The organism is Mycobacterium sp. NGS62 (assembly GCF_059812285.1).
Window position 1 is genome coordinate 167,070 of sequence record NZ_JCALCK010000006.1, and the last position, 49,587, is coordinate 216,656.

A 49,587-nucleotide genomic window follows, 5' to 3' on the forward strand; every position below is an offset into this window, starting at 1 on the left:
GCGCTTGTTCGGCGTTGAGTGTCTGGCGCCCGGCCGGGAAGTCGGCGCCCGAATAGGAGTCGTAGACGGCGTGTTTCAGGCATACCTGGACGCCGCCGAGGGTTTGGGCCAGGTCATAGAACCCGGCCAGATTGACCTCGGCGAAGTAATCGATCGGTACGCCGGTCAGGTTGCGCACCGCCCGCAAAGTCGCTGTCCGGCCGGCCTCGCGCCCCTTAGTCTCGAGTTCCCGCTGATCGCTGACGCCTTTGTTCATCAGCTTCTGCTCGGCGTAGTCCTTAGTGAGTCCGTACGCCTCTTTGATCTTGATGTGGTTGTACCCCGGGACCCCGCTGAACGGCACATAGTCGTCGCGGGGGATGGAGAACGCGGTGACATTGTCGTCGGCGCCGACGTGCACCAGGATCAGCGTGTTGGTGTTGTACCCGCCGGCATCGGAGTCGCCGGCGTGCAGCCGGTTCAGGATCGCGTTGGGCAGTTCGTTGCCGTCTTGGTCTTTGCGCGAGTCCAGGCCGATGAGCAAGATGTTCATCTCGCCGCCGCTGGAATGCGGGTCGTCGGAGCTCAACGCCTCGGACACCGTGATTCCGCCCAGCACGCCATGGGCCATCCACCAGCCGGCGCCGGTCGCCAGCACGGCCAACACCGACACCGCGGCCACCACGCCGTGGGTCAATCGGCGGCGGATCTGCCAGGGTGCCGGTTTTGAGCGGCGGTGCCTACCGCCGGATTGGTTGGCCACCAGAATCTCGACTCTGTCCTGAGCGCCGCCCCTGCCCCCCGACGGCAATTTGCGGCGACGACGTTTAGTGCTTGACGTCCAGTATGCCGCAGCTTGCTGTGCAGACCCTCGTCCAAGTGTGTGACCAGCGGTTGACGATGCATTTCGCCGATCCTGACAGCCGTCTCGGGTCCGCAGCGTTAGTGTCTGCGAAAGGCACTACAAAGACGCTGGAGAGGGCTGATGACCGCCTATAAAACTGTGGTGGTCGGTACCGACGGCTCGGCTTCGTCGCTGGATGCGGTCGAGCGCGCAGGTGCGATTGCCGCCGAATCGAACGCGAAGCTGATCATCGTGACCGGCTATGTTCCTCACAAGGAGGATCCGCGCGCGGCCGACGCGCTCGGTGACGAAGCCTACAAAGTGCAGGGCAATGCGCCGGTCTACGCGATGTTGCGCGAGGGCCGCGACCGGGCCAAGGCGGCCGGCGCGCAGGACATCGAGGAGCGGCCGATTCAGGACGCTCCGGTCGATGCGTTGGTTGACCTCGCCGAAGAGGTTCGAGCCGATCTGCTCGTGGTCGGGAACGTGGGACTGAATGCACGCTCGGCGATCATCGGACGGGTATTTTCGATCCCCGGAAGTGTCGCCAGCAAGGCCCATGTCGACGTGTTGATCGTGCATACCAGCGGCTGACCCGGCGTTTAAAGTCCGACCCGCCCGTCTATAGATGTCTAGCTACTCCGACCCGAAAGGCCGACGATGAAGTCGATTGTTCCTGTCACGATTGTGGCCGCTGCGCTGCTGTTCAGTGGATGTTCGGCCTCAGAGGTGATCAATACCGGCGGCGACACCAAGTGCAAGGACTTCACCACGCAGGACGAGAAGAAGCAAAACGAAGAGATCAGCAAAATGCTCAAAGACAAGAGCGGTGCTGACCCGAGCAATATGGAGATCTCGGTTACGCGTTTGTCGGCGACGACCTACTGCCAAACAGTCGGCAAGCCAGATAGCAAGATTTCTGAGGCGCCGCACGGCTGATTGCGGTCAAATACCGACCGCTCGCTTAGCGCGCCGCCGCGACGCCGCGACCCCGTCGTAGAATCGCCATGGTTCATCGAGCCGGCCCTGGCCGCGTTAGCTCAGTTGGTAGAGCGTCGCTCTTGTAAAGCGGATGTCGAGAGTTCGAGTCTCTCACGCGGCTCCATTCCCTATCGGCCCTGAGGGATAGCGTCGTCTTAACGGCGAGCGTGGAGCTGGGTTCACACTCGCGGGGCCGACGTCCGCCCAACCCGCCTACTCGTCGATAACGCGCGGGGAACGCACGGGACGCGGCGTGGAGCGGCGCGAGGACCGCCGCGGTATCAGCGGGATGCGCTCGGCGATATTGCTCAGCGGGTTGACCACCATCGTCAAGGCGATGACGGCCTCCTGCAGGGTCTCAATGGCCGGCTCCAGCGCCTCCATCCCCGGCGTCAGCCGGCTCAGAGTGTCGGCGACGTCGGCGAGCTGTTCCAGCGGCCCGTGCCGGGCGGTCAACTTGTCGATCAGACCACCTTGGGCCAGCAACCGGTCAGCCAGCCCATCCTCGGCCAGGACGCGTTCGATCAGCCCGTCGTCGGCGACCAGTTGATCCACCAGCCCGCCGGGCTTCAGCGCCCGCTCGAGACCACCGCCCTCTTCTGTCAGCCGGTCCAGCAGCCCGCCGGGGGCGGTCAGCATGTCGACAATCCCGCCGGGACGCAGCAGCCGGTCCACCGGACCGTCGGATGCCAAGGCGCGTCCCAGCGGAGCGTCGTCGTCGAGAAGCCCGGCAATGCGGTTTGCTCGCACCAGCGCGTCATCGATGCCCAGCATGTGAACGACGGCGTTAGACCGGGTCTGCACGCCGGCCTCGCCGATCGTCTGCTTCGCCAGGCCAACCGCCGAGGCCGCAACGCCCAGGCCCGCGTCGGCCGCGGTCAGCCCGACCCGCAGGGGTGCGGTGGCGAGCGTCGCCAGGCTTTTTCCGAGATTCATCCCCCGAGTCTATGCGCGCCGACCTGCGCTGACCCCGGACCACGCAGATCAAACTGGCAACGCATTCACAGGAACTTCACAGTTGCCATGGAGCTTCCGTTCAAAGAAGTGCGAGGAGATTAGCGATATGGCATCGGCACCCACAGACGGAATCACCCCCGAGGCTCGAGTCCTCGTCGTCGACGACGAAACCAACATCCTCGAACTCCTCGCAGTGAGCCTCAAATTCCAGGGCTTCGAGGTCCACACCGCCGCCAGCGGGCCCGCAGCCCTTGACCTGGCCCGCGAAGTCAAACCGGACGCGGTGATCCTCGACGTGATGATGCCCGGCATGGATGGCTTCGGGGTGCTGCGTCGTCTGCGCGCCGACGGGATCGATGCGCCCGCGCTGTTTCTGACCGCCCGCGACTCGTTGCAGGACAAGATCGCCGGCCTCACCCTCGGCGGCGACGACTACGTGACTAAACCGTTCAGCCTGGAAGAAGTCGTCGCGCGGTTGCGCGTTATTCTGCGCCGCACCGGCAAAGGCATCACCGAGGATCGCAACGCCCGACTGACGTTCGCCGACATCGAACTCGATGAGGACACTCATGAGGTGTGGAAGGCAGGCGAGCCGGTGTCGCTGTCACCCACCGAGTTCACGCTGTTGCGCTACTTCGTGATCAACGCCGGCACGGTATTGAGCAAACCGAAAATCCTCGATCACGTTTGGCGCTATGACTTCGGCGGCGATGTCAATGTCGTCGAGTCTTATGTGTCGTATCTGCGACGCAAGATCGACACCGGGGATAAGCGTCTGCTGCACACATTGCGCGGAGTGGGATATGTGTTGCGCGAGCCGCGATAGCGCGTCGTAGGCGAAGAATACGGGAATGGCCAAACTTCATCGAGGAGCACTGCCGCTCCGGGTGAGCCTCGTCGCGGCCACCCTGGTGCTGGTAGCGGGCGGGTTGGCGACCTCGGGTATCGCGGTCACGTCGATCCTGCGGCACAGCCTGATCAATCGGGTCGACCAGAACCTGATCGACGCATCCCGAGGTTGGGCACAGGCTCCGCGCCACACGTCATCACGCGCCAACGAACGGCCGAACGCCGATCGGCCGCCCACAAACTTCTACGTGCGCAGCATTGGCAAGGACGGCCGCACCTGGACGGTAGTCAACGATCGCAACGCGGAACCCGCGCTGCCCAACAACAACGATGTCGGCCCCGAACCCACCACCATCGGCTCCGTCGACAAATCCGGTGTGCAGTGGCGCGCGGTGTCGGTACGGGGACCGCTCGGTCGGCTGATCACCGTCGCCTATGACCTCTCCGACGTCCAGCACACCGTGCGGTCACTGGTCTGGTTGCAGGTTGGCATCGGCGCGGCGGTGCTATTGGTGCTCGGCATCGCCGGATATGCGGTCGTGCACCGAAGTCTGCGGCCACTGACCGAGGTCGAGCAGACCGCGGCCGCGATCGCCGCCGGCCAGCTGGATCGCCGCGTCCCCGAGCGCAGTTCGCGAACCGAGGTGGGCCGATTGTCCCTGGCGCTCAACGGGATGCTCGCACAGATTCAGCGTGCGGTGGCGTCGTCCGAGTCCTCGGCGGCGAAGGCGCGCAGTTCAGAAGATCGGATGCGACGCTTCATCACCGACGCAAGCCACGAACTGCGCACGCCGCTGACCACGATCCGCGGCTTCGCGGAGTTGTATCGCCAGGGCGCGGCGCGCGACCTGGAGATGCTGATGTCGCGGATCGAGAGCGAAGCGAGTCGATTGGGCCTGTTGGTCGAGGATTTGCTGCTGCTTGCCCGGCTGGATGCCCAACGCCCCCTCGAGCGTCGCCGGGTGGACCTGCTGGCGCTGGCCAGCGACGCAGTGCACGATGCGCAGGCCATTGCCCCCAAGCGCAACCTCACCATGGCTGTGCTCGACGGTCCCGGCACCCCCGAGGTGCTCGGCGACGAAGCCCGGCTGCGCCAGGTCCTGAGCAACTTGGTGACCAATGCGTTGCAGCACACCCCGGAAAGCGCCGACATCACGGTGCGGGTCGGCACCGACGGCGACAACGCGGTGCTCGAGGTCGCCGACGAAGGGCCGGGGATGAGTCAGCAGGATGCGCTGCGCATCTTCGAGCGGTTCTATCGGACCGACTCGTCGCGGGCGCGAACCAGCGGCGGCACCGGGCTGGGCCTGTCGATCGTCGACTCGTTGGTCCACGCCCACGGCGGGTCGGTGACGGTGACTACTGCTCCCGAGGAGGGCTGTCGTTTCCGTGTCAGCTTGCCGCGCATCGCCGACGTGCCGGCACAGGTCAGTTGAGCATCACGTCAGTTCGGCGAGTGCGGCCTTGATTTTGGCCTGCGCCTCGTCCAGGGACTGCGGCGACGGGTTGCGATCGACGTTGGCGAAGCCGAAATCGCTGAGCCTGCGGGTCGGGAAGACATGCACGTGGAGGTGCGGAACTTCTAATCCGGCGATGATGACGCCGGACCGCTCGGTGTTGAAGGCTCGGCACACCGCCTTGCCGATCAGCTGCGCCACCGCCATGATGCGGGCGAACACAGCGCCGTCGACGTCTTGCCAGTTGTCGATCTCTGCGCGCGGCACCACCAGCGTGTGCCCCTGCGTCATCGGCTCGATGGTCAAGAACGCGACGATCTCGTCGTCCTCATACACGAACCGTCCCGGAATTTCGCCGTTGATGATTTTGGTGAACACAGTGGCCATGCATCAAAGCTTAACGTCGGCGCAACCACCGATCAGCCCGGCCAACTCCGTCACCGACCATGGCGGCGAGTCGTGGTGGTCGCGGTAAGCGATGAAGGCCGGCGACGGCCGCGGAATCCGACCGATGAAACCACCTGCGGCGACGAAGATTTCACCGGTCACCTGCGCAGCCAGGTCGCTGGCCAGATAGACATACGTCGACGCGACGTAGTCCGGTGATGCCACGTCCAGCGACCCGCGCATGCTGACCTCGTCCAGCAGGCCCCGCCGGTGCAGTTCCCTGATGTGGGCTTCGTAGTCGTGCCCGGTGGATAACCGCGTCTTCGCGCCGGGGCACACCACATTGGCGCGGACCCGGTGTTCGTTGAGCTCGGCGGCGATCGCCAGGGTCAGGCTGTTCACCGCGCCTTTGCCGGCGGGATATCCAGTGCCGCCGTAATCACCGAGGAAAGCCATCGAGCTGGTGTTGACGATGCTGCCGCCACCCGCAGCGGCCATCTTCGGGGCGGCCGCACGGCAGGTGGCGAACACCGTGCCCACGTGTGCATCAAGCAGCTCACGAAATTGCGCTGCGCTGATGTCGAGGATCGATGAACCCGGTGGCTCGGCGATGCCCGCGCAGTTCACCAAGATATCGATAGCGCCGAAATCGCTAATACATCTGTCCACCAACGCTTCTGCAATCGTCTGGTCGGCTGGTGAACCCGGGTGAGCCACCGCGCGGCCGCCCTCGGCGGTGATCGACTCGGCAGTGGCCTGAGCGGTGGCGGCATCTCGGCCGTTGACCACCACAGCCGCGCCGTGCTGGGCCAGCAAGCCGGCTACCGCCCTCCCGATACCCCGGGACCCGCCGACCACGACGGCAGCGCGGCCGGCTAGCAGCCGGCTCACTCCGGGGTGCCGAATGTCATCGCGTCGAGGTTCCAGTAGCCGCGCATGTTGGTGATCAGCCCGGCGTCGTTGACTCGGTAGGTGAACACACCGCGCACCGAACTGGTGATCCCATTGTCGAACTTGCTGTCCAGCACCAGGATATGCGCGATCTCGTTGGGTGAACTGGAAGGGAACGTCTCCTCGCAAGTGATCGTCAGCTGGTTAGCGGCGATGTTGGTGTCGTAGAATCCGGCGACCCCGTCCTTGCCCCGCACGCCGCTGCCGTCTGGGTTGGTGATCGCCTTGCCGATCGGGTCCTCGATGACGACGTCGTCGGCCATCAACGCCAACCAGCCCTCCCGATCATGGGCTTGCACGCAGCGCCACGACGACTGTGACGCAGCCAGCGCCGGCAATTGTTGCACTGTTTCTTCTGACATCTTCACTCCAATCATTAAATGGCACAGGCGGCACGGGCGCCGTCCTCGGTTGCCTTGCGGATCAGTCCCAGCCCGGTGCAGTCGCCGGCGGCATGTACCTCAGTGTCGGGCATGGCAGACACCACGGCGTCGAACACGGCGGTGTCGGACTCGGGTGTTCCTGCCACGACGACGGTGTCGGCAGCCAACTGACGGGTTGTGCCGCCCGCGGGGGTGAAGACCACCGCGTCGTCAGCGATGCGTTCGACGGACGCTCGGACGTGCACGGTGACTCCGAGGTGGTCGAGACGATCCATGTGTTCGGTTTTGCGCTTGCTGCCCACCTCCGGCGCGATGGACTTGCCGGATTCGAGAATCGACACGAAACGTCCTCTTTTCGCCAGGAATTCGGCGAGTTCGAGGGCGACCAAGTCACCTCCGATGATTGCGACGCGCCGTCCCATCGGCATCCATGCGCGGGTCGCGAATCGGACCGCCTTCGGCGACACCAGCCGCGGTGTCCATTTGGCCAGCAACTGGCGCAACGCCGGCCCGGTCTGCACGTGTGGAAGGTGATCGCCCGGGATCGCCGGGACGACGATGCGGCCACCGGTGGCCACCACCACGGCGTCCGGCTTCAGCTCGACGACGTCGGTTATCGACGCAGCCTGGCCCAGCACGACTTTGGTGTCGCTGATCCTGATCTCGTCGCGCAGGTATCGCAGAAACGGCTCGTTCTCCGGATGCAGGATCGCGGCCCAGCGCAGTGCACCACCCAGTTGCGCGGCGCGCTCGAACAACGTGACGCGATGTCCCCGCTCGGATGCGACACGCGCGGCTTCCAAACCGGCCGGACCGCCGCCGATCACCACCACCCGCTTGGCGTGCCCCGCCAATTTGACCGCCAAGTCGCGCTCCTTGCCGGTACGAGGATTGACCGCGCAGTCGACCGAAAACCGCTGTTCCATGGCGTCGATGCAGTTTTCACACGAGATACATGTGCGAATGCGGCGAGCCTGGCCCGTCCGGAGCTTTCGTGGCAGCTCAGCGTCGGCGAGCAGTGGCCGTCCCATTGCAATGAAATCGGCGCGGCCGTCGGACAGGATTTTCTCGGCGCGCACCGGGTCGTGGATGCGGCCGACCGCGATCACCGGTACGTCGACCACCTCTTTGACCGCGGCGGCCGCGCCCACGTTGAGCGCGTCGCCGTCGTCGGCGCCATTGACCATCTGGGTGACGAGCCGGTCGATCACCCCGCCGCTGACATGGAAGGCGTCCACTCCAGCGGTTACCAATTCCGGTGCCACCTGCGCCGTTTCGTGGATCGGCCGGCCGCCGGCCACCCGCTCGTATCCAGAGATCCGCAACGTGATCGGCAATGCGTCGCCGACCTCGGAGCGGATTGCCGCCAGTGTTTCGAGTACGATCCGGATTCGGCCGCGAACCGAGTCACCGCGATAGTCGTCGGTGCGTCGATTACGCTGCGGCGCAAGGAATGAGCCCAGCAGCATGTAGCCATGCGCAGCGTGCAATTCAATCCCGTCGTAGCCGGCTTCGGCGGCGCGACGCACCGCAGCCTTGAACAAGTCGAGTACTTCGGTGAGCTGTCGTGTGCTGATCTCCTCCGAGGGCCGTCCGGTCAGATACGACGGGATCACCGACGGGCCCAGGGATGTCACCCGGTGCATTTCCGGTCCCAAGCCGTCGGGCCCGGCGTGCACGATCTGCGGCTGGATCTTGGCGCCGTGCTCATGCACCGCTTCCACCAGCCTGCGGTGCGCATCGATGGCGGCGTCGGTGCCCAAATGCAAGCCGCCCGGTGTCTCCGGGTGTCGAGGGTCAATCCCGGTGGCGCCCACGGTGATCAAGCCAACTTCACCTTGCGCGCGCGCGGCAAAGTAGTCACAAGTGCGCGGCGACGGCAGCCCGTCAGGTGTGCCGTACATCGTCTCCATCGGAGACATCACCAGCCGGTTGCGCAGGGTCATGGCACCGATGCGCCCCGGCTGCAGCAGATGGTGAAAGGTGTTCACCTGCTGAAGCTGCCCGCGAACGCGCGCAACGGTAAATCAGCACTGGTGACGATGCCCGGTGGGGCGTCGACAACCGCCCGGATTGCGTTGAGTGCCGGCAGCCCGGTGACCGTCATGCCGATCGCCGCGAACGCTTCAGACGACGAAAAGTCGGTTCCCGGCTTGGGCAGAATCAGATGCTTGCTGTAGATACACGGATCACCCTGGATCTTGGTGATGTAGCAGCCCTGAATGTCCCAGTGCGGGTTGGTGTGCGGTGTCATTTGCCATTCCAGATGTAACTCCACCCGGGGTACTCCGTCGAGGAGGCCGACGTACTGGAATGCCGCGCCGCCGACCGACCCGGCCGGCAACTGATACCAGCCGAGATCCACATCCTTGGTGCAGGCGCCCAGCTCGTAGTTGAACCTGACCTCGTCGAGCGTGATATCGAGACAGTCGGCCATCAGCCGCACCCCGTCCTCGAACACCCGGGTGCCCAGCTCCAGCAGCCGCGGAATCTCCGGATCGTCGACCGGCCGGCCGAAACCGCAATTCGCCCACGTCGGAGCCGAATGGTGACACGACACGTCCACCGATTCGATGCACGTGACATTCTCGATGTCGGCTACGTCGGCGCTGTGCACGATCGTAAGGATTTGGGCCAGACCAGGGTTCATCCCGGTGCCGTAGAACGTGGAGTTCCCGCGCAGGCATGCCGCCTGCAGCACCTCGGACTCGCTGCGCCCGTCCGGTAAGCGGTGGTTGGTGTCGCGGTGATAGCCCGTGACCCAGTCGGCCGTGGTGACGATGTTGATCCCGGCCGCCAGCACCTGCTCGTAGAGCGACAAATCCGGCCATACGCCGTGAAAGGTGACGCAATCCGGCCGCGCGGCGATGATGTCGTCGAGCGCCGTGGTGGCGGTCACCCCGATCGGCTCGATACCGGCGATCTCGCCGGCGTCGCGGCCCACTTTGTCCGGCGAATAGCAGTGCAATCCGACAAGTTCCAGATCAGGGCGGCGGGCGATCCGTTTAACCATCTCAGTCCCGACGTTCCCGGACGCCACCTGGAACACCCGCAGCGGGCCGGTCATGTCGCTACCGATCGTCGTCGGTGTAGCGGATGACCCCGCGAATGTTCTTGCCGTCCAGCATGTCCTGGTAGCCGTCGTTGATCTGCTCGAGCTTGTACTGCCGGGTGATCATGTCGTCGAGGTTGAGCTTGCCCACTTTGTACATCGACAGCAGCTGCGGGATGTCGTATTGCGGGTTGCCGCCACCGAAGATGGTGCCCTGCAGGTTCTTTTGCATCAGCGACAACATCGCCAGGTTCAGCGTCACCTGGGTGTCCAGCAGGCTGCCGATCGCGGTCAGCACACAGGTGCCGCCTTTGGCGGTGATGTTCAGGTAGTTGTCGACGTCGGCGCCATGCAGTTCGCCGACGGTGATGATCACCTTCTTGGCCATCAAGCCGGCGGTGACCTCCATAATGCCCAGCAGCGCGGCTTCGATGTCCGGATAGACGTGAGTGGCACCGAATTTCAGCGCCTGGTCGCGCTTCCACTCCACCGGGTCGACCGCGAAGATGTAGCGGGCACCGGCGTTGACCGCACCCTGCAGCGCTGCCATACCGACGCCGCCGATACCGACGATCGCGACGTCGTCGCCGGGGCGGATGTCGGCGGTCCGGGTTGCCGAACCGTAGCCGGTCGTCACACCGCAGCCCACCAGACAGGCCACTTCGAACGGGATCGACGGGTCGATCTTCACCACCGAACTTCTGTGCACCACCATGTACGGCGAGAACGTCCCCAGCAGTGTCATCGGGTAGACGTCTTGGCCGCGGGCCTGGACGCGGAAGCTGCCGTCGGTCACCGATGCGCCGTTCAGCAGCCCGGCACCCAGATCACAGAGGTTGCGCATGCCGGCCTGACAGGTTGGGCACTTGCCGCAGGACGGGATGAAGGACAGCACCACGTGGTCGCCGACCGCGAAGTCTTCGACGCCCTCGCCCACCTCGACCACAATGCCCGCGCCTTCGTGGCCGCCGAGCACCGGGAACCCGGCCATCGGGATGCCGCCGGTCACCAGGTGGTGATCGGAGTGGCACATCCCCGATGCTTCCATCTGGATTTTGACTTCGTCCTTGCGCGGGTCGCCGATCTCGATTTCCTCGACCGACCACGGCTGGTTGAACTCCCAGAGCAGCGCGCCCTTTGTTTTCACCGCGAACCTGCTTTCAGCTTGTTTGTCAGGACTCGAGCGACAGCGTAGTGACGTGGCTCACCACAGCGGTACCGGGGTCTTTCCAAGCGGGTAGTAGCCCGGCAGCTTCTCACCGGCCAGGCTGCGCTCGATCCGCTTCTGCATGCCCGCCGACAGCTTTCCGGCCTTCATCAGGTCCATGTACAGCGTTTGGACATGGCCGAAGTCGAAGAAGTCGCGCTGCCACTCGATGAGTTTGTCGGCGCCCAGCCGAAACCAGCTGCCGCCGATGCCGTAAATCTCCTGTTGACCGCCGTCGCCGTCGACCACTACTTGTTTCCAGAAACCGACGATCTCACCCTGCTGGTCGTCGATGATCACCTTTTGATACGGGTACTGCCAGTTCTCCAGACCCTCCATCTCCAGGCCGAGCGCGATGTCGCGGATCTCGTCGATCCCGACGCACATCACGTCCTCTTTCGGGCCGATATTCCAGCCGTAGGTCGCCTCGGCGGCGTAGAAGTCCGCCAGCGGCTTCCAGTCGCCTGACTTCTCGCAGTCCTTATTGGCCTGAAGCCAGGCCTGCACCCACTGTTCGAGTTCAGCACGGGAAAATCCGGCCACCGTTATTCTCCTGTCTCCTGGATCGATAGGGCTTGGGTCGGGCAGGCCCACACGGCTTGCTCGATTTGTCGGCGGGCCGCTTCGGGCGGCTCGTCGTCAAGGATCTCGACTTGTCCGCGTTTGGGCACCCGGAAGTAGTCGGGAGCCTCCAGTTCGCACATCGCGTGTCCCTGGCACAAGTCGAGGTCGGCCTTCACGTGGTAGCCCATCATCAGTCCCCGGCGCGACGGCGGTAGCGCACTTTGCCAGGTTGGGCCAGCTGCACCACCATTTTGGAATGGTCGTTGCGATAGCTATCCGACGGCTGGGCCATCTCGAACTCATACTCGCGCAACAACACCGAGAAGATCGCCTTAATTTGCATCGTGGCAAACGCCGCTCCCACGCACCGATGTCGTCCTGCGCCGAACGGAATCCAGGTCCAGCGGTTGATCAGATCTTCCTGGCGTGGCTCGTCATAACGTTCGGGCACGAAGGCGTCCGGGTCGGGAAAGTCCTCGGGGATCCGGTTGGAGATTGCCGGTGAGGCGGCAACGAAATCACCTCGGTGAATCGGGTGGCCTTCCACCTCGAATTCGCCCTGAGCCACTCGCATCAGGATGATCAGCGGCGGATGCAGCCGCAACGTCTCCTTCAGCACGTTCTCCAGCCGCGGAATCTGGCGCAGCGCATGAAAACTCACCGATTGGCCATCAGCGTAAAGCTCGTTGAGTTCCTTGATCACCCCGGCGTAGACATGCGGGTGGCGCATCAACTCGATCAGTGTCCACGACGCGGTGCCCGAGCTGGTGTGATGACCGGCGAACATCAGCGAGATGAACATCCCGGTGACCTCGTCGGCGGAAAACCGTGGGTTGCCGTCGTCGTCCTTGATCGACACCAGCACGTCCAGCATGTCCCGATCTGCCTTGTCGGCAGGCGGATTGGCCATTCGGCCGTTCATGATCTCCTGAACCAGCGCCACCAACCCGATGCGAGCCTCGTCGCGGCGCCGGAAGCTGTCGATCGGCAGGTACGGATCGACGTAACACAACGGGTCGGTGCCGCGTTCGAGTTCGTGGTACAGGTGGGCGAATCGGGAGTCGAGTTGCTCGCGGAACTTCGGCCCGATCAGGCACGCCGTCGAGGTGTAAATGGTCAGCTCGGCGAAGAAGTCCAGCAGGTCGATCTCTCCGCTGTCACCCCAGTTCTCGATCATCCGACGCACTTCGCGCTCGATGGTGACGGCGTGGCTTTTCATGTGTTCACCGCGCAGCGCGGAGTTGTGCAGCATCTCTTTTCGCCGCTCGGGGCTGGCGTCGAACACCACGCCTTTGCCGAAGATCGGTGTCATGAACGGATACGCTTCGGCCTGGTCGAGGTCGTCGTCGCTGGAGCGGAAGAAGAATTCGTTGGCCTCCGCGCCGGAGAGCAACACCACCTGCTTGCCGGCCAACTGGAACCAGCCGACGTCGCCGCACTCGTCGCGCACGCGCTGCATCAGGCCGATCGGATCGGTGCGGAACTCCTCGAGGTGGCCGTGCTCCTCCTGGCCGCCCGATACACGTGGAACTTCTTTGAGCTCTGGGCTTGTCACGGTTCCTCCGGGTACTTCAGTTGCTGGCGTTCGGCGGGCGCGCTGGACAGCGGCGCCTCGGGTTGAATCTCCATCGATGTGACGAACCCACCGCGCGGTGTTTCGGCAACGAACGCGATTGCGCGGGCCAGGTCCGCCGGACGCAGGAAGTAGTCGTGGCGGGCTTGCCCCCATTTGGCCCAGTCCTCGAGCATCGGCCCGATCGATTCGGGCGGCAGGCTCCAGCCCATGCCGGTCTTCGTCGGGCCCGGATGCACGATCGAGGCGCGCACCCCGGTGCCCTCCAGTTCCATCTGCAGGTTGGTCACCATGGCCAGCAACGCTGCCTTGGCCGCTCCATAGGCGCCCATGTGCGGACGCTGGCGCAGCGCGACGTCGGACCCGACGAAAATCAGATCGCCGCGCTGGCGTTCCAACATTCCGGGCAGGACCGCGGTAGCCAACCGATTGGCGCCGATGAGGTGGATCTGCACCTGCGATTCGAAGACGTCGGTGCTGATCTCATCCAGCCGGCCGAAGAAGGTGTCACCGGCACCGGTGACCAGCAACTCGATGTCGCCGAGCTGTTCGGTCGCCTGGTGGACGAAGCCCTTGACCGACTCGGGGTCGGTGACATCGAGGTGCAGCGCGACGGCTTCTCCGCCTTGTGCCTGGATCTCGTCGACCAGCTCCTGGCATTTCTCGACACGGCGGGCGCCCAGGGCTACCGGGAAGCCGCGACCGGCGAGCTCGAGGGCCGTGGCGGCGCCGATGCCCGACGACGCTCCGGCGACGATGGCGGGCCGACGCGCCGGATGTGGTTGAAAACGAGGCATTTACGCGGTCTCCACGGTGATCGGCAGACTGGCGAATCCGCGTACGTTGCTGGAGTGGACGCGCACGGCGTTCGCATCGTCCACTTGATAGCCGCGGATCCGGTTCAACAGTTCGGTAAGCGCCACTCGCGCCTCCATTCGGGCCAGATGTGCGCCCAGGCAGAAGTGCGCGCCACTGCCGAAACTGACCAGCTTGGAGCCGATCTCGCGGCCGATGCGGTACTCGTCGGGCTGGTCGAAGACCCGGTCGTCGCGGTTGGCCGAACCCGGCAGCAGCAGCAGCACATCGCCCTCGGTCAGCGTGGTGTCGTACAGCGTGAACTCATGCGCCACACTGCGGGCCAGGATTTGACTCGAGGTGTCATAGCGCAGTGTTTCTTCAACCCACAGCGGGATTTTCGAATGGTCGGAGTAGACGCTCGCCAGCTGGTCAGGATTCTTGAAACCCCAATACGCGGCGTTGGCCAGCAATTTGGTCGTTGTCTCGTTGCCGGCGACCACCATCAAGAACAGGAAAGCCATGATCTCCTGGTCGCTGAGGCGGTCCCCGTCGATCTCGGCTTCCAGTAGCGCCGAGGTCAAGTCCTGCGATGGCTTCTTGCGGCGCTGGGCGACCATGTCGGCGTAGTAGACCATCAGGTCGGCCGATGCTTGGATCGCCGATGCCGGGACATCGGCCAGACCGTCGTCGCGGTGCATCACGCCGTCGGCCAGCTCACGAATGCGGGCACGGTCCGGTTCGGGCACGCCCATCAGTTCGGAGATGACATCCATCGGCAGCTTGCCGGCGAATTCGGAGACGAAGTCGAAGCTTTCGGACTGCAGTGCGGTGTCGAGGTGCATGCGCGCCAGCTCGATCACCCGCGGTTCGAGTTCACGGATCCGGCGTGGCGTGAACCCCTTGGACACCAGCGTGCGCAGCCGTAGATGGCCGGGATCGTCCATCGCCAGAAACGACATCACCTTGTGTGCGTCCGGAGTGCGCGAAACCGGATCCAGCGACACGCCATAGGCATTCGACAGCGCGGTGCTGTTGCGAAAACCCTGCAGCACATCGCCGTGGCGCGACAACGCCCAGAACTTCAGCACGTCGTTGCGATAGAGCGGGGCTTCGTCCCGGAGCCGTCGATAGTACGGGTACGGATCTTCGTGGAAGTCGTAGTCGTAGGGATCGAGCACCAACTCGGGCGTCTCCACAGTCATGAGCGCCGCTCCTCTCCCCCGCAAGCGGGCGGTACCCCCGCATCGCTTTTCTGCTCTGCATCGTCGACGGCGCGAGTCATGAGCGGTCTCCCGGGTTCAGGATCAGACCCACCACGTAGGCCAGCCGATCGGCGATCTGGTGGTAGGTGAAGGCGCCGCTGCCGGCGTTGACCAGCGCGCCGAAGAACGTCATCTCGAGCGCGGAAACCGTGCGGGGATCGGCATCCGGGCCGATCGCCGAGGTGATGCGGCGATGGATCTCCGCGCCGATGCGGTCGCGCACGGTGCGGACCGCAGCGTCGGCGCCCCCGCCGAGCAGCGCCGTCGTGCATGCCGCGGCGACTTCGGGCTCGTCGGCGACGACCAACGCCAGATGCCGCAGCGCCTTGTCCACCCGCACCGGCATCGGATCGTTGACATCGGTGAAGTAGGGCACTTGGCGCACTAGGTCCAAGTAGACCTCTGCGATCAGATGGTTCTTCGACGAGAAGTACGTGTACGCGGTCGCCGGGGCCACTTTGGCCCGCGCGGCCACCGCGCGGACGGTCAAATCGGCGTAGGACTTCTCTCGCAGGACTTCGACCCCGGCGGCCAAGACCTTACGGAACGTCTCTTCCTGCCGACGGTTGCGCGGCGTCTCCCCAGTCTGGCGGTCACGATCGGGCGTGATCGCTACCACGGCATCGCTGGACACTTGTCCAAGTTATCCGATCGACGCGGCATCAGGCAAGCCCGTGCCGTAAAAGAGCTGCATGACGTGCTGTGGAGCCGGGGCACGTTCGCCGCGTCCAGCCGGCCCTTGCACCGCGCGCGGCTGGACCGCTATGGTTCGACTGGTTCATTCCGGACAACTGTCCACCGTAGAAGGCGGTACCAAACGATGGCATTACTGGCCGACGGCGTCAGCGCTCTGCTCATCGACGGCAAGTTGGCGCCTGGCAGCGCCGGCACCTTCCCAACCATCAACCCAGCCACCGAGGAAATGCTGGGAACGGCGGCCGACGCCAATGCCGATGACATGGGCCGAGCCGTCGAGGCGGCGCGGCGCGCCTTCGACGAGACCGATTGGTCACGCAATACCGAGTTGCGCGTGCGATGCGTGCGCCAATTGCGCGACGCGATGCGCGAACACGTCGAGCAACTGCGTGACATCACGATGGCCGAGGTCGGGGCACCGCGCATGCTCACCGCCAGCGCCCAACTCGAAGGACCGGTCGACGACCTCGCATTCAGTGCGGACACCGCCGAGTCCTACGCGTGGCACCAGGATCTCGGCGAGGCGTCTCCAATGGGCATTCCCACCCGCCGCACGATCGCGCGGGAAGCGGTCGGCGTGGTCGGCGCCATCACTCCGTGGAACTTCCCGCACCAGATCAACCTCGCCAAGCTTGGGCCGGCGCTGGCCGCCGGCAACACCGTCGTGTTGAAGCCTGCCCCCGACACCCCATGGTGCGCAGCGGTATTGGGAGAGCTGATCATCGAGCACACCGACTTTCCGCCCGGTGTGGTCAACATCGTCACCTCCAGCGACCACAACGTCGGTGCCCTGTTGGCGAAAGACCCACGGGTGGACATGATTACGTTCACCGGTTCGACCGCCACCGGCCGGAGCGTGATGGCCGACGCTGCCGCCACCATCAAGAAGGTCTTCCTGGAACTGGGCGGCAAATCGGCGTTTGTCGTGCTCGACGACGCCGACATGGCCGGCGCCGCTTCGGTGTCGGCGTTCTCGGCCTGCATGCATGCCGGACAGGGCTGCGCGATCACCACCCGACTGGTGGTGCCGCGAGCCCGTTACGACGAGGCGGTCGCCATCGCGGCGGGCACCATGTCGTCGATCAAGCCCGGCGATCCGACCGATCCAGGGACGGTCTGCGGTCCGTTGATTTCGGCGCGCCAGCGCGATCGGGTGCAAAGCTACCTGGATCTGGCTGTGGCAGAAGGCGGTTCGTTCGCGTGCGGTGGCGGCCGACCGGCAGACAGGGCAGCCGGCTTTTTTATCGAGCCGACGTTGATCACCGGGCTGAGCAACGATGCACGGGTGGCGCGCGAGGAGATTTTCGGGCCGGTGCTCACCGTCATCGCCCACGACGGCGATGACGACGCGGTGCGGATCGCCAATGACTCGCCATACGGCCTGTCGGGCACCGTGGTCAGCGCCGACCCGGACCGCGCCGCTGCGGTGGCATCGCGCCTGCGGGTCGGCACGGTCACGGTCAACGGCGGCGTCTGGTACTCGGCCGACGCCCCGTTCGGCGGTTACAAGCAGTCCGGTAACGGCCGCGAGATGGGCCTGGCGGGCTTCGAGGAGTATCTCGAGACCAAACTCGTCGCGAGTGGCCAGTTATGACACGGTATTTCGCGAAAAGTGTGCGATAAGTGGCCACTCGGCCGAAGGGAAGACTATGAGATTCGAGAACAAAGTGGCCATCGTCACCGGCTCCGGCGGCGGCATTGGTCAGGCGTATGCCGAGGCGCTGGCGCGTGAAGGCGCAGCGGTTGTCGTGGCCGACATCAATGCCGAGGCTGCCGAGGGCGTGGCCAAGCAGATCACCGCCGACGGCGGCACAGCCATCAGCATTCCCGTCGACGTGTCCGACCCCGCTTCGGCCAAGGCGATGGCTGACCGCACGCTGTCCGAGCTCGGCGGTATCGACTACCTGGTAAACAACGCCGCGATATTCGGGGGCATGAAGCTGGATTTCCTGCTCACCATTGATCCCGAGTACTACAAGAAGTTCATGAGCGTCAACCTCGACGGCGCTCTGTGGTGCACCCGCGCGGTGTACAAGAAGATGGCCAAGCGCGGTGGCGGCGCAATCATCAACCAATCGTCTACCGCCGCCTGGCTGTACTCGAACTTCTACGGCCTGGCCAAGGTGGGTATCAATGGCTTGACCCAACAACTTTCGCGGGAACTGGGCGGCCAGAACATCCGGATCAACGCAATTGCGCCGGGGCCCATCGACACCGAGGCCAACCGGACCACGACTCCCAAAGAGATCGTCGACGATATCGTCAAGGGACTCCCGCTGTCCCGGATGGGGACTCCCGATGATCTGGTCGGCATGTGCCTGTTCCTGTTATCCGACCAGGCCTCCTGGATCACCGGCCAGATCTTTAATGTCGACGGCGGACAGATTTTCCGATCATGACCGAACACGTGCGGCTCGGATACATCGGACTGGGCAACATGGGGGCGCCGATGGCCAAGCGGCTGGTCGACTGGCCCGGCGGGCTCACGGTCTTTGACGTGCGGACCGATGCAATGACGCCGCTGGCCGAGGCCGGCGCCACCTTGGCCGACAGCGTGGCCAATATCGCGGCCGCCGATCTCATCAGCGTCACCGTGCTCAACGACGAGCAGGTCCGCGAGGTCGTCGCCGAGCTGGCGGCCAACGCAAAGCCGGGTACCGTCATCGCGATCCACTCGACGATCAGTGACACAACGGCTGTCGAACTGGCCGAAGAGCTGAAGTCGCAGAACATTCACATCGTCGACGCCCCGGTCAGCGGTGGCGCTGGTGCCGCCGAAAAGGGCGAACTGGCCACCATGGTGGGCGCCGAACGCGAGGTGTACGAGCGGATCAAGCCGGCGTTCAAGCAATGGGCAGCAATGGTCATCCACGCCGGGAAGCCGGGTGCGGGCACCCGAATGAAGCTGGCCCGCAACATGTTGACATTCACTTCCTACGCCGCGGCATGTGAAGCGATGAAACTCGCCGAGGCGGCCGGGCTGGATCTGCAGGCGCTCGGCCGGGTGGTGCGCCACACTGATGCGCTCACCAGCGGGGCCGGCGCGATCATGGTCCGGGACGACATGAAACCGATTGAGGCAGAAAACTTCCTGTACCAGCCGTTCCTGCATGCCCGCGACCTCGGCGAGAAAGATCTGAGCCTGGCACTGGGTTTGGGCGAGGCGGTGTCGGTGGATCTGCCGTTGGCCAAGGTGGCCCTTCAGCGGCTGGCCACCGACCTCGGCGTGCCGCACACGTCGGACTGATTGGAGACGTCATGGACGAGTTACGCCGCAAGGGCCTTGAGAAGATGAACGAGGTTTACGGCTGGGAAATGCCCAACGTCGAGGGCGACGCCTACTTCGACCTGACCGTCGATCACCTGTTCGGCAGCATTTGGACCCGGCCCGGATTGTCGATGCGCGACAAGCGCATTATGACGTTGGCGGCGGTGACCGCAATCGGAAACCGCGACCTGGCCGAGATCCAGATCAACGCCGCACTGCTCAATGAAGAGCTCACCGACACCGAACTGAAGGAGATGGCGGTCTTTTTGACCCACTATCTCGGATTCCCGCTGGGGTCGGCGCTCAACGGCGCGGTCGACACCATCGTGGCAAAGCGCAAGAAGGCCGCCGCCAAAGGCGCCTCCGAGGACAAAAAGGCCAACGTCGACGACGCGGTGCGGATGCACCAGGGCAAGGGCTAACCCGGCACCGTCGCGCCGACCCAGCGGCGCAGGTATCGGCGAAGCTCGCCGTCGCGCCGGGGCGGGCGTCCAGGATCGATGACGAACGACTGAATGATCCGCAGCAAGTGCTCGCCCAGTTCAGCCACGTCGTTATCGGTCAAACCCGCTGCGGCCCAATCGACGTCGAACCGCCGCAACATTGCATTGGCGAATTGCAGAGCCACCTCGGACGTGACATCGGCGGTGAAAGCGTTGCCACGGTCGTCGGCAAGCAATAGGCCGATGTGTTTGTCGCTGGGTAGCCACTCCAGGGCGGTGGCGATTCCCTCGGTTACCGCTTCCACCGGGTCGGTGATGCCCGACAAGTGTGCCGCCAACCGGTCCAGAAAGCCGGTTGCGGCCTCGGTGGCCGCGGCGACCAGCAGCGCGTCGGTGCTCGGAAAGTAGCGGTAGACGGTTTGTCGCGTCACACCCAGCGTGCGGGCCACATCGGCGATGCTGATGTCGGCGCCGCGCGCATCGATGGCCTGGCTCGCTGCGGCCAGGATCCGTGCGACGGCCTCCTCGTCGCTAGTCGGGGCTGCGCCGCCCCAGCCGTGCGTGCGCACTAGCCGTGATAGGAGACGTGCAGATCCTTGACGCCGTTGATCCAGCCGGACCGAAGCCGTTGGGGCTCTGTCAGTTTGGTGATGTCCGGTATCTGGTTGGCGATCTCGTCGAAAATCAGCCGAATCTCCATGCGAGCCAGGTTTGCACCGATGCAGTAGTGCGTTCCTTGTCCGCCGAATGCCAGATGCGGGTTGGGGTTGCGCAGAACGTTGAACTCAAACGGCTTGTCGAAGACGTCTTCGTCGTAATTGGCTGAACTGTAGAACAGGCCGACACGCTGACCCGCTTTGATCGCCACGCCGCCAAGCTCGGTGTCCACTTTGGCGGTGCGCTGAAAACAATGCACCGGCGTCGCCCAGCGCACGATCTCGTCGACCGCGGACTCCGGCCGGTCGCGCTTGAAGATCTCCCACTGTTCCGGGTTTTCGGCAAAAGCATTGATGCCGTGCGTCATGGCGTTGCGGGTGGTCTCGTTGCCGGCCACCGCCAGCAGGATCACGAAGAACGCGAACTCGGTTTCGCCCAGCGACTCCCCGTCGACGTCGGCCTCGATCAACTTGGTGACGATGTCGTCGGCCGGGCAGCGCCGACGCTCCTCGGCCATCGTGTAGGCGTAGCCCATCAACTCGGCGTTGGCCATCGCGTAATCGGTTTCGAAGTCCGGGTCGTCGGTGTTCATGATCGCGTTGGTCCAGTGGAACAACTTTTCCCGGTCGTCTTCGGGAACCCCGATCAGATCCGCGATCGCCAGCAACGGTAGTTCCATCGCGATGTCGTCGACGAAGTTGCCGCTGTCTTTCTCGGCCGCGGTCTTGACGATGTCGTGGGCCGCCAAGGCCAGCTTCTCCTCCAGGACCGCGACCGCCCGCGGGGTGAACAACCGGGAGACCAGCTTGCGCAGCCGGGTGTGCTCCGGCGGGTCGTGGTTGATCAGCAGCGCCTTGGTGAGCTCCAACTGGTCGCGCGTCGTGCCGTCGGGTAGCCGCATCACGGCACCGTTCACATTGGTCGACCACACGTCGTTGTCCCGGGAGATGTCCTTGATGTGCTGGTGCTTGCTGATCACCCAATAGCCGCCGTCGTCAAAGATCGTCGCGCCGGGCGGCTGCTCGTTCCACCACACCGGCGCGGTCTTGCGCAGCTGGGCGAACTCGGCGATCGGGATCCCGCGCAGCAGGACGTCCGGATCGGTGAAGTCGAAGCCGGCTCCGAACGGACAGGCACTTTGTGTCGTGGTCACCTGACACCACCCTTCATGCGTGACGTGAACCACATTTGTACTAGACCATACACTCTAGCGTCAAGTGTATGGCCATCGCATTGCCGGTCGGGCCGGTCGATGTCACTCGGCTAAGGTGAGGTTTCGTGCGTGTCCTGGTGATCGGTTCAGGTGCCCGTGAACATGCGCTGCTCTTGGCGCTCCGCGACGACCCCGAGGTTGACGCGCTGGCCATCGCGCCGGGCAACGCCGGCACCGCTGCGCTGGCCGACCAGCACGAGGTCGACATCACCGCTGGCGACGATGTCGTCGCGCTGGCCCGGCAGGTTGCGGCCGACCTGGTGGTTATCGGCCCAGAGGTCCCGCTGGTGCTGGGGGTGGCCGACACTCTGCGCGACGCGGGCATCGCCTGTTTTGGTCCCAGCAAGGACGCGGCCCGGATCGAGGGCTCGAAGGCTTTCGCCAAAGATGTGATGGCCGCCGCCGGCGTGCGCACAGCTTCGAGTGAGATCGTGGACAACCCCGCGCATTTGGATGCGGCACTGGATCGGTTCGGGCCGACGGCCGGCAACCAAGCCTGGGTTGTCAAAGACGACCGGTTGGCTGCCGGTAAAGGCGTAGTGGTCACGGCGGAGCGCAGCATCGCGCGTGCCCACGCGGCCGGTCTGCTCGAGGCCGGGCACCCGGTGCTGCTGGAGTCCTACCTGGACGGCCCCGAGGTCTCACTGTTCTGCGTGGTCGACGGCACTACGGTGGTCCCGTTGCTGGCCGCGCAGGACTTCAAGCGAGTCGGTGACGGCGACACCGGGCCCAACACCGGCGGCATGGGCGCTTACGCGCCGCTCCCGTGGCTGTCGGATGACATTTATCGCGATATGGTCAACCGGATCGTGGAACCCGTTGCGGCCGAACTGGTCCGGTGTGGGAGCCCCTTCACGGGGTTGCTGTACGCCGGTCTGGCGATCACCCCGAACGGGCCTGCAGTGATCGAATTCAATTGCCGCTTCGGTGATCCGGAGACACAATCGGTGCTGGCGCTGCTGGAATCACCGTTGGGGCAACTGCTTTACGCAGCCGCCACCGGTGAGCTGGCCGGCTTCGGGGAACTACGCTGGCGGGATGGTGCGGCGGTGACGGTGGTGTTGGCAGCGGAGAATTATCCGGGCCGGCCGCGAGTCGGCGACGTCATCGTCGGGGCGGACGCCGACGGCGTGTTGCATGCTGGAACGGCCCGCCGCGACGACGGCGCGGTGGTCTCGTCGGGCGGCCGGGTTCTTTCGGTCGTGCGCACCGGCGCTGACCTGGACGCCGCACGCGCAGCCGCCTACGACACCTTGGGTTCAATCCGGTTGCCCGGAGGTCACTTTCGCACCGACATCGGCCTGGCCGCCGCCCAGGGTAAGGTCCGCGCCTAAAACCCTGCCGCTTGGCCGTCGCGGCGCGGATCGCTCACCGCCAAATAGCCGTCGTCGAGTCGCCAGATGGCCTGGCAGCTGCCGAACTGGTTGTAGTCGTCGACGACCACCAACTCGTGGCCACGCCGCTGCAGTTCGGTGAGGGTAGACGACGGAAACCCTTGCTCGCAGCTCACCTGCATGCCCTGCAGCCAGCGGAACCGGGGGCCATCGCACGCCGCCTGGGGGTTCTGGCCGTGGTCGACGATGCGCACCACAAGTTGCAGATGACCCTGCGGCTGCATGGTTCCGCCCATGACCCCGAAGCTCATGACCGGAACGCCGTTTTTGGTCATAAAGGCGGGAATGATCGTGTGGTAGGGACGCTTATTCGGGCCGATCCGATTCGGATGTCCCGGCGTCGCAACGAATCCCACGCCGCGGTTCTGCAACGAGATCCCGGTGCCGGGCACCACCACACCGGACCCGAATCCCATGTAGTTCGACTGGATCATCGACACCATCATCCCTGCGGTGTCGGCTGCGGCGAGATACACGGTGCCGCCCTTCGGCGCGCCGGCGGTGACATGCAGCGCGTGCTTGAGATCGATCTTCTTCGCCCGCTCCTTCAGATACTCCTCGTCGAGGAGGTTCTCCGGGCGCAACCCCATGTGGTCGATGTCGCCGACGTAAGCCGCAGCGTCGGCGAAGGCGAGCTTCATCGCTTCGATCTGCAAATGCACGCTGTCGGCGGAATCTGCTGGCAAGGCGGTCATGTCGAACTGCTCGAGGATGCCGAGCGCGATCAATGCGGCGATCCCCTGACTGTTGGGCGGGATCTCGTGGATGGTGTAGCCGCGGTAGTCGCGGCCGATGGTGCCCACCCAATCGGCCCGGTGGGCGGCCAGGTCGCTGATTCGCATTGCGCCACCGTGAGCGCGCGAATGCGCCTCGAGTTGAGCCGCCAGTTCTCCGCGATAGAACGCCTCGCCATTGCTGGCCGCGATCTTCTCCAGCGTGGCCGCAAGGTCGGGGAAGGTGACGACGTCACCGGGGCCCGGGGCGCGGCCTCCGGGCATGAAGTACTGCGCAAACCCGGGCTGGGATTTGAAGAATGGGAGCTGCATCGCCCAGTGTTCCGCCACCGTCGGCGACACCAGAAAACCTTCGCGGGCGTAGGAGATTGCCGGCTCGAAGAGCCGCTCAAACGGTAGTGTCCCGAACTGGGCGTGCAACTCGGTCCACGCTGACACCGCCCCGGGAACAGTCACCGAGTTCCAGCCGAATGCGGGCACACCGTTGCCGCCGAAGTATTCCGGCGCCCACGCTGCAGGAGAGCGGCCCGACCCGTTCAATCCGTGCAGCCGCCGACCGTCCCAGACGATCGCGAAGGCGTCCGATCCGACGCCGTTGGATACCGGTTCCACCACGGTGAGGCTGATGGCCGCGGCGACGGCCGCGTCTACGGCGCTACCGCCGTCGGCCAGCATCCGAAGTCCGGCCTGCGCGGCCAGCGGCTGTGATGTGCACACCGCGTTGCGCGCCAGAACAGGCTTGCGCGGCCAGGCGTAAGGCAAGTCCCAATCGAAGGGCACGGTCACTGTGGGATCGTAAGCCTCACGGCGGTGCCCGGGTTATCGTCGCCACTACGGTAGTTGATACGATTAGTCTTTCTACGCTGGCTTCGAATTCGCGACCGAAGGTTGACCACATGCCCACGCCCGTCATCGTCAGTGCCGTCCGGACCGCAATCGGAACGTCGTTCAAAGGCTCGCTGGTCAACACTCCCGCCGAAGCGCTCGCCACCACTGTGCTGGCCGAAGCGGTCCGGCGATCCGGTGTCGAGCCAGGTGTCATCGATGACGTGATCTTTGCTGAGTCACATTACGGCGGTGGCGATTTGGCACGTTACGCAGCTGCAGCCTCGGATATGGTTTCGGTGCCCGGCCAGGCCGTCAACCGGCATTGCGCAGGCAGTCTGACGGCAGTCGCAAACGCCGCCGCCCACATCGGTTCGGGCGTCGAGCGGGTAGTGGTGGGCGGCGGAGTGCAGTCGTTGTCGACGGGTCCGCTGATGAACTGGCGCATCCCGGGTCCGACCCTGGAGTTCGAAGAGCGGTGGATGCCGCCGACCCACGTGGAGACGCTCGATGCGCCCACCCGCGACATGTCCATCACGGTGGGCTGGAACACCGCACAAGCGGTCGGCATCACTCGGGAAGAGATGGACGCCTGGGCGCTGCGGTCACACCAGCGTGCGGTCGCGGCGATCGATGGTGGCGCGTTCGACGACGAGATCGTGCCGCTGAAAATCCAAGGGCCTCAAGATGCGCTCGTGGAGTTCAGTGTCGATGAGCATCCGCGCCGCGACACCAGCATGGAGAAGTTGGCGTCACTGAAGGTGCTGCACCCCGAGATCGAGGGTTTCTCCATCACCGCCGGTAACAGCAGCGGCACCAACGACGCAGCAGCCGCTTTGACCCTGGCCGACGACGGCTTTGCCCGCTCGGCCGGGCTGACCGTGCTGGGCACGGTCAAGACGTGGGCATCGGTCGGCGTCGAACCCAGGGACACCGGGCTGGGCGCGGTCCGGGTGATCGGCAAAGTGCTCGACCGCGCCGGGCTGTCGCCCGCCGACGTCACGCTGTGGGAGATCAACGAGGCGTTCGCGTCAGTTCCGATCGCCGCGTGCCGTGAGTACGGTCTGGACGAGGATCGGGTCAACATCTACGGCAGCGGGTGCAGCCTGGGCCATCCCATCGCGGCCACTGGCGCGCGGATGCTGACCACGCTGGTACATGAATTAGGCCGCCGCGGTGGCGGGATCGGGGTGGCCGCGATGTGTGCGGGCGGTGGCCAGGGCGGCGCGGTCGTCATCGAGGTGTAGCCGGCCGCCGCGAGCGACTTTGAGTGTGTACATAGGGCGGCGGTCACCGGCGTGTCGTCGCCGAGGATTCACTCTCAACGCGAGGGACGTCTCGAAAACACCCTTATGCCGTCAGCAGCGGTGCCATCCAGGTCAGCTCGGCGGGTAATTGTGCGCTCCAGAACGATGCGTCGTGCCCGCCCGGCGAGAAGCCGCCAGCCGGCGGATTGGGCAACTGCGCCACGAACTGCTTGGTAGCTGCATAGAACGGATCGCTGTTGCCGCAGTCCACCCGGATCGGAATCGACGCCAGCGCAGGCATTCCGAACACCGAATTGGCCGACCAGTCGTCGGCGCCGTCGAAGGCGCCCGGTGCGGTCGCCCCCGGCGAGAGCCACAGTGCGGGGCTCACCGCGCAGATCGCCGCGGCACGTCCCGGCCCGAGCCGGCCGCCGAGCAGCAGCGCACCATAGCCTCCCATCGACCAGCCCAGGAACGCCACGCGTGAGGTATCCAACCCCTGCTTGTCCAGCATCGGGATGAGTTCGTTCAACACCATGGCGCCCGAGTCTTCGCCGGAAGCCCTCTTGTGCCAATAACTTCCGCCGCCATCGACGGCGACCACCGCAAACGGTGGGAGGCCGGCGTCGACGGCTTGCGCCAGGCCCTGCTCGACCCCGCCGGCCATCACGGTGGCGGCATCACTGCCCTTGCCGTGCAGCGCGATCACCGGTCGCAGGGCCTTGGTCTGGCCCGGCGGACGTGCGATCGCCCAGTTGGTCGTCACCCCTCCGCGGGCCGCTGACACGAACGAACCGGTCGCCATCGTCGGGGCGGCGACCGGCGCGGGCGCCGGTTCCAGCGGCGGCGGAACCAACGGAACGCCGCGACCGGTCATCGGCGCCGGTGCGGCCACCGACGGCTGTGCCGGAAACAGCGTGCCCAACGCATAGGCACCGACGGCGCCGGCGACCACGTTGGCCCCGAGGTGCAGCACCGCACGACGGCTCAGGTCCGGCATGCCGGACATCATAAAGTGCGCCGCTCCTCGACGTCGGCGCGCTGTCAACGGGGCGGTCGTTTGTCCGAAAGGGCAATACTGCCCCTGCCTGCCTGGCAGCATGTCAAACGTGACGGCAGCAGTCACTCCTAAGGGGGAACGCCGGCGGTACGCGCTGATCAGCGCGGCCGCCGAGCTGCTGTGCGAAGGCGGGTTTGAAGCGGTGCGGCACCGGGCTGTGGCGCAGCGGGCCGGCCTGCCGCTGGCATCGACCACCTATTACTTCTCCTGCCTCGACGACCTGATCGCCAGCGCGGTCTCCCATGTCGGGATGCTGGAGGTGGCCCAGTTGCGTTCCCGGGTGGCCAGTCTGTCGCGGCGTCGCCGCGGCCCGGAGACCACCGCCGACGTCCTCGTCGATCTGCTCGTCGGCGACGAAACCGGCCCGCGGCTGATCGAACAGCTGATCTCGCGCTACGAGCGCTACATCGCCTGCGCCCGGCTCCCGGCGCTGCGCGATATCCAGCGCCGAAACCTGCGTCAACGCGTCGACGCGGTCGCGGACGCCATCGAACGGTCGGGACGTTTGGTGCGACTCGAGCTGGTGTCGGCGTTGATTTGCGCCGTCGACGGTGCTGTGGTCTCCGCCCTGGTTGACGACCAGCAGGACCCGCGGGCTGCCGCCAGGGCGACCGTGATGGACGTCATCGATGTGCTGGCGCCGTTCGAACTACGGCCAGTGCAGATCTGATCCTGCACCGGTTTCGGTGGCCGGCCGGTTTCCGGGAGGCGCCGCGGACGTGCCTGCGGCTTACGGGCGCCAGCCCCGCTTGCGCCGCGTGATGGGGCCGCCGCAGCTGCTGTTCTTCATTCTGGGCGACATCCTGGGCGCCGGGGTGTATGCGCTAATCGGCGATGTGGCAGCCGAAGTCGGTGGGGCAGCGTGGGTTCCGTTTCTGCTGGCATTCTTGATCGCCGCCGTGACCGCCTTGAGCTATCTGGAGTTGGTGACCAAATATCCGCAGGCCGCGGGTGCGGCGCTATATGCGCAAAAGGCGTTCGGCAATCAGTTCGTGACGTTTCTGGTGGCCTTTGTGGTGATGTGTGCGGGAATTACGTCCGCATCGATGGCATCGCGGTTTTTCGCCGCCAACTTTGTGGTCGCATTCCATATCGGCTGGGGTTCGGTGGGCGTTGTCGTGGTCGCGTTGCTCTTCATGGCGACGCTGGCCGCGGTGAACCTGCGCGGCGTGGGAGAAAGCGTCAAGCTCAACGTCGTGTTGGCCAGCATCGAAATCACCGGGCTGGTTCTGGTGATCCTCGTCGGGCTGTGGGCGTTCGGTGCGGGCCAGCATGTCGACTTCGCGCGGGTCGTCGCGTTCGACACCGCCGCCGACAAGAACGTGTTTCTGGCCGTCACGACCGCGACCTCGTTGGCGTTTTTCGCGATGACGGGCTTCGAGGACTCGGTCAACATGGCCGAAGAAATCAAGAACCCGGTGCGAACTTTCCCGAAGGTCCTGCTGTCCGCGCTGAGCATCGCGGGCATCGTCTACATCATCGTGGCGATCATCTCCGTGGCGTTGGTGCCGGTCGGGGAGCTGAAAGTTAGCGATACTCCGCTGATCGATGTCGTCGGTATCGGGGCGCCGGGGCTGCCGATCAAAACCATCCTGCCGTTCATCTCGATGATCGCGGTGTCCAACACCGCGCTGATCAGCATGCTCATGGCCAGCCGGTTGATCTACGGGATGTCGCGGCAGCAGGTTTTGCCCCCCGTGCTGGGCGTCGTGAGCCCGACCAAGCGGGCGCCGTGGGTGGCGATCCTGTTCACCACGGCGGTCGCCTTCGCGCTGATCCTCTATGTCACCGCGGTCGCCAACACCGACGCGATCGAGGTTCTCGGCGGCACTACGTCGCTGCTGTTGCTGGCGGTGTTCGCGACGGTCAATGTCGCGGTGCTGGTGTTGCGCCGCGATGTCCGCCGAAATCGGCGCCACTTCAAGACGCCGACTGTATTGCCAGTCATCGGATTTGCGGCCTCGCTATTTCTGGTGACGCCGCTGTCCGGCCGGGAAGGTCAGGAGTACCTGCTGGCCGGCATTCTGGTCATGAGCGGGGTCGTGCTGTCGCTGCTCACCGTTGTCATCAAGCGCCAGTTCGACATTCGCGATGCCGGCATCACCGACGCCGCGCACCTGGCCGACGCGCCGGATTAACAGTCAGCGCACGCAAAGCAGCCAACTCGAGTTGTGCTTCCTCGAGCAGGGCGCTGACGCGCGCGAGCCGCTGTTCCACGTCGTCGGGGTCAGGCGGGCAATCCGGCGCGGCGAGTTCGGGTGGAAGCGATGGAGTGACGATGTAGCCCGTCGTGAAATCGCCGTAGATCGTCACGTCTTCGGGGCACTGATACCAGTACAGCGCGAGGTAGGCACACACGACCGCGTCGATGGCATCCTCGGCCCCATCCAGCTGGACCGGTCGAGTTGCCGCGGTCACCCTGTTGCGCAGCTCGACCCAGGCCACGTGGTGGTTGACCCGCAGTCGCGGCGTCGCGGCGTCCAGCCCTTCGATCAGGGTCATCAGCTGCAGCAAATCGTGCTGGCGACTGTCGAAGGCGCCCCGCTTGTACTTCAGCGTGCGATCCAGGCCGAAAAGCACCACGGTCGCCGGATGCGGGTACACCTCGATGGCTCGCCGGCTCGCCTGGGTGCGCGGGTCCATATCGAGGGCGAGCACCTCGGCCAGTCTGGCGCCGCGGGGGCCTCGGGCGAACTCGGGCCTGCCGGTGTACGCCGGCCGTGCGCCCGCTTCGAACTTCTGGAAATCGCGGTTGAGCGCTTTCTCGCAAGGGCGGTGTCCGGTCGGGTTCTTCACGATCAGCGGCGCGTCGATGGCCACCAGGCATTCGTCGCGGACGTAGGGCGACAGCGCGTTCTCGATGCTGGCGTCGTCCTGCGCTACCCCGACATGCAGAAGCCGGCCGTCGGCGTCGACGACCGCGACACCGCTTTGGTTGATTTCCCCCCAGGCAAGGTCGACACCGACGAAGTACATCCGCTCAGCTTGCCGCATCGCGACCGTAAGCTGTGACGTTGTGAACATCCCGAATGTGCTGGCCGCCCGATATGCCAGCGCCGAGATGGTGTCGATCTGGTCGCCCGAGGCCAAGGTTGTCGCCGAGCGCAGGCTGTGGCTGGCGGTGCTGCGTGCCCAGGCCGAGCTGGGTGTGCCGGTCCCCGAACAGGCGCTAGACGACTACGAACGGGTGCTCGACGACGTCGACTTGGCCTCCATCGCGGCTCGCGAGCTGGTGACCCGCCACGACGTCAAAGCCCGCATCGAGGAGTTCAACGCGCTGGCCGGTCATGAACACGTGCACAAGGGCATGACCAGCCGCGACCTGACCGAGAACGTCGAGCAATTGCAGATCCGCCGGTCGATGGAGCTGGTGTTCTCCCACGGCGTGGCGGTGGCCGCGCGGCTTGCCGAGCGGGCGGTGGCCTACCGCGACCTGGTGATGGCCGGACGCAGCCACAACGTCGCCGCCCAGGCGACCACATTGGGCAAACGGTTCGCCTCGGCCGCACAGGAGACACTGCTGGCGTTGACGAGGCTGCGTGAGCTGATTGACCGTTATCCGCTGCGCGGCATCAAGGGCCCGATGGGCACCGCCCAGGACATGCTCGACCTGCTCGGCGACCGAGCGAAACTGGCCGCACTCGAACAGCGCATCGCCGAATACCTCGGATTCACAACGGTGTTGAGCAGCGTCGGCCAGGTGTATCCGCGGTCGTTGGACCACGAAGTGGTCTCGGCGCTGGTACAGCTCGGCGCGGGCCCGTCTTCGCTGGCGCACACCATCCGGTTGATGGCGGGGCATGACCTGGTCACCGAGGGCTTTGCGCCGGGGCAGGTCGGGTCCTCGGCGATGCCACACAAAATGAACACCCGCAGTTGTGAACGGGTCAACGGCCTGCAAGTGGTGCTGCGCGGCTACGCCTCGATGGCCGCCGAACTCGCCGGCGCACAGTGGAACGAGGGTGACGTGTTCTGCTCGGTGGTGCGCCGAGTGGCGTTGCCGGACAGCTTCTTCGCCGTCGACGGGCAGATCGAGACATTGCTCACCGTGCTCGACGAGTTCGGCGCGTACCCGGCGGTGATCGGCCGGGAATTGGACCGCTATCTGCCGTTTCTGGCCACAACCAAGGTGCTGATCGCGGCGGTGCGCGCCGGGATGGGGCGAGAAGCCGCGCACGAGGTGATCCGCGAGCACGCGGTGGCGGCCGCGCTGGCGATGCGGGAAGGCGCCGACCCCGATCTGCTCGCCCGGTTGGCGGCAGACCCGCGGTTGCCGCTGGACCGCGCCGCTATCGACGCAGCGCTGGCCGACAAACAGGCGTTCACCGGCGCGGCCGGCGACCAGGTCGACGCGGTGGTCGCAGCGGTGGAGGCCTTGGTCGCGCGCTACCCGGAGGCGGCCAAATACGCACCCGGGGCGATCCTATGACCATCACCGACGCCCTCTCGGGAATCGATTTCACCGATCTGGACAACTTCGCGAACGGCTTTCCGCACGAAATGTTCGCTGTCCACCGGCGAGAAGCGCCGGTGTACTGGCATGAGCCCACCGAGCACACCCCCGACGGCGAGGGCTTTTGGTCGGTGGCGACTTACCCGGAAACGCTTGAGGTACTGAAAGATCCGGAGTCGTACTCGTCTGTCACTGGCGGCGACCGGCCGTTCGGCGGCACGCTGCTGCAGGACCTGGCCATCGCGGGCCAAGTTCTCAACATGATGGATGACCCGCGGCATTCGCAGATCCGGCGACTCGTCAGCTCCGGTTTGACGCCCCGGATGATCCGTCGCGTCGAGGACGACCTGCGCGGCCGGGCGCGCCGGCTGCTGGACGCCGTCGTACCGGGAGAACCGTTCGACTTCGTGGTGGACATCGCTGCCGAACTGCCCATGCAGATGATCTGCATCCTGCTGGGAGTGCCTGAGTCCGACCGGCATTGGCTCTTCGAGGCGATCGAGCCGCAGTTCGACTTCGGCGGTGCTCGCAAAGCGTCCCTTTCGCAGCTCTCGGTCGAGGAGGCCGGGTCGCGGATGTACACCTATGGGCAGGAGTTGATCGCCTCGAAGCGCGTCCAGCCCACCGACGACATGTTGTCGGTGGTGGCCAACGCAGAGCTGGACGAGCCGGAAGGGGGCCCGGCTCTATCGGACCTCGAAGTGTATTTGTTCTTCAGTCTGCTGTTCAGCGCGGGCGCAGAGACGACGCGCAACGCGGTCGCCGGTGGGTTGCTGGCGCTGGCCGATCACCCGAACCAATTGCAGGCACTGCGTGCAGATCTGGGCATGCTGCCGACGGCGGTGGAGGAGATAATTCGATGGACGTCACCGTCGCCGTCAAAACGACGCACCGCCACCTGTGACGTCACGCTCGGCGGACAGTCGATCTGGGCCGGTCAGAAAGTTCAGATCTGGGAGGGTTCGGCCAACCGCGACGCCGCCGTATTCGACCACGCCGACGAATTCGATATCACGCGTAAACCCAATCCGCACTTAGGCTTTGGCCAGGGAGTTCATTATTGTCTGGGGACCAACCTGGCCCGGCTGGAACTGCGAGTGTTGTTCGAGGAACTGCTGACGCGCTTCGACGGCGTGCAGCTCGTCGCACCCGTCGAATGGACTCGTAGCAACCGCCACACCGGTATCCGCCACCTGGTGGTGAAACTGCTCGGTGCGGGGTGAGGATTCGACTCAGTGCCGTCACGCTGACGCCGGACGTCTTCTCGGCGGTGATGGCTACTGGGATCGTGTCGATTGCTGCACGAAACCACCACTATCCCTGGGTCAGCGGAACATTGGGCATCCTCGCGTCGCTCGGCCTGCTGGTCCTTGTCGTGCTGGTTATCACCGGCGTCGTCGCCAAACGCCGGATCTTGCCGTGGGATCTGCGCGATCCGGATATCACCCTGCGCTTGTTCACGTTCGTCGCGGCGTGCGCGGTGTTGGACTCCCGGCTGGTGTCCCATCCAATTGTGGTGCGGATACTCGGCGCGATCGCCCTGGTGTCGTGGCTGGTGTTGATCGTGCTCACCGCGCGGAATATGACTGGGCACGGGTGGGCAGCCCTACGCGACCGAGTGCACGGCGCGTGGGAGCTCGCCAGCGTCGGGTCGTCCGGGCTGGCGATTGTTGCCGCTCAGGCGGCTCACCACACCGGCCACCGCTGGTGGTTGATGGTTGCCCTACCGATTTGGCTGGTGGCGATCGCCATCTACTGCTTGATGACCTGGCTGATGCTTTGGCGCGCGATTGCCGAACGACAGGATCGCGACGGGTTCGAGCCCGACACCTGGATCCTGATGGGCGGGTTGGCGATCGCAACGCTGGCCGGCGATTACATCCATCAGCAGGCCCCGCATTGGCTGGCCGGCGGCGTCCGCACTGTCACGGTGGTGACCTGGGTGGCGGCCACCCTGTGGATACCGCCGCTGATCTATTTCGGCTTGCATCGCATTAGTCAGCGTCCAGAGGTCCTGCAATTCACCGGGGTGTGGTGGACGCTGGTATTTCCACTGGGCATGTACTCCGCGGCCACTGACGCGATGGCAGTCGAGCTCGGTCTGCGATCCTTGCATACGATTTCGTTGGTGTTCTTCTGGGACGCGTTGGCGGCGTGGGTAATTGTGGTCGTCGCCGGGCTGCTGCGAATTTGGCGACGGATCCGGTCGTCGACCAACACGAAAATGGGTACGTGATCTGGCATGACCGACAACAACGCAGCCCTGGTGTACATCGGCACCGGATACCGTGCCGGTGACGAGCCGGCTTTCGTCGGCGCGATGTCAAGCATGTACCACCGCACCGGGGACGGCTGGAAGCTGGCGCTCTACCAGCAGACGCAGCTCGCTGACTAAAGGCCCGATTTCCAGCGGATGAGGCCCGCCGACCGCAACTCGACGGCGGCCAGGCCGCGAATGGCCGCGGGATCCTCGCGCCGCCACGCGCCGACCGGATCGGCGCTGACGGCGCTGAGTCGCCGCAGCGGCCGATTCGCCAATGCCCGCAGCGCCAGTAGCTGTTCGCCAGCCGGTGTGGCGGCCAGCGCGGTCACGGTCAATTTGCGACGAAGAAAACGCCACCGCAACACCAGCCAAGGCACCACCACAGCGAAAATCGGTGGCGCCGCCACTGCGAGCGCCAGAACGACCGCCAACAAGCTGGCGGTGGTGTCCAGGTTGTGTCCGGCGTCGGCAATGTCCAGGGCCGGCTTGCTGGCCGCGGTGAGCGGCTTGCTGAGGGCGTCTCCGATTAGCGGAACGCGGTCAGCGTTATGGCCCGCTGACGACAGGTTGCCGGCGACTCCGCGTGCGCCATCGTCGAGCTGCCGTCCTACCTCGGCGATCGTCGAAACCGCACTGTGCACGGCTAAGCCGACGAATACCCATACGGCAGTCCACACAACGGCGGCGGCATCGCTGAACAACTGTCCCAACAGTCGCCCAGGAGTAGTGGCGTAAGGTACGAACCGCGATTTCATAGCCCTGATCCCAGCACAGCAGCAGTGCTCAGTTGCCCGATAATCGCGCGGCGACCCGCTGCGCCCGGCTTCGCCGCGCTTGCGATCGCCGCTTGATCTGATGATGGCGACCCGCTGCGCCCGGCTCCGCCGCGCTTGCGATCGCCGCATGATCTGATGATGGCGACCCGCTGCGCCCGGCTCCGCCGCGCTTGCGATCGCCATTAAGCTGACCCGATGCGTCCCGCCCTGTCCGACTACCGGCATCTGGCCAGCGGCAAAGTCCGCGAGCTCTACCGCATCGACGCCGAGCACCTGTTGTTCGTCGCCACGGACCGGATTTCGGCGTTCGACTACGTGCTCGACAGCACGATTCCCGACAAGGGTCGCATCCTGACCGCGATGAGCGTGTTCTTCTTCGACTTCGTCGAGGCGCCCAATCACCTGGCCGGACCGCCGGACGATCCGCGGATTCCCGACGAGGTTCTCGGCCGCGCGTTGGTGGTGCGCGAGTTGAAGATGCTTCCGGTGGAGTGCGTGGCCCGCGGTTACCTGACCGGCTCGGGCTTACTGGATTACCAGGCCAGCGGCAGCCTCTGCGGTATCCCGCTGCCACCGGGTTTGGTGGAGGCCAGCAAGTTTCCCACGCCGTTGTTCACCCCGGCGACCAAAGCCGAGCTGGGCCAGCATGACGAGAACATTTCGTTCGCGCGGGTGACCGAGATGGTGGGTGCGGTGCAGGCCAACCAACTGCGCGACCGTACGCTGCAGACCTATGTGCAGGCCGCCGACCACGCCCTGACGAAGGGAATCATCATCGCCGACACCAAGTTCGAGTTCGGTATCGACAATCAGGGCGACCTGGTGCTCGCCGACGAGGTTTTCACTCCGGATTCGTCACGTTATTGGCCGGCTGACGACTACCGGCCCGGGGTAGTGCAGACCAGCTTCGACAAGCAGTTCGTCCGCAACTGGCTCACCGGTCCCGAGTCCGGCTGGGACCGCGCGGGTTCGCAGCCACCGCCGCCGCTACCGGACGACATCATCGACGCCACCCGCGCCCGCTACGTCGATTCCTACCAACGGATTTCCGGACTGCGGGTCGACGACTGGATCGGCCCGGGAGCGTGACCGCTACGCCTGCGCCGCCGGTCGCCAAACGTGTCGAGAGTCGACGCGAATTCCACGGGGACGTCTTCGTCGATCCATACGAATGGCTGCGGGACAAGGCCAATCCAGACGTGATTTCCTACCTGGAGGCGGAGAACGACTACGCCGACCAGTCGACGGCCCAGCTGGAACCATTGCGGCAGCGCATTTTCGACGAGATCAAGGCACGTACCAAGGAGACCGATCTGTCGGTGCCTACCCGGCGCGGCCAGTGGTGGTATTACGCCCGCAGCTTCGAAGGTAAGCAATACGGCGTGCACTGCCGTTGCCCGGTCACCGATCCGGACGACTGGACGCCGCCGGAGTTCGACGAGCACACCGAGATTCCGGGCGAGCAAATATTGCTCGACGAGAACATCGAGGCCGACGGCCACGACTTCTTCGCGTTGGGTGCCGCCAGTGTGAGCCCCGACAGCAACGTCCTGGCATATTCCGTCGATATCGTCGGCGACGAGCGCTATACGTTGCGGTTCAAAGATTTACGCACAGGCGATCGGTATTCCGACGAGATCGTCGGAATCGGTGCGGGAGCGACTTGGGCGACTGATAACCGCACCGTGTACTACGTCACCGTGGATGCGGCCTGGCGTCCGGACACGGTGTGGCGGCATCGAATCGGTTCGGGCCTGCCCGCCGCGAAGGTCTATCACGAAGCGGACGAACGGTTCTGGCTGGCGGTGGGCCGCACCCGCAGCGATGCTTACGTGTTGATTGCCGCCGGATCGGCGATCACATCGGAGGTCCGCTACGCCGACGCCGCCGATCCTCAGGCCGAATTCGTGACGGTGTGGCCGCGCCGAGACGGCGTCGAATACTCGGTGGAGCACGCCGTCGTCGGCGGTGAGGATCGGTTTTTGATCCTGCACAACGAGGGCGCGGTGAACTTTACGCTCGTCGAAACGCCGGTCAGTGATCCAGCCACGATGCGTACGCTCGTCGGCCACCGGGATGACGTCCGACTCGACGCCGTGGATGCGTTGGAACGCCATTTGGTGCTCAGCTATCGACGCGAAGCGCTGCCGCGGATCCAACTATGGCCCATCGGCGACGACGGCGTTTATGGCAGTCCCGAAGAGATTTCGTTCGACTCGGAGCTGATGTCATCAGGTCTTGGACCCAACCCGACGTGGAATTCGCCGAAGCTGCGTGTCGGTGCGGGATCGTTTGTCACGCCGGTGCAGATCTACGACCTCGACCTGGCCACCGGAGAGCGCACATTGCTGCGCGAGCAACCCGTGCTCGGCGACTTCCGGCGCGAGGATTACGTCGAACGACGCGACTGGGCACTGGCGGACGACGGCACCCGAATTCCCGTGTCGATCGTGCACCGGGCCGGCATCGAATTCCCGGCTGCCACAGTGCTGTACGGGTACGGCGCCTACGAGATCTGTCAGGATCCGCAGTTTGGGATCGCGCGGCTGTCGCTACTGGACCGGGGCATGGTGTTCGCCGTCGCCCATGTCCGTGGCGGTGGTGAGATGGGCCGGCTGTGGTACGAACACGGCAAGCTGCTGCAAAAGAAGAACACCTTCACCGACTTCGCCGCGGTGGCGAAGCATCTGGTTGGCTCCGGGCTGACACAACCGCAGAGCCTGGTGGCAATGGGCGGCAGCGCAGGTGGTCTGCTGATGGGCGCGGTGGCCAATCAGGAACCGGATCTGTTCGCCGGCATCCTGGCAGTGGTGCCTTTTGTCGACCCGCTGACGACCATGTTGGACCCGTCGTTGCCGCTGACCGTCACCGAGTGGGATGAATGGGGAAACCCGTTGCAGGACAAAGCTGTCTACTCTTATATGAAGGCCTACTCGCCCTACGAAAACGTCGACAAAAAGAAGTACCCTGCCATCCTCGCGATGACTTCGCTGAACGACACCCGGGTTTATTACGTGGAGCCGGCGAAATGGGTTGCGGCGTTGCGGCACGCCAAGTCCGACGGCAATCCGGTGTTGCTGAAAACTCAGATGAGCGCCGGCCACGGCGGTATCAGCGGTCGTTACGAGCGGTGGAAGGAAGTCGCATTCCAGTACGCCTGGCTGCTGGCTGCCGCAGATCATGACCACTATGGCAGCGGTCAGGTAGACGACCTGCTCAGCGGTACGCGCGGGTAGACGCGTGCAACGCCAGCAGTAGCCGAGGTCAGTGGGCCATCGTCGGCGGCCGGTCGGCTACCGCGGCGATCGGCTTCTTGGGCAGAAATGCCGCGGGGATATACGCCAACAAAGCCATCGCCGCGGCCACGACGAATACCGCGGTGTAGGCGTGTGAAATGTTATCGCTGTCGTTGAATTGGTTGGTGAGGATCACCGACATCAGTGCGGTGCTGATCGACGCTGCCACTTGGAGATTGACGTGCACGAGCGCCGAACCGCGCGCGATCTGATGCGGGGCCAGGCACTGTACGGCCGCGGCCACGAGCGGCATCGTCGTGCAACCCAGACCCATGCCCATCAACGTCAGTGCCGTCAGCAGCACGGGCAGGTAGCTGGCCTGCGTCGAGACGCCATAGGCAAAGATGGCCATGCCGGCGCCGATCAGCGTGATGCCGGCCAGCACGATCTTGTGCGGGCCCCGCTTGTCCAGCAACACTCCGGCGACGGGCATGGCGATCAGCGCACCCAACCGCTCCGGGATCATGTGCACTCCCGACTGCAGCGGCGTCTGGAGCAACATCTGCTGAAAGCAGCTCGGCAGGAGCAGTCCGGCGCCGAAAAGAGCTGCCGCGGTAAACAACAACGTTGAGTTGGCAGCGGTGACCTCGCGATTCTTGAGCAGCCGCAGATCGATCAGCGGGTGGTCCGTCCGGTACAACGCATGCAGAACGAACCCAGTGATCATCACTAGGCCGCCCGCTACCGGTATCCACACGTGCTCGTCGACGACTGTGCCGCGACCTGGGATGGACGACACCCCGTACAGCAGCGCGGCCAGACCCGGCGATAGCAGCAGCATGCCGATGACGTCGAATGCCTCGGACGGGGTCGCGCGATCCGGTGGAAAGACCATCGCGGCCAGCGCGAATGCGGCCAAACCGATCGGCACGTTGATCCCGAAAATCCACTCCCAGCTGTAAGTGTCGATCAGCCACCCACCAAGAATCGGTCCGGCGATCGGGCCGAGCAGCATCGGAATACCCAACACCGCCATCAGACGGCCGATCCGCTTCGGACCTGCCTCGCGGCTCAAGATGGTCACGGCCAGCGGCATCAACATGCCGCCGCCGAGACCTTGTAGCACGCGAAATACGATAAGAACACTGATGTTTGGCGCCAGCGCACACAACAATGAGCCCATCGTGAATGCCAGTACGGACGCCATGAATGGCCGCTTAGTGCCGAATCGGTCGGCAGCCCAACCGGCCAGCGGGATCACCGTGGCCAGCGCCAGCGTGTAGCCGGTCATCGTCCAGGCGACAACGGCCTGGGTGGACCCGAACGCGGTGATGAACGTGCGCTGCGCGACTCCGACGACCGTGGCGTCCATGATCGCCATCACCACGGCCACGGCGCACACACCGGCTATCCGCAGCAGGCCTGGGTCGAGCCTGTCCGGATAGCTGGGTTCGTTGCTGGGCGACTGGCGGGAGCGCAGCACGGACACCAGCGTAACGACAACTAGCTAGATGACCAACCTACTTTGCGGATGCTGACGTAGTCTCGCAGCATGACGCTGACCGAAATCCCGTTGACCACTCTCGACGATCGCCCCACGTCGCTGGCCGAATATGCCGATCGCGCCGTGCTCGTCGTCAACGTGGCCTCGAAATGCGGCCTGACGCCGCAATACAGCGCGCTTCAGAAACTGGCCCAGGACTACGCCGAGCGCGGACTGACCGTTATCGGGGTACCCTGCAACCAGTTCATGGGCCAAGAACCCGGCACCGCCGGGGAAATCCAAACCTTTTGCTCCACCAACTACGGTGTGACGTTTCCGCTGCTCGCCAAAGCCGAGGTCAACGGTCCTGGCCGGCATCCGCTGTATGCCGAACTGACCAAGACGTCCGACGCCGCCGGTGAGGCGGGCGATGTGCAGTGGAACTTCGAGAAGTTCCTCATCGCGCCCGGCGGAGCCGTGGTCAATCGGTTCCGGCCACGCACGGCGCCCGATGCGCCGGAAGTCGTCGCCGCCATCGAGTCTGTGCTGCCCAATTAGCTGGTCAGATGGATCGATGCCCGTTAGCTGCGTGGACTTCACCGTCTGGACACCTGCGATCGGCACACTGATGGTGTGTCTGGAAAGCTGATCGTTTCGGTCTCCGGGATCGGAGACCGCACGTTGGGCGACGTCGAGGCATTCTGTGGGCAGATGGATTCCCGCGGGGTGCCGGTGTCGTTGCTGGTGTCCCCACGCCTCAAGGGTGACTACCGGCTCGACCGCGATCCGCACACCGTGGAATGGCTAGCGGGCCGGCGTGCCTGCGGCGATGCGATCGTGTTGCACGGCTACGACGAGGCGGCCACCAAGAAGCGCCGCGGCGAATTTGCGACGCTGCCGGCCCATGAGGCCAACCTGCGGCTGATGGCGGCAGACCGTGTGCTCGAGCACCTTGGTCTGCGTACCCGGCTGTTCGCCGCACCCGGGTGGACCGTCTCGCAGGGAGCCGTCACAGCGTTGCCGCGCAACGGCTTTCGACTGCTGGCCGACCTGCACGGAGTCACCGACCTGGTCCGCCATACCACCGAGCGTGCGCGGGTTCTCGGGATCGGCGAAGGTTTCCTGACCGAGCCGTGGTGGTGCCGGATGTTGGTGCTGTCGGCTGAGCGCATCGCGCGGCGCGACGGCGTTGTGCGGCTTGCGGTAGACGGTCGCCAACTGCGCAAGCCCGGGCCATTACAGGCGATGCTGGACGCCGCGGACCTGGCGTTGCTGCACGGCTGCGAACCGTCCGTGTATCGGTGGCGACCGGATCGGGTGATACTCGGCGCGGCCTGAGCACCCGGGTCGCTACTCTTTAGCGCCATGGACGCTGACGTCATCATCGTCGGAGCGGGACTGGCTGGCCTGGTGGCCGCCTGCGAGGTAGTCGATCGCGGGATGCGGGTGCTGATCCTGGACCAGGAGAACAGCGCCAATCTCGGCGGGCAGGCATTCTGGTCGTTCGGCGGTCTGTTCTTCGTCGACAGCCCCGAACAACGCCGCCTGGGTGTGCGCGACAGCCATGAACTGGCGCTGCAGGACTGGCTCGGCACCGCCGCATTCGACCGGCCCGAGGATTACTGGCCGAGGCAATGGGCGCATGCCTACGTCGATTTCGCAGCCGGGGAGAAGCGCAGCTGGCTGCGGGCCCGGGGCTTGCAGATCTTTCCGTTAGTGGGCTGGGCCGAACGCGGCGGCTACGACGCGCGGGGACACGGCAATTCCGTGCCACGCTTTCACATCACCTGGGGCACCGGGCCGGCGCTGGTCGAGATCTTCGCGCGGCGGTTACGGGACCGTTCGTCCGTGCGTTTTGCGCACCGCCATCAGGTCGACGAGTTGATCGTCGAGAACGACGCCGTAACCGGCGTTCGCGGCAGCGTGCTGGCACCGTCCGCAGAACCACGCGGCGTGGCGTCGACACGAGAGGTGTTGTCGCAGTTCGAGTTCCGGGCTTCGGCGGTGATCGTCACCAGCGGCGGGATCGGTGCCAACCACGATATGGTGCGGGCGAACTGGCCCAAGCGGATGGGTCGGGTGCCCGAGCAACTGCTCAGCGGAGTGCCGGCCCATGTCGACGGCCGGATGATCGGCATCACCGAGCAGGCCGGGGCCCGGGTCATCAACCGCGACCGGATGTGGCACTACACCGAAGGCATCACCAACTACGACTCGGTCTGGCCGCGGCACGGCATCCGGATCATTCCCGGACCGTCGTCGCTGTGGCTGGACGCCAAGGGCAAGCGGCTGCCGGCGCCGCTGTATCCGGGCTTCGACACTCTGGGCACGCTGGAGTACATCGCCCAATCCGGCTCCGACTACACCTGGTTCATCTTGAACGCCAAGATTATCGAGAAGGAGTTCGCACTCTCGGGGCAGGAGCAAAACCCTGATCTGACCGGTCGTAGCGTGCGCGAGTTGCTGGTATCGCGGGCGCGTTCGGGGCCACCGGGCCCCGTGCAGGCCTTTGTCGACCGGGGCGTGGATTTCGTCAGCGCGAACTCGTTGCGTGAGTTGGTGTCCGCCATGAACCAACTGCCGGACGTGCTGCCGCTGGATTACTCGACCGTCGCCGATGAAGTCACCGCGCGCGACCGCGAGGTGGCCAATCGATTCAGCAAGGACAGTCAGATCACCGCGATACGTGCTGCCCGCAGCTATCTCGGTGACCGGTTGGGCCGGGTGGTGGCCCCACACCGCCTGGCCGACCCCAAAGCCGGGCCGATGATCGCGGTCAAGCTGCACATCCTTACCCGAAAAACGTTGGGCGGGTTGGAGACAGACCTCGACTCGCGCGTGATCAAAGCCGACGGCAGCCCGTTCGACGGGTTGTATGCAGCCGGCGAGGTAGCCGGCTTCGGCGGCGGCGGCGTGCACGGCTACCGCGCGCTGGAGGGAACGTTTCTGGGCGGCTGCATCTTCTCGGGACGCGCCGCGGGGCGCGGCGCCGCCGGCGACATCGCCTAGTTCACGTGTGACCGCGAGCGTGACAGTCGCAGGGTCCTAGAAGGTGACCGAGTTTTCTTCGGGCAGCACTTGAAAGTCGGTGTCGGTCATCTCGCTGAGCCGGCCGTAGTAGATGCCCCGGGCGTTGGGCGCGATGATGCCCTGGTGGATAGGCACCGCGCGGGCCGGCGCCACGGCCCGCAGATAGTCCACCGCGTCGGAAACCTTCATCCACGGCGCCGCCGCCGGGGTGGCCAGCACGTCCACCGGCTCGTCGGGGACGAACAGCGCATCGCCGGGGTGCATCAGGCGCGCGGGATGGTCGCCGTCGCCAACTAGGTACGAGATGTTGTCGATAACGGGTATTTCCGGGTGGATGACCGCGTGCTGACCGCCGAGTGCCCGGATGGTCAGTTCGCCAACGGACAGCTCGTCACCGACTTGCACCACCGTGCACGGCTCGCCGAGTTGCGCGGCGGTTTGCGGGTCGGCGTATAGCGCGGCATCCGGATTGGCTTCGCACAGCGCGGGCAATCGGGTGTGGTCGACGTGATCCGGATGTTGGTGAGTGATCACGATGGCCGATAAGCCGGTGATTCCCTCAAAACCATGCGAGAAATTACCCGGGTCGAATAACACAGTGGTATGGCCGAAGTCGGCAAGCAGACAGGAATGGCCGAAATGCGTGAGTTCCATGCCTACGATTGTGCGCGCAGGGGGTATGTGCTGTGCGGGTGATCCTGGCGACGATGCTGCTCGCAGGCGGTCTCGTTGTCGGTCCGGGGCCGGCGGGAACCGCGCATGCGGATCCCGAGGCCTGTCCGCCCGTGTGCGACACGATCCCTGATACCGCCTGGATCCAAACCCGAGCCGTGCCGCTGAACACCACCTATCGCTGGCCGTCACTTGCCGGTATCGCGGTGCCACTGACGGGTACAACGCCACGCTTCCGGTTCGAAGAGTTGTGCGCCACCCCGCCGTTCCCGCAGGACACCCGGGACTCCACCGTCGCCAGCCGCGCGACCGTGCTCAATCCGCAGAGTCAATGGCAGTTGCAGGCCCAAATTCTGCACTGGCGGGGCGACACCGCACGCGGCGGCCAGAACGCCTCCTCGGTGTTCCACATCGCTGCCGCCGCACTGCGCGGCTGTCAACTGGGCTCACCGGCGCAGTCGCCGTCGGTGACGTCCGAGGGGCCCAACCGGCTGGCCGCGGTGATCAGCGGCCCGGTGATCATGCGCACCTATCTGGTCGCTCATCCGCAGAGCAGCACCATCAGCGAACTCACTCTCTGGGCGGCGGCCCCTCCGCAGCTGCCATGGCCGGTGATCTCCGACGATCAGGTTCTGGACGCGATGACCGCACCGTTGTGCACCGCCTATATCGGATCCTGTGGGTGAGGTAGCACCGGTAGAGTTGGCGTCGAGCAAACAACGCTAAGGAGGACCGCCGGTGGCCCGGGTGGTTGTGCATGTGATGCCCAAGGCCGAGATTCTCGACCCGCAGGGTCAGGCGATTGTCGGCGCGTTGGGGCGTCTCGGCCATGGTGGCGTCTCAGATGTGCGGCAGGGCAAGCGATTTGAGCTTGAAGTCGACGACACCATCGATGACTCGCAGCTCGCCGAGATTGCCGAGTCGCTGTTGGCCAACACGGTGATCGAGGATTGGACCGTGAGCCGGGAGGCGCAGTGACGGCGCGGATCGGGATCATCACCTTTCCCGGGACGCTCGACGACGTCGACGCGGCCCGGGCGGCTCGCTTTGTCGGCGCCGAGGTGGTCAACCTGTGGCACGCCGACGCTGATCTCAAGAACGTTGACGCGGTGGTGGTGCCTGGTGGGTTCTCCTACGGCGACTACCTGCGGGCCGGCGCGATCGCGCGGTTCGCACCGGTGATGGGAGAAGTCGTGGCCGCAGCGCGCCGCGGTCTGCCGGTTCTGGGGATTTGCAACGGTTTTCAGGTGCTGTGTGAAGCAGGCTTGTTGCCCGGTGCGCTGACTCGCAACGCCGGGTTGCACTTCGTCTGCCGTGATGTGTGGCTGCGGGTGGAGTCGACGACGACGGCATGGACGTCTCGTTTCGAGCCGCAGGCTGATCTGCTGGTTCCGTTGAAGTCCGGCGAGGGCCGCTATGTAGCCTCGGCGGATGTGCTCGACGAGTTGGATGGCGAAGGGCGAGTAACGTTTCGCTACCACGACAACGTCAATGGCTCGTTGCGCAATATCGCCGGAATCAGCTCGGCCGACGGTCGCGTCGTCGGGCTGATGCCGCATCCCGAGCATGCCATCGAAGCACTGACCGGCCCCTCTGACGACGGGTTGGGTCTTTTCTATTCCGCGTTGGATTCCGTTCTGACGGCGTGAGGCCTGGAGTTGGACGGGTATTCGGCGACCAACCCGTCGACAATGCCGGCCAGGCCGGCGAAGCCGGGAGACGCAGCCATATCGGCCGCCACCCGCTGACTGGCCTGGCGGTATCGCGGTTGATTCAGCACAGCGAGAATGTCGCGGCGTAGCGCACGCGGCGTTGGTCGCTCACTTCGGATCCGGCGACCGACGCCGGACCAGGCGACGCGAGCGCCGACCTCGGGCTTGTCTTCCTTGCCGCCGGTGGCGACGACCGGTACGCCGTAGCGCAAGGCGTACTGCACGCCGCCGTAGCCGCCATTGGTCACGTAAACCGCAGTGCGCGGCAGTAATTCGTCGTAGGGCAGGTACATCGCTGCCCTGGCGTTCGCCGGCAGCGGGGGCAGCGTGTCCAACGGCCGACCGCCCGTCGCCACCACGATCAAGACATTCTCGTCGGCAAGCGCACGCAGCGTCGGCGCGATGACCTGCTCATAGTCAATGTTGGCAACCGTGCCCTGGGTGACGTGGATGACGGGCCGGCTTGTGTCGAGATCAGCCCACCATTCCGGTAGCGGAGCATGCGAGCCCGTAGCCGACAGCGGCCCGGCAAAGTAGAGGTTGGACGGCGCATCGGACAACGGGTATTCGAACGAGGGAACAGCGAACTGTACGAGCGCATCTGCTCGGCGACCCCAGCCCGCCATCGTGCACGGCATATCGTTGCCGTGCACTTCCCGGTGCAGGTCGTTGACTGCTTGGTTGGCCCGCTGCAGGACTCGACGATTCAGAGCAGTCAGCGCGACGTTGCGCGGACGGTTGAGGAACCGGGCGGGCGGCAGTCCCATGCCGAATGGCGCGGTGTCGCAGCTCTCGATGGCCAATGGAACGACTCCGCACATGACGACTGGCGGACGCGCCGAGCGCGGGTGCTCAAGCAGGAACGCAGCGCCGAGAAAAACGGGCTCGGCGAGCACCGCATCGGCGGGATGCGCCGCAAGCGCAGCGACGATCGTGTCGTATTGCGCCTTGGCGGGGCGGGCAAAGACATGTTCGACGTCGAAAGCGATCGCCTTGACGCCCTTCAGCTTTGCGCGCTCAGGAAAGTTCTGCAGATGAGTTCGGTGGTCTAAATCGGCTTCGGCGGGCAGCGGCAGATACGACGCGCCGGTGGCGGCGACCTTCTCAGCGAACAGAGAACCGGTGATGAATCGTACGTCGTCACCGCGCATGACGAAGTTTTCCGCAACTGCTAGCAATGGCGTCACGTGACCGGGCGCAGGGACGCTGGCGATCAGGATTGATGACATTGCGCCTCCCGCGACCCGCAGTCTATCTTGGTCATGTAGTATTCATTACTGTGTCACCCAAGTCAATAGTCCGTCGACCGCGGGCATATCGGTCCGAGTTACGTCAGCAGCAGGCGGAGGCGACCCGGTCGCGCGTCGTGGCAACTGCGGCAGAGCTGTTCGCCGCCCAGGGCTACGCTCGCACCACGCTGGCGAAAATTGCTGCGGCAGCTGGTGTGTCCGCCGAAACCGTCCAGAGTCAAGGGCCCAAGGCCGCGCTGCTGATCGCCGCGATCGAATACGCGGGGCTGGGGGTGAGCGGCGAAGAAAATCTGCTCAACCTGGATGTCGGCCGTCAACTGATCGCCATCGCCGACCCTCAGGAGTCGCTCGACTTCCTTGTCACGGCCGTGACGGACGTGCACCAGCGGACGGCGAAATTGGCCCCTGCGCTGTTCGGCGGCGCCGCTTCCGACCCGGACCTGGATCGGTACCTGAACGAGTTCATCGCCGGGATCAACGCGCAGGCCCGCCGAGTCCTAAGCGTCTTCCGCGACCGCGGATGGCTTCGCGTTGATGTTCCGTTCGACGAGATTGTCGAGACCTGTGCGGTGCTCTGCAGTGTCGAAACGTACCTGCGGATCACTCACCGCGACGGGTGGCGCACGGACGCTTACAAAACATGGTGTCGGCGCATGTTGGCCGAGACCGTCTTCGCTAGGTAGCAAGCAACATAGCGATGGCTGCGAGCGTGCGTGGATCCGGCGACACGCTCGGCGTGTCGCCCGGGGACACGCACGCTCGCGGGAAACGGCGAGTTACGTGCCGAGGCAGACCGAGGCTTCGCCGGTGTAGCACAGGAACGTCATGGTCTCTTGCATGTACAACTGCACGGTGTCGGCGTCGTGGGATAGGTAGCCGATCGCTACGTCGGTGCCCAGCTGCAGGTCGAAGTCGCCGCCGCGGGTGGTCAATACGAATGCTCCGTCGATCGCCGGAGCCCAGATGATGTCGCCGTCGACCAGCCGGTGCAGATGCTCGCGGATCGGATAGCCGTGTTCGGTGGTCTCGCTGACTTTCGTGTACGCGTCGGCCGACAGCAGCACGGAATAGGGGCCATCGACACCGGCCAACCGCAGGCCCGAAAGCGCCTGGGTGATCACGTCTGGGAAGTCGCGGGCGTCTTCGGGCAGTGTCAGCGCAGGGTTGGAGCTCGCACTGCGGATACCCTCGATCGACGCTTCCGGATAGCCCTCGAAGATCGCCCGGTCTTCCACGAACGCCAGCTTCTTGGCCGCTACCTTGACCGGATCCCAGTCGGCGTCTTGTGCGCCGCGTTCCACGTCATCGATCTCCGAACGCGACAGTGTGAACGGAACTCGGAGCCGCACAAGGGGCCTGCTGTCGCGCAGGTGGGCCTCCACTCCATCGGTGGGAGCCGTCACATCGGTTAGTCGACCGGTGCTGATCGCCGCCGCCACCGGCCCGCCGGGCTCGCTGACATCGACCACCCGACGCCCGGCGATATGACGCTTGAAGGTACGTGTCGCCTCCAATTCGATTTCAGCCCAAGCTTCTTCGGTGATCGGCGCTAGGTCGCGGTAGAGGTTGTTCATCAGGATTTTCCTTTCAGACTGCCGATCGCCAATGATCCGTCTCCGGGTGCCGGATCCGTTGCCGGCGCTGTCGGCGGTGAATCCGGCAGCGGCGGCGGATCGTCGAGGAAGTCAACGGTAGGGGAAAAGAACATTCCGCCGGTGATTGCGGTGGAGAAGTCCAGGATGCGGTCGGTGACGCCAGGCGGGTCGCCGAGGAACATATTGCGCAGCATCTCCTCGGTGACGCCCGGATTGCGCGAGTAGCCAATGAAATACGTCCCGTATTCGCCCTTGCCGACCTCGCCGAACGGCATGTTGTGACGCACGATCTTGAGCTCGTTGCCCTCGTCGTCTTCGATGACGTTGAGCGTGAGGTGCGAATTGGCGGGCTTGTCGTCGTCGTCGAATTCGATGTCTTCCAACTTGGTTCGCCCGAAAGCCCGTTCTTGCTCGGTGACCGACAACGCATTCCACCCGGCCATGTCGTGGACGTATTTCTGCACGTGCACATAGCATCCGCCGACAAACACGGGATCCTCGTCGCCGATCTGCGTGGAGCTCACCGCCACAGGTCCGTCAGGGTTCTCGGTGCCGTCGACGAATCCCATCAGATCGCGGTTGTCGAAGAACCGGAATCCATGCACTTCGTCGACGACGGTGATCGCACCGGCCATCGCGTCGACCAGCCGGGTGGCCAGCTCGAAGCAGACATCCATCGTCTCGGCGCGGATGTGGAACAACACGTCGCCGGGAGTGGCCGGGGCGGCGTGCCGCGGTCCGTGCAACTCGATGAACGGATGTAGATCGGCAGGCCGGGGTCCGCTGAACAACCGGTCCCATGCATCGGATCCGATCGAGGTGACCACCGACAAGCGTTTGGTGGGATCTCGAAATCCGATCGCGCGGACCAGCCCTGAGACGTCGGTCAGCGCCTCCTGCACAGTCGACTCGCCGCCCGTGTCGATGGTGACCACCAGAAAGATCGCGGCCGGTGTCAACGGCGCGAGCACCGGTTGTGGCTGCACATCGGTCACGGTTTCGACCCTAACGTGCCAGCCGTCGCCGTGATGAAAAGATGAGTGGCATGGCGGCCACGGCACAAGGCCTGTGTGAGTTCATCGACGCATCCCCGTCGCCGTTTCACGTCTGCGCCACCGTGGCGGAAATGCTGCGCAGTGCCGGCTACTCCGAACTGGCCGAGGTCGATGTCTGGCCGACCGCTGGCGGCAAGTTCTTCACGGTCCGGGCCGGCTCGCTGGTGGCCTGGGACAGCAGCGGTGACACGGAACAGCCGTTTCGCATCGTCGGCGGCCACACCGACAGCCCCAATTTGCGGGTCAAGCAATACCCCGACCGTCAGGTGGCGGGGTGGCAGGTGGTGGCGCTCCAGCCGTACGGCGGCGCCTGGCTGAACTCCTGGTTGGATCGCGACCTGGGCATCAGCGGGCGGTTGTCGGTGGCGGACGGCGCTGGCGTTGCCCATCAGTTGGTCCGCATCGACGAGCCGATTCTGCGGGTGCCGCAGCTGGCCATTCACCTGGCCGAGGACCGCGCCGCGGTCGCGCTGGATCCGCAGCGCCACGTCAACGCGGTGTGGGCAGCCGGCGACACCGCCGGCTCGTTTCTGGACTACGTCGCCGAACGGTCCGGCGTCGATGCCCGTAGTGTGCTCGGCTTCGACCTGATGGCCCACGACCTGACGCCGTCGACGCTGTCAGGTGTCGGCGGCCAGTTCGTCAGTGCCGCGCGGCTGGATAACCAGGCGACCTGCTATGCGGGGACCGAAGCCTTCCTGGCCGCCCCGCCGCACGGATATGTACCGGTGCTGGCGCTGTTCGACCACGAGGAAGTGGGTTCCACCTCCGATCACGGCGCCAACTCCGAACTGCTGTTGACCACGCTGGAACGGATCGTGTTGGCCGCAGGCCGCGGTAGGGAGGATTTCCTGCGTCGCCTTGCGGGGTCGACGGTGGCTTCGGGCGACATGGCCCACGCCACGCACCCGAACTACCCGGACCGCCACGAGCCCGGCCACCTCATCGCGATCAATGGCGGGCCGGTGCTCAAGGTCCAGCCCAACCTGCGCTACGCCACCGACGGCCGCACGGCCGCCGCATTCGCGCTGGCCTGCCGGCAGGCTGGGGTGCCGCTACAGCGTTACGAGCATCGCGCTGACCTGCCCTGCGGCTCGACGATCGGCCCGATGACGTCGGCGCGGACCGGCATCCCGACCGTCGACGTCGGCGCCCCGCAGCTGGCGATGCACTCGGCGCGCGAACTGATGGGCGCGCACGACGTTGCCGCCTACGCCGCGGCGCTTCAGGCGTTCTTGTCGCCGAGTTGATCGACACTGCGGCCAGCGCGAGAAATCATGC

General features: G+C 65.1%; 51 protein-coding genes and 1 tRNA gene (1 of these 52 cut by a window edge). 27 read left to right on the plus strand and 25 right to left on the minus strand.

Annotation, left to right across the window (positions count from 1 at the left end; all coding sequences use genetic code 11):
• Positions 1-742 carry the start of an LCP family protein gene (locus AC5Y49_RS17335; RefSeq protein WP_499889181.1) on the minus strand. It extends 782 nt beyond the left edge of the window, so only the first 742 of its 1,524 coding nucleotides appear in the window; the start codon lies at positions 740-742; its stop codon lies off the left edge, out of view.
• A 222-nt stretch (positions 743-964) separates the two neighbouring features.
• Between AC5Y49_RS17335 and AC5Y49_RS17340 the strand changes: the two genes are divergently transcribed.
• The 3 genes from AC5Y49_RS17340 to AC5Y49_RS17350 all read left to right on the plus strand — a co-directional run bounded on the left by AC5Y49_RS17340 (position 965) and on the right by AC5Y49_RS17350 (position 1,928).
• Positions 965-1,417: a universal stress protein gene (locus AC5Y49_RS17340; protein WP_499889183.1), complete on the plus strand. Its 453-nt coding sequence runs from the start codon at positions 965-967 to the stop codon at positions 1,415-1,417.
• 66 nt (positions 1,418-1,483) lie between these two features.
• Complete coding sequence (locus tag AC5Y49_RS17345; RefSeq protein ID WP_499889185.1) at positions 1,484-1,762, plus strand: hypothetical protein; 279 nt, start codon at positions 1,484-1,486, stop codon at positions 1,760-1,762.
• Positions 1,763-1,852: 90 nt separating this feature from the next.
• Positions 1,853-1,928: transfer RNA gene (locus tag AC5Y49_RS17350), tRNA-Thr, on the plus strand.
• An 89-nt stretch (positions 1,929-2,017) separates the two neighbouring features.
• Here AC5Y49_RS17350 and AC5Y49_RS17355 read toward each other — a convergent pair.
• Positions 2,018-2,740: a hypothetical protein gene (locus tag AC5Y49_RS17355; RefSeq protein WP_499889187.1), complete on the minus strand. Its 723-nt coding sequence runs from the start codon at positions 2,738-2,740 to the stop codon at positions 2,018-2,020.
• A 127-nt stretch (positions 2,741-2,867) separates the two neighbouring features.
• Here AC5Y49_RS17355 and AC5Y49_RS17360 point away from each other — a divergent pair, with 127 nt between their 5' ends.
• Positions 2,868-3,587, plus strand: a complete 720-nt coding sequence (locus AC5Y49_RS17360) for a response regulator transcription factor (RefSeq protein ID WP_499889189.1) — start codon at positions 2,868-2,870, stop codon at positions 3,585-3,587.
• A gap of 25 nt (positions 3,588-3,612) precedes the next feature.
• The gene (locus AC5Y49_RS17365; protein ID WP_499889191.1) at positions 3,613-5,046 is read left to right on the plus strand and encodes a sensor histidine kinase; all 1,434 of its coding nucleotides are present in this window, start codon (positions 3,613-3,615) and stop codon (positions 5,044-5,046) included.
• A 3-nt stretch (positions 5,047-5,049) separates the two neighbouring features.
• Here the strand turns inward: AC5Y49_RS17365 and AC5Y49_RS17370 are convergent, their stop codons facing one another.
• The 12 genes from AC5Y49_RS17370 to AC5Y49_RS17425 form a co-directional block, all read right to left on the minus strand.
• Positions 5,050-5,454, minus strand: a complete 405-nt coding sequence (locus AC5Y49_RS17370) for an HIT family protein (protein ID WP_499889193.1) — start codon at positions 5,452-5,454, stop codon at positions 5,050-5,052.
• A 3-nt stretch (positions 5,455-5,457) separates the two neighbouring features.
• The gene (locus AC5Y49_RS17375; protein ID WP_499889196.1) at positions 5,458-6,345 is read right to left on the minus strand and encodes an SDR family NAD(P)-dependent oxidoreductase; all 888 of its coding nucleotides are present in this window, start codon (positions 6,343-6,345) and stop codon (positions 5,458-5,460) included.
• A complete protein-coding gene (locus AC5Y49_RS17380; RefSeq protein WP_499889197.1) occupies positions 6,342-6,767 on the minus strand; it encodes a ketosteroid isomerase family protein in 426 nt (141 codons plus the stop codon). The genes AC5Y49_RS17375 and AC5Y49_RS17380 overlap by 4 nt, the downstream gene beginning before the upstream one ends.
• A gap of 14 nt (positions 6,768-6,781) precedes the next feature.
• Positions 6,782-8,779, minus strand: a complete 1,998-nt coding sequence (locus AC5Y49_RS17385) for an FAD-dependent oxidoreductase (RefSeq protein WP_499889199.1) — start codon at positions 8,777-8,779, stop codon at positions 6,782-6,784.
• The gene (locus AC5Y49_RS17390) at positions 8,776-9,855 is read right to left on the minus strand and encodes an NAD(P)H-dependent amine dehydrogenase family protein (protein WP_499889201.1); all 1,080 of its coding nucleotides are present in this window, start codon (positions 9,853-9,855) and stop codon (positions 8,776-8,778) included. The genes AC5Y49_RS17385 and AC5Y49_RS17390 overlap by 4 nt, the downstream gene beginning before the upstream one ends.
• 4 nt (positions 9,856-9,859) lie before the next feature.
• Positions 9,860-10,987, minus strand: coding sequence for an NDMA-dependent alcohol dehydrogenase (locus tag AC5Y49_RS17395; protein ID WP_499889204.1), 1,128 nt, complete (start codon positions 10,985-10,987; stop codon positions 9,860-9,862).
• A 57-nt stretch (positions 10,988-11,044) separates the two neighbouring features.
• Entirely contained in the window at positions 11,045-11,590 is a 546-nt protein-coding gene (locus tag AC5Y49_RS17400; protein ID WP_499889206.1) for a nuclear transport factor 2 family protein, read from the minus strand.
• A 2-nt stretch (positions 11,591-11,592) separates the two neighbouring features.
• Positions 11,593-11,799: a ferredoxin Fdx gene (gene fdx / locus AC5Y49_RS17405; RefSeq protein WP_499889207.1), complete on the minus strand. Its 207-nt coding sequence runs from the start codon at positions 11,797-11,799 to the stop codon at positions 11,593-11,595.
• Between the two features lie 2 nt (positions 11,800-11,801).
• Entirely contained in the window at positions 11,802-13,166 is a 1,365-nt protein-coding gene (cyp51, locus tag AC5Y49_RS17410; RefSeq protein ID WP_499889209.1) for a lanosterol 14-alpha demethylase, read from the minus strand.
• A complete protein-coding gene (locus tag AC5Y49_RS17415; RefSeq protein ID WP_499889211.1) occupies positions 13,163-13,981 on the minus strand; it encodes an SDR family oxidoreductase in 819 nt (272 codons plus the stop codon). Before AC5Y49_RS17415 ends, cyp51 begins: the two co-directional genes overlap by 4 nt.
• Positions 13,982-15,184: a cytochrome P450 gene (locus AC5Y49_RS17420; protein WP_499889213.1), complete on the minus strand. Its 1,203-nt coding sequence runs from the start codon at positions 15,182-15,184 to the stop codon at positions 13,982-13,984.
• Positions 15,185-15,260: 76 nt separating this feature from the next.
• Entirely contained in the window at positions 15,261-15,878 is a 618-nt protein-coding gene (locus tag AC5Y49_RS17425; RefSeq protein ID WP_499889215.1) for a TetR family transcriptional regulator, read from the minus strand.
• Between the two features lie 186 nt (positions 15,879-16,064).
• Here AC5Y49_RS17425 and AC5Y49_RS17430 point away from each other — a divergent pair, with 186 nt between their 5' ends.
• Genes AC5Y49_RS17430 through AC5Y49_RS17445 form a run of 4 tightly spaced genes read left to right on the plus strand, consistent with a single transcriptional unit; the run spans position 16,065 to position 19,630 of the window.
• Positions 16,065-17,534, plus strand: a complete 1,470-nt coding sequence (locus AC5Y49_RS17430; protein WP_499889217.1) for an aldehyde dehydrogenase — start codon at positions 16,065-16,067, stop codon at positions 17,532-17,534.
• 55 nt (positions 17,535-17,589) lie between these two features.
• Entirely contained in the window at positions 17,590-18,339 is a 750-nt protein-coding gene (locus AC5Y49_RS17435; RefSeq protein ID WP_499889218.1) for an SDR family oxidoreductase, read from the plus strand.
• Positions 18,336-19,187, plus strand: a complete 852-nt coding sequence (locus AC5Y49_RS17440) for an NAD(P)-dependent oxidoreductase (protein ID WP_499889220.1) — start codon at positions 18,336-18,338, stop codon at positions 19,185-19,187. Before AC5Y49_RS17435 ends, AC5Y49_RS17440 begins: the two co-directional genes overlap by 4 nt.
• A gap of 11 nt (positions 19,188-19,198) precedes the next feature.
• Positions 19,199-19,630, plus strand: a complete 432-nt coding sequence (locus AC5Y49_RS17445) for a carboxymuconolactone decarboxylase family protein (protein ID WP_499889221.1) — start codon at positions 19,199-19,201, stop codon at positions 19,628-19,630.
• Here AC5Y49_RS17445 and AC5Y49_RS17450 read toward each other — a convergent pair.
• Both AC5Y49_RS17450 and AC5Y49_RS17455 read right to left on the minus strand, forming a co-directional pair.
• A complete protein-coding gene (locus AC5Y49_RS17450; RefSeq protein ID WP_499889223.1) occupies positions 19,627-20,220 on the minus strand; it encodes a TetR/AcrR family transcriptional regulator in 594 nt (197 codons plus the stop codon). The genes AC5Y49_RS17445 and AC5Y49_RS17450 overlap by 4 nt on opposite strands.
• Entirely contained in the window at positions 20,220-21,461 is a 1,242-nt protein-coding gene (locus tag AC5Y49_RS17455; protein WP_499889225.1) for a cytochrome P450, read from the minus strand. Before AC5Y49_RS17455 ends, AC5Y49_RS17450 begins: the two co-directional genes overlap by 1 nt.
• 125 nt (positions 21,462-21,586) lie before the next feature.
• On the opposite strand from AC5Y49_RS17455, the gene purD reads away from it, so the two are divergent.
• Entirely contained in the window at positions 21,587-22,855 is a 1,269-nt protein-coding gene (purD, locus tag AC5Y49_RS17460; RefSeq protein ID WP_499889227.1) for a phosphoribosylamine--glycine ligase, read from the plus strand.
• Here purD and AC5Y49_RS17465 read toward each other — a convergent pair.
• Positions 22,852-24,435, minus strand: coding sequence for a gamma-glutamyltransferase family protein (locus AC5Y49_RS17465; RefSeq protein WP_499889228.1), 1,584 nt, complete (start codon positions 24,433-24,435; stop codon positions 22,852-22,854). The two genes, purD and AC5Y49_RS17465, sit on opposite strands and share 4 nt — an antisense overlap.
• Positions 24,436-24,545: 110 nt before the next feature.
• Here AC5Y49_RS17465 and AC5Y49_RS17470 point away from each other — a divergent pair, with 110 nt between their 5' ends.
• Positions 24,546-25,721, plus strand: coding sequence for a thiolase family protein (locus AC5Y49_RS17470; RefSeq protein WP_499889230.1), 1,176 nt, complete (start codon positions 24,546-24,548; stop codon positions 25,719-25,721).
• Positions 25,722-25,824: 103 nt separating this feature from the next.
• Here AC5Y49_RS17470 and AC5Y49_RS17475 read toward each other — a convergent pair whose 3' ends face one another.
• Positions 25,825-26,733: an alpha/beta hydrolase-fold protein gene (locus AC5Y49_RS17475; RefSeq protein WP_499889232.1), complete on the minus strand. Its 909-nt coding sequence runs from the start codon at positions 26,731-26,733 to the stop codon at positions 25,825-25,827.
• A gap of 88 nt (positions 26,734-26,821) precedes the next feature.
• On the opposite strand from AC5Y49_RS17475, the gene AC5Y49_RS17480 reads away from it, so the two are divergent.
• The gene (locus AC5Y49_RS17480) at positions 26,822-27,451 is read left to right on the plus strand and encodes a TetR/AcrR family transcriptional regulator (protein ID WP_499889234.1); all 630 of its coding nucleotides are present in this window, start codon (positions 26,822-26,824) and stop codon (positions 27,449-27,451) included.
• Between the two features lie 91 nt (positions 27,452-27,542).
• Positions 27,543-28,919, plus strand: a complete 1,377-nt coding sequence (locus tag AC5Y49_RS17485) for an APC family permease (RefSeq protein ID WP_499889295.1) — start codon at positions 27,543-27,545, stop codon at positions 28,917-28,919.
• Here AC5Y49_RS17485 and AC5Y49_RS17490 read toward each other — a convergent pair.
• On the minus strand, positions 28,882-29,775 hold the full coding sequence (locus tag AC5Y49_RS17490; protein WP_499889237.1) for a DUF429 domain-containing protein: 894 nt from the start codon (positions 29,773-29,775) through the stop codon (positions 28,882-28,884). The two genes, AC5Y49_RS17485 and AC5Y49_RS17490, sit on opposite strands and share 38 nt — an antisense overlap.
• 22 nt (positions 29,776-29,797) lie before the next feature.
• Here AC5Y49_RS17490 and purB point away from each other — a divergent pair, with 22 nt between their 5' ends.
• Genes purB through AC5Y49_RS17510 form a run of 4 tightly spaced genes read left to right on the plus strand, consistent with a single transcriptional unit; the run spans position 29,798 to position 33,629 of the window.
• The gene (purB, locus tag AC5Y49_RS17495) at positions 29,798-31,210 is read left to right on the plus strand and encodes an adenylosuccinate lyase (protein WP_499889239.1); all 1,413 of its coding nucleotides are present in this window, start codon (positions 29,798-29,800) and stop codon (positions 31,208-31,210) included.
• Positions 31,207-32,457, plus strand: a complete 1,251-nt coding sequence (locus AC5Y49_RS17500) for a cytochrome P450 (protein WP_499889240.1) — start codon at positions 31,207-31,209, stop codon at positions 32,455-32,457. Before purB ends, AC5Y49_RS17500 begins: the two co-directional genes overlap by 4 nt.
• Positions 32,454-33,470, plus strand: a complete 1,017-nt coding sequence (locus tag AC5Y49_RS17505; protein ID WP_499889243.1) for a tellurite resistance/C4-dicarboxylate transporter family protein — start codon at positions 32,454-32,456, stop codon at positions 33,468-33,470. The genes AC5Y49_RS17500 and AC5Y49_RS17505 overlap by 4 nt, the downstream gene beginning before the upstream one ends.
• Positions 33,471-33,476: 6 nt before the next feature.
• Complete coding sequence (locus tag AC5Y49_RS17510; RefSeq protein ID WP_499889244.1) at positions 33,477-33,629, plus strand: hypothetical protein; 153 nt, start codon at positions 33,477-33,479, stop codon at positions 33,627-33,629.
• Here AC5Y49_RS17510 and AC5Y49_RS17515 read toward each other — a convergent pair.
• Positions 33,626-34,252 carry a hypothetical protein gene (locus AC5Y49_RS17515; protein WP_499889245.1) on the minus strand — a complete coding sequence of 209 codons (627 nt, stop codon included), beginning with the start codon at positions 34,250-34,252 and terminating at the stop codon, positions 33,626-33,628. The genes AC5Y49_RS17510 and AC5Y49_RS17515 overlap by 4 nt on opposite strands.
• A gap of 216 nt (positions 34,253-34,468) precedes the next feature.
• On the opposite strand from AC5Y49_RS17515, the gene AC5Y49_RS17520 reads away from it, so the two are divergent.
• The gene (locus AC5Y49_RS17520; protein ID WP_499889247.1) at positions 34,469-35,362 is read left to right on the plus strand and encodes a phosphoribosylaminoimidazolesuccinocarboxamide synthase; all 894 of its coding nucleotides are present in this window, start codon (positions 34,469-34,471) and stop codon (positions 35,360-35,362) included.
• Positions 35,359-37,509, plus strand: coding sequence for a S9 family peptidase (locus AC5Y49_RS17525; RefSeq protein WP_499889249.1), 2,151 nt, complete (start codon positions 35,359-35,361; stop codon positions 37,507-37,509). Before AC5Y49_RS17520 ends, AC5Y49_RS17525 begins: the two co-directional genes overlap by 4 nt.
• A 28-nt stretch (positions 37,510-37,537) precedes the next feature.
• Here AC5Y49_RS17525 and AC5Y49_RS17530 read toward each other — a convergent pair whose 3' ends face one another.
• The gene (locus AC5Y49_RS17530) at positions 37,538-38,998 is read right to left on the minus strand and encodes a DHA2 family efflux MFS transporter permease subunit (RefSeq protein ID WP_499889250.1); all 1,461 of its coding nucleotides are present in this window, start codon (positions 38,996-38,998) and stop codon (positions 37,538-37,540) included.
• Between the two features lie 63 nt (positions 38,999-39,061).
• Here AC5Y49_RS17530 and AC5Y49_RS17535 point away from each other — a divergent pair, with 63 nt between their 5' ends.
• The 3 genes from AC5Y49_RS17535 to AC5Y49_RS17545 all read left to right on the plus strand — a co-directional run bounded on the left by AC5Y49_RS17535 (position 39,062) and on the right by AC5Y49_RS17545 (position 42,001).
• Positions 39,062-39,550: a glutathione peroxidase gene (locus tag AC5Y49_RS17535; protein WP_499889252.1), complete on the plus strand. Its 489-nt coding sequence runs from the start codon at positions 39,062-39,064 to the stop codon at positions 39,548-39,550.
• 75 nt (positions 39,551-39,625) lie between these two features.
• Positions 39,626-40,330, plus strand: a complete 705-nt coding sequence (locus tag AC5Y49_RS17540; RefSeq protein ID WP_499889254.1) for a DUF2334 domain-containing protein — start codon at positions 39,626-39,628, stop codon at positions 40,328-40,330.
• A gap of 27 nt (positions 40,331-40,357) precedes the next feature.
• On the plus strand, positions 40,358-42,001 hold the full coding sequence (locus AC5Y49_RS17545; RefSeq protein ID WP_499889255.1) for an FAD-binding dehydrogenase: 1,644 nt from the start codon (positions 40,358-40,360) through the stop codon (positions 41,999-42,001).
• A 36-nt stretch (positions 42,002-42,037) separates the two neighbouring features.
• On the opposite strand, the gene AC5Y49_RS17550 is transcribed toward AC5Y49_RS17545, so the two are convergent.
• Entirely contained in the window at positions 42,038-42,676 is a 639-nt protein-coding gene (locus AC5Y49_RS17550; protein WP_499889257.1) for an MBL fold metallo-hydrolase, read from the minus strand.
• A 53-nt stretch (positions 42,677-42,729) separates the two neighbouring features.
• Between AC5Y49_RS17550 and AC5Y49_RS17555 the strand changes: the two genes are divergently transcribed.
• From AC5Y49_RS17555 to purQ, 3 genes are read left to right on the plus strand one after another with little or no spacing between them, the layout of a single operon-like run.
• Positions 42,730-43,380, plus strand: a complete 651-nt coding sequence (locus AC5Y49_RS17555) for an ATPase (protein ID WP_499889259.1) — start codon at positions 42,730-42,732, stop codon at positions 43,378-43,380.
• Positions 43,381-43,432: 52 nt separating this feature from the next.
• The gene (gene purS / locus AC5Y49_RS17560) at positions 43,433-43,672 is read left to right on the plus strand and encodes a phosphoribosylformylglycinamidine synthase subunit PurS (protein ID WP_499889260.1); all 240 of its coding nucleotides are present in this window, start codon (positions 43,433-43,435) and stop codon (positions 43,670-43,672) included.
• A complete protein-coding gene (gene purQ / locus AC5Y49_RS17565; RefSeq protein WP_499889262.1) occupies positions 43,669-44,343 on the plus strand; it encodes a phosphoribosylformylglycinamidine synthase subunit PurQ in 675 nt (224 codons plus the stop codon). Before purS ends, purQ begins: the two co-directional genes overlap by 4 nt.
• Here the strand turns inward: purQ and AC5Y49_RS17570 are convergent.
• On the minus strand, positions 44,310-45,635 hold the full coding sequence (locus AC5Y49_RS17570; protein WP_499889264.1) for a glycosyltransferase: 1,326 nt from the start codon (positions 45,633-45,635) through the stop codon (positions 44,310-44,312). The two genes, purQ and AC5Y49_RS17570, sit on opposite strands and share 34 nt — an antisense overlap.
• Before the next feature lie 137 nt (positions 45,636-45,772).
• Here AC5Y49_RS17570 and AC5Y49_RS17575 point away from each other — a divergent pair, with 137 nt between their 5' ends.
• A complete protein-coding gene (locus AC5Y49_RS17575; RefSeq protein WP_499889266.1) occupies positions 45,773-46,339 on the plus strand; it encodes a TetR/AcrR family transcriptional regulator in 567 nt (188 codons plus the stop codon).
• Positions 46,340-46,432: 93 nt separating this feature from the next.
• On the opposite strand, the gene AC5Y49_RS17580 is transcribed toward AC5Y49_RS17575, so the two are convergent.
• Both AC5Y49_RS17580 and AC5Y49_RS17585 read right to left on the minus strand, forming a co-directional pair.
• On the minus strand, positions 46,433-47,230 hold the full coding sequence (locus tag AC5Y49_RS17580) for a family 1 encapsulin nanocompartment shell protein (protein WP_499889268.1): 798 nt from the start codon (positions 47,228-47,230) through the stop codon (positions 46,433-46,435).
• Positions 47,230-48,246, minus strand: coding sequence for a Dyp-type peroxidase (locus tag AC5Y49_RS17585; RefSeq protein ID WP_499889270.1), 1,017 nt, complete (start codon positions 48,244-48,246; stop codon positions 47,230-47,232). Before AC5Y49_RS17585 ends, AC5Y49_RS17580 begins: the two co-directional genes overlap by 1 nt.
• Positions 48,247-48,296: 50 nt before the next feature.
• Between AC5Y49_RS17585 and AC5Y49_RS17590 the strand changes: the two genes are divergently transcribed.
• Positions 48,297-49,556, plus strand: coding sequence for a M18 family aminopeptidase (locus AC5Y49_RS17590; protein ID WP_499889272.1), 1,260 nt, complete (start codon positions 48,297-48,299; stop codon positions 49,554-49,556).
• Positions 49,557-49,587: the final 31 nt, after the last annotated feature.

What these genes read in the sequence shown, in the direction of transcription:
- AC5Y49_RS17340 (WP_499889183.1), top strand. Translation starts at nt 965, where the DNA reads ATGACCGCCTATAAAACTGTGGTGGTCGGTACCGACGGCTCGGCTTCG.
- AC5Y49_RS17345 (WP_499889185.1), top strand. Translation starts at nt 1,484, where the DNA reads ATGAAGTCGATTGTTCCTGTCACGATTGTGGCCGCTGCGCTGCTGTTC.
- AC5Y49_RS17355 (WP_499889187.1), bottom strand. Translation starts at nt 2,740, where the DNA reads ATGAATCTCGGAAAAAGCCTGGCGACGCTCGCCACCGCACCCCTGCGG.
- AC5Y49_RS17360 (WP_499889189.1), top strand. Translation starts at nt 2,868, where the DNA reads ATGGCATCGGCACCCACAGACGGAATCACCCCCGAGGCTCGAGTCCTC.
- AC5Y49_RS17365 (WP_499889191.1), top strand. Translation starts at nt 3,613, where the DNA reads ATGGCCAAACTTCATCGAGGAGCACTGCCGCTCCGGGTGAGCCTCGTC.
- AC5Y49_RS17370 (WP_499889193.1), bottom strand. Translation starts at nt 5,454, where the DNA reads ATGGCCACTGTGTTCACCAAAATCATCAACGGCGAAATTCCGGGACGG.
- AC5Y49_RS17380 (WP_499889197.1), bottom strand. Translation starts at nt 6,767, where the DNA reads ATGTCAGAAGAAACAGTGCAACAATTGCCGGCGCTGGCTGCGTCACAG.
- AC5Y49_RS17390 (WP_499889201.1), bottom strand. Translation starts at nt 9,855, where the DNA reads ATGACCGGCCCGCTGCGGGTGTTCCAGGTGGCGTCCGGGAACGTCGGG.
- fdx (WP_499889207.1), bottom strand. Translation starts at nt 11,799, where the DNA reads ATGGGCTACCACGTGAAGGCCGACCTCGACTTGTGCCAGGGACACGCG.
- AC5Y49_RS17415 (WP_499889211.1), bottom strand. Translation starts at nt 13,981, where the DNA reads ATGCCTCGTTTTCAACCACATCCGGCGCGTCGGCCCGCCATCGTCGCC.
- AC5Y49_RS17420 (WP_499889213.1), bottom strand. Translation starts at nt 15,184, where the DNA reads ATGACTGTGGAGACGCCCGAGTTGGTGCTCGATCCCTACGACTACGAC.
- AC5Y49_RS17430 (WP_499889217.1), top strand. Translation starts at nt 16,065, where the DNA reads ATGGCATTACTGGCCGACGGCGTCAGCGCTCTGCTCATCGACGGCAAG.
- AC5Y49_RS17435 (WP_499889218.1), top strand. Translation starts at nt 17,590, where the DNA reads ATGAGATTCGAGAACAAAGTGGCCATCGTCACCGGCTCCGGCGGCGGC.
- AC5Y49_RS17440 (WP_499889220.1), top strand. Translation starts at nt 18,336, where the DNA reads ATGACCGAACACGTGCGGCTCGGATACATCGGACTGGGCAACATGGGG.
- AC5Y49_RS17445 (WP_499889221.1), top strand. Translation starts at nt 19,199, where the DNA reads ATGGACGAGTTACGCCGCAAGGGCCTTGAGAAGATGAACGAGGTTTAC.
- AC5Y49_RS17470 (WP_499889230.1), top strand. Translation starts at nt 24,546, where the DNA reads ATGCCCACGCCCGTCATCGTCAGTGCCGTCCGGACCGCAATCGGAACG.
- AC5Y49_RS17475 (WP_499889232.1), bottom strand. Translation starts at nt 26,733, where the DNA reads ATGATGTCCGGCATGCCGGACCTGAGCCGTCGTGCGGTGCTGCACCTC.
- AC5Y49_RS17480 (WP_499889234.1), top strand. Translation starts at nt 26,822, where the DNA reads ATGTCAAACGTGACGGCAGCAGTCACTCCTAAGGGGGAACGCCGGCGG.
- AC5Y49_RS17485 (WP_499889295.1), top strand. Translation starts at nt 27,543, where the DNA reads ATGGGGCCGCCGCAGCTGCTGTTCTTCATTCTGGGCGACATCCTGGGC.
- AC5Y49_RS17490 (WP_499889237.1), bottom strand. Translation starts at nt 29,775, where the DNA reads ATGCGGCAAGCTGAGCGGATGTACTTCGTCGGTGTCGACCTTGCCTGG.
- AC5Y49_RS17500 (WP_499889240.1), top strand. Translation starts at nt 31,207, where the DNA reads ATGACCATCACCGACGCCCTCTCGGGAATCGATTTCACCGATCTGGAC.
- AC5Y49_RS17510 (WP_499889244.1), top strand. Translation starts at nt 33,477, where the DNA reads ATGACCGACAACAACGCAGCCCTGGTGTACATCGGCACCGGATACCGT.
- AC5Y49_RS17515 (WP_499889245.1), bottom strand. Translation starts at nt 34,252, where the DNA reads ATGAAATCGCGGTTCGTACCTTACGCCACTACTCCTGGGCGACTGTTG.
- AC5Y49_RS17520 (WP_499889247.1), top strand. Translation starts at nt 34,469, where the DNA reads ATGCGTCCCGCCCTGTCCGACTACCGGCATCTGGCCAGCGGCAAAGTC.
- AC5Y49_RS17535 (WP_499889252.1), top strand. Translation starts at nt 39,062, where the DNA reads ATGACGCTGACCGAAATCCCGTTGACCACTCTCGACGATCGCCCCACG.
- AC5Y49_RS17545 (WP_499889255.1), top strand. Translation starts at nt 40,358, where the DNA reads ATGGACGCTGACGTCATCATCGTCGGAGCGGGACTGGCTGGCCTGGTG.
- AC5Y49_RS17550 (WP_499889257.1), bottom strand. Translation starts at nt 42,676, where the DNA reads ATGGAACTCACGCATTTCGGCCATTCCTGTCTGCTTGCCGACTTCGGC.
- AC5Y49_RS17555 (WP_499889259.1), top strand. Translation starts at nt 42,730, where the DNA reads ATGCTGCTCGCAGGCGGTCTCGTTGTCGGTCCGGGGCCGGCGGGAACC.
- AC5Y49_RS17570 (WP_499889264.1), bottom strand. Translation starts at nt 45,635, where the DNA reads ATGTCATCAATCCTGATCGCCAGCGTCCCTGCGCCCGGTCACGTGACG.
- AC5Y49_RS17580 (WP_499889268.1), bottom strand. Translation starts at nt 47,230, where the DNA reads ATGAACAACCTCTACCGCGACCTAGCGCCGATCACCGAAGAAGCTTGG.
- AC5Y49_RS17590 (WP_499889272.1), top strand. Translation starts at nt 48,297, where the DNA reads ATGGCGGCCACGGCACAAGGCCTGTGTGAGTTCATCGACGCATCCCCG.